General features: G+C 72.2%; 25 protein-coding genes and 3 pseudogenes (2 of these 28 cut by a window edge). 11 read left to right on the forward strand and 17 right to left on the reverse strand.

The window, feature by feature from the left end:
• The 4 genes and pseudogenes from ACIQ6R_RS27415 to ACIQ6R_RS27430 all read left to right on the forward strand — a co-directional run.
• Nucleotides 1–681: the 3' portion of an aldo/keto reductase family oxidoreductase gene (locus ACIQ6R_RS27415; RefSeq protein WP_404185068.1), read on the forward strand. Its footprint begins 252 nt before the window's first position; the window shows 681 of its 933 coding nt (coding positions 253–933); the start codon falls outside the window, past its left edge; its stop codon occupies nt 679–681.
• Nucleotides 682–1477: 796 nt separating this feature from the next.
• Nucleotides 1478–1666, forward strand: a pseudogene (locus ACIQ6R_RS27420) (ISL3 family transposase); the annotation flags it as partial.
• A 247-nt stretch (nt 1667–1913) separates the two neighbouring features.
• On the forward strand, nt 1914–2165 hold the full coding sequence (locus ACIQ6R_RS27425) for a transposase (RefSeq protein ID WP_404224349.1): 252 nt from the start codon (nt 1914–1916) through the stop codon (nt 2163–2165).
• Nucleotides 2166–2515: 350 nt separating this feature from the next.
• Nucleotides 2516–2881, forward strand: coding sequence for a hypothetical protein (locus tag ACIQ6R_RS27430; protein ID WP_404224079.1), 366 nt, complete (start codon nt 2516–2518; stop codon nt 2879–2881).
• Nucleotides 2882–2885: 4 nt separating this feature from the next.
• Here the strand turns inward: ACIQ6R_RS27430 and ACIQ6R_RS27435 are convergent.
• A pseudogene (locus tag ACIQ6R_RS27435) lies at nt 2886–3716 on the reverse strand (IS5 family transposase).
• A 15-nt stretch (nt 3717–3731) separates the two neighbouring features.
• On the opposite strand from ACIQ6R_RS27435, the pseudogene ACIQ6R_RS27440 reads away from it, so the two are divergent.
• Nucleotides 3732–3839: pseudogene (locus ACIQ6R_RS27440) on the forward strand (IS5/IS1182 family transposase); the annotation flags it as partial.
• Between the two features lie 87 nt (nt 3840–3926).
• On the opposite strand, the gene ACIQ6R_RS27445 reads toward ACIQ6R_RS27440, so the two are convergent.
• On the reverse strand, nt 3927–4670 hold the full coding sequence (locus ACIQ6R_RS27445; RefSeq protein WP_404224350.1) for an SDR family oxidoreductase: 744 nt from the start codon (nt 4668–4670) through the stop codon (nt 3927–3929).
• A 149-nt stretch (nt 4671–4819) separates the two neighbouring features.
• Here ACIQ6R_RS27445 and ACIQ6R_RS27450 point away from each other — a divergent pair, with 149 nt between their 5' ends.
• Complete coding sequence (locus ACIQ6R_RS27450; RefSeq protein WP_404224080.1) at nt 4820–5653, forward strand: helix-turn-helix transcriptional regulator; 834 nt, start codon at nt 4820–4822, stop codon at nt 5651–5653.
• A gap of 94 nt (nt 5654–5747) precedes the next feature.
• Here ACIQ6R_RS27450 and ACIQ6R_RS27455 read toward each other — a convergent pair whose 3' ends face one another.
• Nucleotides 5748–6734, reverse strand: a complete 987-nt coding sequence (locus tag ACIQ6R_RS27455) for a zinc-dependent alcohol dehydrogenase family protein (RefSeq protein ID WP_404224082.1) — start codon at nt 6732–6734, stop codon at nt 5748–5750.
• Nucleotides 6735–6856: 122 nt separating this feature from the next.
• Here ACIQ6R_RS27455 and ACIQ6R_RS27460 point away from each other — a divergent pair, with 122 nt between their 5' ends.
• The 3 genes from ACIQ6R_RS27460 to ACIQ6R_RS27470 all read left to right on the forward strand — a co-directional run bounded on the left by ACIQ6R_RS27460 (nt 6857) and on the right by ACIQ6R_RS27470 (nt 8766).
• Nucleotides 6857–7447, forward strand: coding sequence for a TetR/AcrR family transcriptional regulator (locus ACIQ6R_RS27460; RefSeq protein WP_404224083.1), 591 nt, complete (start codon nt 6857–6859; stop codon nt 7445–7447).
• A gap of 455 nt (nt 7448–7902) precedes the next feature.
• Nucleotides 7903–8445: a kinase gene (locus tag ACIQ6R_RS27465; RefSeq protein ID WP_404224085.1), complete on the forward strand. Its 543-nt coding sequence runs from the start codon at nt 7903–7905 to the stop codon at nt 8443–8445.
• A gap of 117 nt (nt 8446–8562) precedes the next feature.
• Complete coding sequence (locus ACIQ6R_RS27470; protein ID WP_404224352.1) at nt 8563–8766, forward strand: hypothetical protein; 204 nt, start codon at nt 8563–8565, stop codon at nt 8764–8766.
• 291 nt (nt 8767–9057) lie between these two features.
• On the opposite strand, the gene ACIQ6R_RS27475 is transcribed toward ACIQ6R_RS27470, so the two are convergent.
• The 8 genes from ACIQ6R_RS27475 to ACIQ6R_RS27510 all read right to left on the reverse strand — a co-directional run bounded on the left by ACIQ6R_RS27475 (nt 9058) and on the right by ACIQ6R_RS27510 (nt 17803).
• The gene (locus ACIQ6R_RS27475) at nt 9058–10137 is read right to left on the reverse strand and encodes a MerR family transcriptional regulator (RefSeq protein ID WP_404224087.1); all 1080 of its coding nucleotides are present in this window, start codon (nt 10135–10137) and stop codon (nt 9058–9060) included.
• A 345-nt stretch (nt 10138–10482) separates the two neighbouring features.
• The gene (locus ACIQ6R_RS27480) at nt 10483–11511 is read right to left on the reverse strand and encodes a ketoacyl-ACP synthase III family protein (RefSeq protein ID WP_404185057.1); all 1029 of its coding nucleotides are present in this window, start codon (nt 11509–11511) and stop codon (nt 10483–10485) included.
• A gap of 36 nt (nt 11512–11547) precedes the next feature.
• Nucleotides 11548–12735, reverse strand: a complete 1188-nt coding sequence (locus ACIQ6R_RS27485) for a cytochrome P450 (protein ID WP_404224089.1) — start codon at nt 12733–12735, stop codon at nt 11548–11550.
• Nucleotides 12736–12837: 102 nt separating this feature from the next.
• Nucleotides 12838–13596: a thioesterase II family protein gene (locus ACIQ6R_RS27490; RefSeq protein WP_404224091.1), complete on the reverse strand. Its 759-nt coding sequence runs from the start codon at nt 13594–13596 to the stop codon at nt 12838–12840.
• Complete coding sequence (locus ACIQ6R_RS27495) at nt 13593–14777, reverse strand: cytochrome P450 (protein WP_404224092.1); 1185 nt, start codon at nt 14775–14777, stop codon at nt 13593–13595. Before ACIQ6R_RS27495 ends, ACIQ6R_RS27490 begins: the two co-directional genes overlap by 4 nt.
• 192 nt (nt 14778–14969) lie before the next feature.
• Nucleotides 14970–15737 (reverse strand): SDR family NAD(P)-dependent oxidoreductase, encoded by a 768-nt coding sequence (locus ACIQ6R_RS27500; RefSeq protein WP_404224094.1) that lies wholly within the window; start codon nt 15735–15737, stop codon nt 14970–14972.
• Entirely contained in the window at nt 15737–16780 is a 1044-nt protein-coding gene (locus tag ACIQ6R_RS27505; RefSeq protein ID WP_404224096.1) for a 3-oxoacyl-ACP synthase III family protein, read from the reverse strand. The genes ACIQ6R_RS27500 and ACIQ6R_RS27505 overlap by 1 nt, the downstream gene beginning before the upstream one ends.
• A gap of 531 nt (nt 16781–17311) precedes the next feature.
• Nucleotides 17312–17803, reverse strand: a complete 492-nt coding sequence (locus tag ACIQ6R_RS27510; RefSeq protein WP_386313818.1) for a GbsR/MarR family transcriptional regulator — start codon at nt 17801–17803, stop codon at nt 17312–17314.
• Nucleotides 17804–17923: 120 nt separating this feature from the next.
• Between ACIQ6R_RS27510 and ACIQ6R_RS27515 the strand changes: the two genes are divergently transcribed.
• A complete protein-coding gene (locus ACIQ6R_RS27515; RefSeq protein WP_386313816.1) occupies nt 17924–18853 on the forward strand; it encodes an ABC transporter ATP-binding protein in 930 nt (309 codons plus the stop codon).
• Between the two features lie 60 nt (nt 18854–18913).
• Nucleotides 18914–19690: an ABC transporter permease subunit gene (locus ACIQ6R_RS27520; RefSeq protein WP_404185035.1), complete on the forward strand. Its 777-nt coding sequence runs from the start codon at nt 18914–18916 to the stop codon at nt 19688–19690.
• A gap of 74 nt (nt 19691–19764) precedes the next feature.
• Here the strand turns inward: ACIQ6R_RS27520 and ACIQ6R_RS27525 are convergent, their stop codons facing one another.
• The 6 genes from ACIQ6R_RS27525 to ACIQ6R_RS27550 all read right to left on the reverse strand — a co-directional run.
• Nucleotides 19765–20979 (reverse strand): cytochrome P450, encoded by a 1215-nt coding sequence (locus ACIQ6R_RS27525; RefSeq protein WP_404224098.1) that lies wholly within the window; start codon nt 20977–20979, stop codon nt 19765–19767.
• Nucleotides 20980–21085: 106 nt separating this feature from the next.
• Nucleotides 21086–21886 carry an SAM-dependent methyltransferase gene (locus tag ACIQ6R_RS27530; protein WP_404224100.1) on the reverse strand — a complete coding sequence of 267 codons (801 nt, stop codon included), beginning with the start codon at nt 21884–21886 and terminating at the stop codon, nt 21086–21088.
• A gap of 97 nt (nt 21887–21983) precedes the next feature.
• Nucleotides 21984–23123, reverse strand: coding sequence for a MupA/Atu3671 family FMN-dependent luciferase-like monooxygenase (locus ACIQ6R_RS27535; RefSeq protein WP_404224101.1), 1140 nt, complete (start codon nt 23121–23123; stop codon nt 21984–21986).
• Between the two features lie 17 nt (nt 23124–23140).
• Nucleotides 23141–36874 carry an SDR family NAD(P)-dependent oxidoreductase gene (locus tag ACIQ6R_RS27540; protein WP_404224103.1) on the reverse strand — a complete coding sequence of 4578 codons (13734 nt, stop codon included), beginning with the start codon at nt 36872–36874 and terminating at the stop codon, nt 23141–23143.
• Nucleotides 36871–49272: an SDR family NAD(P)-dependent oxidoreductase gene (locus ACIQ6R_RS27545; protein WP_404224105.1), complete on the reverse strand. Its 12402-nt coding sequence runs from the start codon at nt 49270–49272 to the stop codon at nt 36871–36873. The genes ACIQ6R_RS27540 and ACIQ6R_RS27545 overlap by 4 nt, the downstream gene beginning before the upstream one ends.
• A protein-coding gene (locus ACIQ6R_RS27550) for an SDR family NAD(P)-dependent oxidoreductase (RefSeq protein ID WP_404224107.1) crosses the window boundary here: on the reverse strand, nt 49269–57671 show its 3' portion. The gene runs 4380 nt beyond the window's last position; the window shows 8403 of its 12783 coding nt (coding positions 4381–12783); the start codon falls outside the window, past its right edge — the gene reads right to left on this strand; its stop codon occupies nt 49269–49271. The genes ACIQ6R_RS27545 and ACIQ6R_RS27550 overlap by 4 nt, the downstream gene beginning before the upstream one ends.

The following is a 57671-nucleotide window of genomic DNA, read 5'->3' on the forward strand; positions in this document are numbered from 1 at the left end:
ATCGTCAAGGACGGCCCGTACTTCGACTTCTCCTACGAGCACATCGTGGCGTCGGTGAACGGTTCGCTCGAGGCGCTGGACACCGACTACCTCGACATCCTGCTGCTGCACCGCCCCGACGCGCTCGTCGAACCCGAGGAAGTGGCCCGCGCCTTCGACGACCTGTCGGCCGCCGGCAAGGTGCGTGCCTTCGGCGTCTCCAACCAGACCCCACGGCAGCTCGATCTGCTGCGCAAGTACGTGACGCAACCGATCGTCGCCAACCAGCTCCAGCTCTCGATCACACACGCCCCGATGATCGCTCAGGGCGTCGCCGCCAACATGCAGGGCCTCGACCAGTCCGTCGTGCGCGACGACGGCATCGTCGACTACTGCCGCCTGCACGACATCACCGTCCAGGCGTGGTCGCCCTTCCAGGCCGGGTTCTTCGACGGCCCGTTCCTCGGCTCGCCGCGCCACCCCGAGCTGAACGCCGTGATCGACCGCCTGAGCGAGAAGTACAGCGTGCCCGCCGAGGCGATCGCGGTCGCCTGGATCACCCGCCACCCCGCGCGGATGCAGGTTGTGCTCGGCACCACCACACCGGAGCGCGTCGCCGCCGCCGCGCTCGGTTCGGACCTCCCGCTCACCCGGCCCGAGTGGTACGAACTCTTCCGCGCCGCCGGCTACACCGTGCCGTAACCGGTGGGCGACCCAGATCGCAGCGCTGCGTGGGGCCACAGCCGAGGCCGCTGCACCAGAACCCGGTCGGCTGGCGGATCTGCTCTCCGTGTGGGGAGTGGCTCGTCGTCAGTGGGGCACGCGTTTGTGGCGTAGCACCTTCTTCCACAAGTGCCGAAGCCAGCCACATCCAGAAGGCTGATGAAGATCTTGGGTTCTGGCCCCGCCGCGTCAGCAGCGGGGCCAGACTCGTGGGGTGGTTCGAGAAATGGGACGGGGTCGGTCCGGACGGGTGGGGATCCCGCCGGGAGTTGATTCCGGCAGGGGCGTCTTCGCATACATGACGGAGTATCGGGCCGTGCTGTTCCCGGCGGAGTTGTTCGCGGACACGCATCCGTCGGCGAACGAGCGGCCGAGTTTGCCACCGCAAAATATGGCCGCGGCAGTAGTTCTGCGATCCCTGCATGGCCCGTCGGGTTCGAGACCGTTCAGGGATTACGGTGTGGCCTGCAGTGGAAGCTGCATGCGGGCTGGCTCTGCGCGACATGACGGTCGATGCGTCGCAGTTGTCGACCTTCCGGCGGAGCCTGGCCCGGTCGAATCCGCCGAACTGCTGGGCAGTGGCCGCAATCACGAGTCCTGAGTTCTGACACAGATCTTGGGGAGCCGTCACGGAGCATGACATCGCTGTTCGACTGCCAGGGCCAAGCTCGTACGAGACGGCGTACGCCTTGTCGCCTGAAAGCCGGACATGACGCTCTCTCAAGTCGAATCCGTTCGCTGCTCTGGTCAGCGGTGGGCCGTGATGGTGCTGGTCATGCGGACCGACGCGCTCTTCTGGGACTTACTGGTGTTCGAGGGGATCGACGAGGTGGAAGTCGAGGCGGTTACGGCCGCGTTCGGCACGGTCGAGGTGGTGGCGAGAGGTCGCGCAGTCGCGGTGGTATGTCCGGCCTGCGGCCTCCTCCCGGATCGAATCCACGATCGTTACCAGCGCAGGCTGAAAGACCTCCCGCTCGCTGATCAGTGCTTTGTGATCCGGCTGACGGTCAGGCGTTTCATCTGCGGGTCGGCAGACTGCCCGCGCAGGACGTTCGCCGAGCCGTTCTCCCGGCTGGCCGCCCCGTACGCTCGGTGCACCACGCGGCTCAACCGTGCTCTGGTGGGGACTCGCCCTGGTGGGGCGGGCCGGAGCCCGGCTGGCGGCCCAGCTCGGCTTCGGCGTGGGGCGGATGACCTTGTCACGCAGGGTCATGGCACTGCCCGATCCGCGGTTCAGTACTCCACGGGTGCTGGGCGTGGACGACTTCGCATTTCGTCGCGGCCAGACCTACTCCACGGTCCTGACCAGGGTCGAAGACCATCGCGTGGTCGACGTGCTCCCGACCCGCGAGGGCGGACCGCTGGCCGCCTGGCTGATCCGCCACCCCGGCGTGGAGATGGCAGACGGATCTGACCGCGTTCGACCGCGGGCACCGGCGACTCTCCCCCACGCACGATCTTGACCTAATCCCGGCATCGTCACAGCCGCGGGTCCGGGATGATCTGTTAAAGACACCGGGCAGGATGCCGTCGGGTCCCATGCCCTCGTCCGGACCCGCCGCCAGAGGGTTACGCTTCAGACGACGCCGACAGTCCTCTGGTCTGCGGGCTGGTCATCGCTCGACGCCCCAGCAAGGCAGCAAGGAAGTACGTCCGGCTGGCTACCGGAGGCCGAGCATGGCGCGCCCGCCTAGGCCGTGTCTCCTTGACGAGTAGAGCAGTTGGGGCTGTCTACTGTGCGGGGCGACTTGATCGAGGCTTGATGTAGGTGGCCGGGCTGTTCTCCGCCGCGGGGCGGGGCCACAATGATCATGTGGACGGACAGGACTCGGTTCAGCGGGCGGAGCTCGACCGGATCATCGATCCGCTGAAGACGAACATGCCCCAGGCTGGGGACCTTGGCTTCGAGGCGATCCAGCAGTTGGGGAACCCGGTGCCGCTACTGGTGCAGAACGACGGCAAGGAGCATTTGCAGCTGTGGCTCGAGCCGTTCGGGCAGGACTACTGGCTGAAGCCGGGGGAGGCTGTGTACGTCACCTCGTACGGGACGTGGAATGACCACCCGTTCGAGACGATCCACGAGACCGACTGTCTCACCGTCTGGGCCACGTCCTGGTTCGCGACGGTATCTGACTGCGACGGCAATGAGTTCCCCCCGGGCCGAAGGGAGCCCGCCTGAGTCGTCAGCGTCGGGTCCAGACGAGGATCGCGCCAAGGCGGAGTGCGGCCTGGTAGGCGATAGCGAGTTTGCCAGTCCGCATGGCCAGGCCCCGCCACTGTTTGCGGCGGTTGATGCATCGTTCGACGGCGTTGCGCTCCTTGTATGTCTCAGCGTCGAAGCCGGGCGCGGGCGGCCTCCCGCGCGGCCACGACGTAGGCGGTCACCGATCTGGTCAGCAGGTTGCGGAATGACGGCCCGGATGCCACGACGGCGGAGATACCCGCGGATCGCGCGGGAAGAACAGGCGCGATCCACGAGGACACCTGAAGGCCGGGTTCTCGGCCTTCCGAGCCCGGTGCGCGGAACCCGGATTCTGGCCATCACCGCCTCGAAGGCCGGAGCATCACCGGACTGACCTGCCGTGACGTGGAGGGCCAGAGGCCGCGCCTGGCTGTCGCTCGCCAAGTGGACTTTCCTGCTCAGACCAGCACGGGAGCGTCCGAGTGCGTGATCGTCGGGTTCAGACCGGTCGGGTGCCCCCCCTTTCCGGCTCCGGCCGAATGCTGGTGAGCCCGGCAAACGGTGGAGTCCACCGACACGGTCCAGCCCACATCGTCAACAGCGTCTGCTGCGGCAAGAACGGCCACGAGGATCCGCTCCCATGCGCCGTCCACGGCCCACCTGATCAGCGTTTATGGGCGGTCTGGAAAGGACCGAGCCCGGCGGGCAGGTCCCGCCAGGGCGAACAAGTGCGGTACTTCCACTCGATCGCTTCCATCGTCCGGCGGTGGTCGGCCCACCGTCGTCCACGGACCGGCTCGGCCGGCATCAACGGCTCGATCTGGACCCACATCGCATCAGTGATCACCGCTCCGAAGCCGTGATCCACATCGCCATGACCGACCTCGTGACCCGCCGCCTTACCGGCGAGAACACCATCTCCTGGCGCGATCCGACACCACAGACCAAAGGATAGATTCCGGGATAAAATAGCGGGCGAAAGCGACCTCTCAGCCATCAGTCACGCTTGCAGGTGGCGAAGCAGGCACCGGCCGGTCGGGGGTCAGCCCTGGACGGTGGGGCGGACCACGATCTCGTTGACGTCCACGGTGGCCGGCTGATCGAGGGCGAAGCCGATCGCCTCGGCGACGGCGGACGCCGGGATGGCGAGTTGCCGTGCGGCGGCGCGCGCCGCCGCCTGTGCCTCGGCGGCGCCACCCCGGTCCAGCAGCTCACTCTCGGTGAACCCGGGACTGACGACTGTGACGCGGATCTCGCGGCTCTCCTGGCGCAGCCCTTCCGAGAGGGCCCGCACCGCGTACTTGGTGGCGCAGTACACCGCCGCGGTCGGGTCCACGCGGTGACCGGCCACCGAGGCGATGTTGACGATGTGTCCGCCACCCTGTTCACGCATCCTCGGCAGTACCGCGGCGATGCCGTAGAGCGTGCCGCGCACATTGACATCGATCATCCGGTCCCACTCGTCGACGCGGAGATCCGCCATCGGTGCCAGCGGCATCACGCCTGCGTTGTTCACCAGCACGTCGATCCGGCCGTACCGGTCGAGTGCCGCATCGACGAACGACTCGACACTGTCGCGGCGCGTTACATCGAGCGCGCAGTGGTCCAGTACACCTTTCGCCACACCCACCTCTCGGGCCAGCTCCGCCAGCCGGTCGGTACGACGTGCACCGGCCATGACCTGATGGCCCGCAGCGGCCAGATGACGGGCCGTGGCCTCGCCGATGCCGCTGCTGGCCCCGGTGATCAGGACGACCTTCTTCTCCGAGGGGGTGGACGCAAGCATGATGGTGATCTCCTTTGTATGCACAAGGTGGCCCGTGGCAACGGCCACCGGCATCAGTCCACCCGCCGAGCCCGTGCTCAGGAAGGCCGCGGCAGCCTGGGTGCGCGGCACCCAGGCTGCCGCGGCAACCGCGCAGTACTGTCGGTCTCATGCACCGTGCGTCTGCCCAGTCCCTCGGAGACTTCCTCCGCGCGAGCCGCGCCCGCCTGGAGCCGTCCGACGTCGGGCTCCCCGCCGGCAGTGGCACGCGCAGGGTCAAGGGCCTGCGCAGGGAAGAGGTCGCCGTACTGGCCGGGATGAGCGCCGACTACTACGTACGACTGGAACAGGGCCGGGAGACCAACCCCTCGCCGCAAGTCGTCGGCGCGCTGGGCAGGGCACTGCGCCTGAGCACCGACGCGCGTACCCACCTGCACCGGCTCGCAGGGCTGAGCCCCACGGCCGAGGTCGGCAGCCTGCGCGATCAGGTGCACCCCAGCCTGCTGCGCCTGCTCTGCACCTTCCCCGACGCCGCGTCCTACGTCCTGGGACCCGCGTTCGACATCCTGGCCACCAACGTGATCGCCGACGCCCTCCTCGAGCCTTTCGACGGGGAGACCAACATGCCGCGGATCCTCTTCACCCACCCGCGGGCCCGCGAGGTCTTCCCGGACCGGCGGCTGGTCACGAGCGCGACCGTGTACGCGCTCCGCCTGAACGCGGCCCGCTTCAGCGACGTCCCGGAGATCGACCAACTCGTCCAAGAACTGCTGGAGACGTCGGCGGAGTTCCGCGCCCTGTGGGAAGACCAGACGGCCGGTGGTCTCACCCGGGCGTTCAAGGTGTTCGTACATCCCGATGCCGGACGCATCGAGCTGACCTACGAGAGCTTCGACGTGCGGGCCGCGCCCGGCCAGGAACTGCTGGTGGGGTCGGCGGAAGCGGGCAGCCGCAGTGCGCAAGCCCTCACCTACCTCGCATCCATGGCCGCGCCCCGCCGCTGACACGGCCTGGACCGCTGCGTGCGGGGACCGGAGCCGCCCGCTCGCGCCGTGAAGCGAACCCGCGCAGCGGACGTGAGGGGCGATGCGGGACGAGTCACGGCTCGATGTCGACCACGACCTTTCCGTTGGCCGAGCCGTTCACCACGGACCGATGGGCGTCCGCCACGTCGGCGAGGGTGTAGCGCGTCCCGTCCAGCAGGGGACGCAGCTTGCCGTCGTCCACCAGTGCCGCGGCTTCGCGCAGTATGTCGCCGTGGTGCTCGCGGCCCTGGCCCGTCAGCATCGGCAGCAGAGTGAAGACGCCCGAGTAGGTGGCTCCTCGGAACGACAAGGGTGCCAGCGCGTGGGTGCCCCAGCCCAGCGCGCTCACGACATGGCCGGTGTAGGTGCGCACCACCTCGAAGGAGGCGTCCAGGACCGGACCGCCTACGGTGTCATAGACGATGTCGAATCCGACACCGCCGGTGTGCTCCGCGACGTACCTCTCCACGGGCACCGAGGTGTAGTCGATCGGCACCGCCCCCAGTCGGCGCACCACCGGCATCCTGGCCGCGGACACGGTCGCGAACACCTCCGCACCCTTGGCCGCCGCCACCTGGACCGCGATACTCCCCACGCCACCGGCGCCGCCGTGCACCAACACCTTGTGACCGGCCCGTACGCCGGCCCGGTCCACCAGACCTTCCCACGCCGTGATCACGGCCAGGGGCAGTGCGGCTGCCTCGCGCATGGACAGCCTGGCCGGCTTGGGGGCCAGCAGGCGGGCGTCGACCGCCGCGAACTGTGCGAGTGAACCCTGCAGGTCGCCGACGCCGCCGGTCAGACCGTACACCTCGTCCCCGGGAGCGAACCCGTTCACCCCGGCTCCCGTTTCCACCACCTGGCCGGCCAGGTCCATGCCCAGTACCACCGGTGGCTGCACGCGGGCGTGAGCCGCCCGGCCTGCACTGATCTTCGTGTCCAGCGGGTTCACCCCGCTGGCGTGGATCCGTACCAGCACCTGTCCTTCCCCGGGCGTGGGCGGGGCGATCTCCCGCAGCTCGAGCGGACCGGTGAACTCCTCCAACACAACCGCGCGCATGGCAGCACCCTTCTTATGGCTCCGATTCCGGGAGTCCCAGCTAATCGTTCAGACTAGTACGTCTTGTTAAGAGAACTGAAGAGTACCCCAGGGGCAGTCCGAAACGTACTAGTCTGTCTTGCATGGCGACGCGCGTACGTAAGACGAACACCGAGCAGAAGATCCTCGATTCGGCGGCAGGTCTCTTCCACCGTCACGGATTGAGGGGGGTGGGGGTGGATCAGGTCATCGCGGATTCCGGGGTGGCGAAGTCCACCCTGTACGCACACTTCCGCACCAAGGATGACCTCATTGCCGCCTACCTGCGGCGCACGGACGAGTCGTGGATGAGGCGGTTGCGGGAGGCTGCCGACACCGCGGGGCCCGATCCCGCTCAACAGTTGGTGAGCCTCTTCGACGCGCTGCTGGCCTCCTTCGACCGCCACGGCTTCTTCGGCTGCCCGTTCGTCAGCGCAGCCGTCGAAGCCGAGCTCGATTCCAAGGCGCACGCGGCCACCGTCGCCCACACCCGGCGCCGCCAGGAGTGGCTGACCGGCCTTGCGGGAGCCGCAGGCGCCGCCCGGCCGACCGAGCTGGCCGCACATCTCGGGCTGCTCATCGACGGAGCCCTGGCCTCCGGACGCCTGCTGCAGGACCGGGCGGTCGTCGACGCCGCGAAGGTGTCCGCCCGGGCAGCCATCCTCGCTCACACCGCCCGAACGACGAAAAGGTGAGCACGCCGGGATTTCAGTCACCGGCTGAATCTTCTACGGGCCCCGCCTTCGGCAGCAACGGCTCACCAGCGACCACAGTTGTCCGACACGACCCACGGCCGTGATTGACGGTTTCCCCTACCCAGACCTACGAGCGGAGAGGCCGACAGTCTCATGATCAGCAGCTTTTGTCAGAGCCAGTCGTCCCGGTGCGTGGTCGGGCGACGACGAGCGCCCACCAGGTCCGGACCACCCTGGGCCCTGGTCTGCCGCCACGTCCCACGCTGCTCGGGAGGACAGCGGGTGTAGGCCCCGGCCGGTGAGGGAACCCAAGCCCGTGCTCGGCGGAGTGGCCCTTGAGCAGGCCTCGCCGACAGGGGTGTCGCGGCTTCAGACCCGAGGCCGTGCACCCCGACCGCGGCCTCCAGACCTTTGTCCCGGACGGCCCGGGACTGCACCGCCGGTAGGGTGCCGCCATGGTGGGAAGCGAAGACACACGACTCGTCATCGTGCGCGGCAACAGCGCCTCCGGAAAGTCGTCCGTCGCGGTCGGCCTGCGCGAAGCGTTCGGTCGCAACCTCGCCGTTGTCGGCCAGGACAACCTCCGCCGCATCGTGCTCCGCGAACACGACCGGCCCGGCGCCGCGAATATCGGCCTGATCGACCTCACCACTCGCTACGCCCTCGACCACGGCTTCCACGTCGTCCTCGAAGGCATCCTCTACGCCGACCACTACGGTGACATGCTGCACGCCCTGATCCGTGCCCACCGCGGCGTCACCCGCTGCTACTACCTCGACGTGCCCTTCGAGACCACACTGCTCCGGCACGCGACCAAACCCGACGCCATCTACCTGGCACACGTCACCGAAACCCACCTCCACGACTGGTACCGGGACAAAGACATGCTGCCCAACGTGCCGGAGACCGTCATCGACGCAGCCAGCACCCTGGAGCAGACAGTCGGACGGATTATGCGGGAGACCGGCCTGGACCGTGCCCCCGCCGTCGACCGCTGACACCACCAGGACGTGCGTAACTCGCGCCCCTCGGCGTGGAAAGCATCCTCGGGTGACGCACAGCACTGGCGCTTCGTCCCGTTCCGGGAGGCAGTCAGGTGGACCCTGCCCGAGCCGATGCTCACCGCCCCCGTAGCCAGCCCCAACATGCCGCCCGGACACGCGGCCGAGCCGAAATGGGACGGCTACCGGGCACAGCTCGCACGCTACGCCGACGGCAGGGTCCTGCTGCGCTCCCGCGCGGGCACGGACATGACCCCCGTTCTTTCTCAACTTGTTCTGTTGCTGCACCTGTCACCCGCTGTGAAGACGTGCAGGTAACCAGGGAGGTGGGCATAGTAGAGATCGCAACAGACCAGAGAGATGACCTGCGCTGCTGAGATTGAGTGGGACAGGTGGTGGGCGGCGTCCCGCTCAACCGCAGACAGCGTGATGTTCAGCCGCGGAGCCAAGACAGCAGGCGCCGGGGGGCAGGTCGCAATGTTCTGGTTGCCCTGGTCTGGGGAGCCAGTTTGACCTTCCTGGCTTGTCGGGCGAGTCGGTACTCGTCAGCTTCGCGGATGAGTTCCTGGGAGCGGATTGGGTGCAAGTCGAAGTGCATGCCGCTCGCTCCTACTGCTGGAGCTCCATGACGTCGGCGACTACGCAGCTGACGTTGTCGGGGCCGCCGGAGGCGTTGGCGAGGGTGATGAGTTCGCGGACGGCCTGCTCGGGCTCACTGATCTCGGAGAGTACTCGGTGGATCTCTTGGGTCGGCACGACAGTCGACAGGCCGTCGGAGCACAGCAGATAGCGGTCTTCCCCCTGGGCGTCGTGGAGGCGCATGTCGGGGTTGGTGTCGGCTCCTGGGCCCAGGGCCCGCACCAAAAGCGACCGTTGGGGGTGGGAGGCGGCTTCTTCCGGGCTGAGGCGTCCTTCGTCGACCATCGACTGGACCATGGTGTGGTCGTGGGTGATCTGGAACAGCTCTCCGCCGCGCAGTAGGTAGACGCGGGAGTCGCCGATGTGGACGAGGGCCAACTGCGATCCGGTCCAGAGCATCGCGGTGAGTGTCGTGCCGGCGCCTTCGGATGCAGAGCCCGTCCCGGCGGCATCGTGCACGCCCTGCTTGGCCTGTTCGATGACGTCTTCGAGGACGTTGAGGAGGTTGCCGGCTGCGATGCTGTCGGTTTCGAGGTGCTTGAGCGCGTCGATGGCGGCTGCGCTGGCAGGGGCTCCTCGGCTTCCGAAGCCGTCGGCGACAGCGAGGAGCCGGGTTCCCGCGTACGCGGTGTCCTGGTTGCTCTCGCGGACGAGACCCTTGTCGGAAAGAGCGGCGTAACGGATTCCGAGGGACTTGGCGGTCGGAGACATGGCGGGGTCCTTCCGTGACAGGTGGTCGATGAGGAAGGTGGCCAGGTCCCGCCGTGCGGCAGTGTCGGCCTCGACCTGGGCCCAGAACTCGCGGACCTCTTGGCCCGCCGGGCCCGCATCCAGCGCGCGGACATGCTGGATGCGGGCCAGCGGCATGCCCAAGCGCCGGAGCCAGGCGATCAGGCGGGCTTGGTCCAACTGGCCCGGTGCGTAGAGGCGGTAGCCGGTCACCGGGTCGACGCGTGCAGGGGTCAGCAGGCCGAGCTCGTCGTAAAGACGCAGCGCCTTCGGCGACAGCCGGGACGCCTTCGCGAACGCCCCGATGGTCAGCAACCCCATGTTCGCTCCTCCTCATACCGAGCGCATCACCCGGCCCAACTGATGCTGTGGCCTCCCCCAAGGTGAAGGTCAACCAAGAGTCGCGCTGAGGCCCGCCCGATCGTCTCCCATGGACGTCGACAACGCGATCGGCCACGAACTGGCCCGATGGGGAGGATCGGTCCGCTCTGCCGGAGCGCCTATGGGGAAGCCTCTGGCCTGGGCAGGGGGACCACGAAGGCCCCTGTGCCGGAAGCAGCCAGGGCTGCCTGCCAGCGCGCTGCTGGCTGTACGGGAGTGGTCACCCCCTGCTCAACCGCACAAGCAACAACAGGTCACTCGTTACAGAACCACCGCGTTCCCAGGTCACACCCGCCACGGGGGTGTGTCGCGTATGCGGACGACGCCGTAGGACATGGCCATCCCGGGCCCCACCGCGAACATCATCACGTGGTCCCCGGGCTGCAGCGCTCCCTCGCTGATCAGGTGGTCGAGCCCGGCGAGCAGGTCGCTGGCGCCCATGTGGCCGTTCCAGCGGCCGAACTCCAGCATGCCGTAGGAGGGATCGAGCCCGAGGGGTTTGAGGAAGTGTTCCAGGTACTGCTCGTTGGCGGCCGAGGGGTGGAGGACCCTGGTGATGTCGCCGATCTCGACGCCCGCGTCGTCCAGCACCTGCCGGACCGCCTCGGACTCCACCTTTCCGGCGATCAGCGCCGCCTCCTGGGGGGTCACGTCACCCGGACGGGACGTCGCCTGCCGCTCCAGTGTCACCTTGCGGCCGACGGTGCAACCGGGCGGGAACAGCGGCTCGTCCCCACGGGTCATGCCCTCCAGAGCAGGTACGGAGAAGGAGTTGACGGCCAGTAGTTCGGCAAAGCCCTCACGTTTCGACAGCAGTGCCGCCGTACCGCCGTCCCCCAGGACGAGGCCGTGGTGGGAGCGGTAGCGGTCGATCAGCGGATGGCCGAAGTTGTCGGCGGTGGTGATCATGGCCGCAGTCCGGTCGGGGGAGGCCATCAGAAAGCACGCGGCCAGCTCCGCGCCGGCCAGGAACCCCTCGCACCCCTGCCGCAGTCCGATCGCCGGGATCTCCCGGTCCACCGTGTTGCGCAGAATGTAGTGCTGGGGCATCCAGGAGTCCGGGCCCTGGTGCGATGTCGAGGTGTGCAGCAGAAGGTCGACGTCGCCGGGGGCGTGTCCGGAGCGGGTCAGCACCTGTTTCCCGGCTTCGATCGCCATGTCCGGCGCCGGCGTGGTCCCCGCGACCCGTGCGGCCCGCCAGCCCGTGGTCAGCTGGGACTCGTCGCAGTCGCCCCGGGCGACGGCCTCCTCCAGAGGGACCCGTTCGGGCAGGCAGACGCCCACGCCGCTGAGGTAGATGCCGTTGAACTTCATGGATATGCGTTCCCTTTCGGTCTGGCAGGGTCCGGGTCAGCCGTGCCGCTCGACGGCTATGGTCAGTCGCCTGGGGGCGCAGATCGTGTTGTTCTCGTACCAGTCGACGCCGGTCACCTCCCATGCCGGATAGCGGTCCAGCAGCACGTCGAGTGCGACCTTCGCCTCCAGCCGGGCCAGATGGGCGCCCAGGCAGACGTGGATGCCGTGGGTGAAGGCGAGCTGGGGGTTGGGCTTGCGGTGGATGTCGAACCGGGCCGGGTCGGGGTAGGCGCGTTCGTCCCAGTTGGCCGAGGTGAGTGAGATGAGGATGAACTGGTCGGCCGGGATCGTCACCCCGCCGAGCGTCACGTCCCGGTTGGTGACGCGTCCGGCGTCCGGTACCGGAGGGAGATACCGCAGGACCTCCTCGACGGCGTTCGGGACGAGGGAGCGGTCCGCCCGGACCTGGGCCATGGCATCGGGGTGCTCGTCGAGGCACGCCACCATGCTGCCCAGCAGCCCCATCGTGGTCAGATGCCCCGCGAGCAGCAGAAGGACCGAGAAGTTGACGATCTCCGTCTCGGTGAGCCGCCGTCCGTCCATCTCCGCATGCACCAGGCGGCTGATCATGTCGTCCCGCGGCCTGGCCCGGCGCTCCCGTGCGTGCTCTCGCAGGTAGTCGAGGATCTCCCGCATCGCCTCCTCCCGGTTCTGGATGAAGGCGCCGTCCGTGGGATCGTCCGTGGAGAGGGTGAGCTGGGCGTCGGAGCAGCGCCGGAGTACCTCGCGGCCCTCCCGGTCCACCCCGAGCAGTTCGGAGATGACGTTGAGGGGCAGCTGGTAGGCGAGATCGGCGGCGAGGTCGAACTCTCCCCGGTCGTCCACCTGGTCCAGGATCTCCACTACGAGGCTCTCGATCCGGCTGCCGAACGGCCCCAGCATCCGCGGGGTGAAGCCCTGGCTGAGCAGGCCGCGCAGGTTCTTGTGCGCCGGGGGGTCCAGTGCGGACAGGTTGCCGTCGATGAACTCCTGCGCCGGCATCACACGGTGCATGTCGTTGGAGAAGGTGGACCAGTCGGAGAAGACCCGCACCGCGTCCGCGTGCCGCAGGACACGCCAGCTGTTCATCGTCGTGTCGAAATACACCGGCTCGTGGTCCCGCATGTGCCGAAGCCATGCGTGCAGCGATTCACCGCGGTCCACGTGGAACGGCCGTCGCGGGGGTGCGGTCTTGGACGTCATACGGTTGTTCCCCCTCGGTTCGGCGATCTGTGGGTGGGGTGCTGAGCAGTCGTGGGGTGTCATGGCGGTCGGCTCACCTTCGGGGGCCCGGTGCACGGCGCGTCAGGGAACCAGGCAGCGGAACAGGTCCGTCGCGAGGCCGTCCAGTAACTCCTGCCGCCGGTTGTGCAGGAAGAAGTGGCCCCCCGGCAGCATCCGCAGCCGGAAGTGCCCCGTCGTCTGCTCCCCCCAGGCCGTCAGGTCCTCCTCGCGGCAGTCGATGTCCTCCGTGCCACCGAACGCCGAGACGGGGCAGTCCAGCAACGGGCCGGGGCGGAAGCGGTAGGTTTCCAGCACCGTCGTGTCGGCCCGCAGGATCGGCAGATACACCGCTTTCATCTCGGGCGAGTCGCGGATCGCCGGAGGGATGGCCCGGAACCGACGGTCGAGGACGTCCAGGAAGACATCGTCGGGCAGGGTGTGCATGGCGGGATGATGCAGTGGCGTCGGCGGCGCCGGGCGGGCCGCCACACCGAGGTGCGCGGCCCGCAGACCGTAGCCGTCCCGCAGTTCCCGTACGAGTTCGAAGGCGATCCAGGCACCGACGCTGTAGCCGAACACCGCGAACGGCTCCGGCAGATCGTCCGCGAGGGCCGCCGCCGCCTCGCGGACGATCTCCTCGACGCTGTACAGCAGCGGCTCCTGCAACCGGGCCTCCCGGCCCGGAGGCCGCAGCAGCCAGAGCTCCGCGCCGTCCCGTAGTTCAGCGGCCCAGCTGTGGTACGCCGCGGGACCACCGCCGGCGTAGGGCACGCAGATCAGGCGCAGCGGAGCGTCCGGGGCAGGCCTCGGACGCAGGATCCACCGTTCGAAAGGTGTCACGGGCGGCGCACCTCGAAGGTGAGGCGCTTGGGGTTGCACAGAGAGTACGACTCGTACCACTGCATTCCGGTGAAGGTCAGGTCGGTGTAGCGATCCAGGACCGCATTGAGCGCGATCTTCGCCTCCAGGCGGGCCAGATGGGCGCCCAGGCAGTAGTGGATCCCGGTGGTGAAGGCGAGTTGTGGGTTGGCCGGGCGATGGATGTCGAACCGGTCCGGGTCGGGGAACTCGCGCTCGTCGCGGTTGGCGGAGATCAGCGAGACCAGCACCAGCCGGTCGGCCGGGATGGTGACACCGGCCAGCTCGACCTCCACGTTGGTCACCCGGCCGCCCTCGGGTACGGGCGGGCGGTAGCGCAAGACCTCTTCGACGGTGCCCGGCACCAGTGAGCGGTCGGCTCGGACCTCGGCCAGCTGGCCGGGGTGTTCACTGAGGGTCAGCATCATGTTGCCGAGCAGGGACATCGTGGTCAGGTGGCCCGCGAGCAGCAGCAGGACGGTGAAGTTGACGACCTCTTCGTCGTCGAGGGAGCGGTCGTCGAGGCTGGCGGTCGCCAGCTTGCTGACCAGGTCGTCCTGCGGATCCCGGCGCCGGGCCGGGACGAGTTCCTGCCCGAGATACGACTGGAGTTCGCCCATCGCCTTCTGCACTCCGACGACGAAGTCCGGGTCGGCGGGGTTCTCGCAGGTGAGGGCGAGCTGGGCGTCGGCGGTGCGGTAGAGCACTCCCCGGTCCCCGCGGGGCACGCCGATCACCTCCGCGATGACGTTCAGTGGAAGCTGGTACGACAGATCTCGGGTGATGTCGATCTCCGTGCGGTCCTCGACCGCGTCCAGCAGTTCGCCGACGATCCTCTCGATGCGCGGGGCCAGGTCGGCCAGAGCGCGGGGTGTGAATCCCTGGGCGATGACGCCGCGCAGCTGCTTGTGCTCGGGCGGGTCCATCGTGGAGAGGTTTCCCCTGGTGAAGCCGTGCTCCGGCATGATGCGACACATGTCGTTGGAGAACACCTGCCAGTCGGAGAGCACCCGGTGGGCGTCCTCGTAGCGGTAGACTTTCCAAGTCTGTGACGCCTCGTCGAACATGACCGGGGTGTTGTCCCTGGCGTTTCGCATCCACGCGTACAGCGCAGGGCCGCCGTCGGCGAAGAACGGCGGCGCGGCGTTGGGCGGGTCAACCATGTGGTCTCTCTCCTCTGTTCTGCTGCCCGGTGGGCGGGGTGAGGGTCCGTTCCGGTCGGCTTCTGCCTTCAGTCTGGGGAGCGCCGGTTCCGGGACGCCCCCGGGGAAGACCCCGGCAGCTCCCCGGTGTTGACACCGGGGAGCTCCTGACCCCCGGGCAGCGGGCAGCCGGCGTCGCCGGGGATGCGAAGGTCAGTGGCCGGTGGCCAGGCGTGCTGCTCCGTCGATCCGGATCACCTCGCCGTTGATCATGGGGTTCTCCACGATGTGCTGTACCAGGCCCGCGAACTCCTCCGGTTGTCCCAGGCGTTGCGGATGCGGGGTGGCGGCGACCAGAGCGGTGCGGGCCCGGGTGGGCAGCTCCGCAAGCATCGGGGTGTCGAACAGCCCCGGCGCCACCGTCGCCACGCGCACCCGGTGACGCGCCAGGTCACGGGCGAGCGGCAGGGTCATCCCGGCGATTCCGGCCTTGGACGCCGCGTACGCCGCCTGCCCCTGCTGTCCGTCGTAGGCCGCGATGGACGAGGTGCACACGATGACCCCCCGCTCGTCGTCCGCCGTGCCGCCGCCCCGTACCATCGCGGCCGCGGCCGAGCGCACCACGTCGAACGTACCGACCAGGTTCACCTGCACGATTCGCTGGAACTCCGCCAGCGGCAGTGGGCCCTCGCGGCCCACCACCTTCCCGGAGGCGGTGGCTCCCGCGCAGCAGACGGCGATGTGCGGGCCTCCCCTGCGCCGCGCTTCCGCCACGGCGGCGGCCACGTCCGGCGGACGCGTGATGTCCCCGGCGACGAAGGCGGCCCGGTCGCCCAGGTGCGCCAGGGCCTCGGCACCGCGTGCGGCGGATCGGCCTGTCACCACTACCTCGGCACCCGCAGCGAGCAGCCGCGCCGCCACGGCGAGGCCCAGTCCGGACGTGCCGCCCACGACGACAGCGACCTTTCCGGTGATGACCACTACTCGTCCGGTCCCAGGAAGTCGCTTTCGGCGGGCCAGTGGATGACCGTACCGCCATGACTCATCCCCGCTCCGAAGGAGGCGAGGACGACCGTGTCCCCGGCCTTGACCCGGCCCTCGTCCACGGCCTCGCGCAGGGCCAGCGGCATTCCGGCGCCGGAGCTGTTGCCCAGGCGGTGGACGTTCTCGGCCGTGCGCTCGGCGGGCAGGCCGAGTTTCTCGCGGAGTACACGGAGCAGATGGTGGTTGGCCTGGTGGAAGACGAGAAGGTCCACGTCATCGGTCGACATCCCGTGGTGTTCCAGCAGTTCCAGCACGAAGCCCGGCATGATGTCCAGCGCGAAGTCCCGCACCGAACGGCCGTGCATGTGCACGAAGTTGTCGCCGAACCCCGAGTGCTTGGGTCTGCCGTCGGTGGACCAGGTGCGCTGTTCCCTCTTGACGAAGGCGGTCTCGTACGCCCGGGGATCGCTGCGCAGCAGGGCCGGCGTCACGCCGGCCCCGATGGCGCAGGGCTCCAGCAGATAGCAGGCGGCGGCGTCACCGAAGATCACGCCGGTTGCACGGTCCTCGGGGTCCAGGGTTTTGGTCACGGTGTCCGCCAGAACCACCGCTATCCGCCGGTAGCCGCCCGACAGCAGGTACTTCGCGCCGACGTCGAGGGCGAACGTACCGCCGGGGCAGCCGCCGCTGTTGACGTCGAACCCCGGGGTGCCGGTGAGGCCCAGCTTGCGGGCTATGGCCACCGCGGCGGCGGGCAGCATGTGGTCTGGTGTGAACGTGCCGCAGATCAGCAGGTCGATGGAGTCCGGGCTGACCCCCGCGCGGGCACAGGCATCGCGCAGGGCGGCCGCGCCCAGGTCCGAGGTCTGCTCGTCGGGTGCCGACCAGCGCCGCTCCGTGATGCCGATGTGCTCGTTGATCCAGGCGTCCGTGGTGTCCAGCATCTGTTCCAGGTCCGCGTTGGTCACCACGCGCTCGGGCACGTAGCCCCCGATGGCCCGGATGCCTACCCCGTAGGGCGTACCAGCGGTGTTTGTCATGAGGCGGAGACTCCTTCTGGTCGGCCGTGCCTGCCCGCGCAGCGGGGCCGTCGGGGCGCGCCCCGCCGGGATCGCGGGGCGGGCGGGCCCGGTACGGGTGACCTCCCGCCGCCTCCTGTCCGGCCCGGTCAGCGGTGCGGGTGGGGTGGCATGGCCCGGTCGGCGGTACGGGCAGGCGTGGCGAAGGCCGGGCCGGTCGGCTCTTCACGGCCAGTCTGGGCGGTGCCGGCCCACCACACCTCCGGGGCCGACCCCAGCACTACCCCAGCGCGCCCTGCACGCGACGGGGCCGTGCCTCTCCGGTGCCGGAGGGGGTCTCGGGGACACCGCCGTACCGGGTCGGCCAAGTGCTGTGACCGGGGAGGTCCGCCGGGAGTTCGCGGCGTCCGGTGCGGTGCACCGCGAGGCGGAGCATGCCCGCGTACAGGACGGTGTTCGGGTCGGGCGACAACGCGGCGAGGTGCCGGGACGGGTGTGGCGAGCCGGTGAACCCTTCCGGTCACGGCCCTCGCGGGGTCTTCCGTCGAGGGGTCAGGACAGGCGGGCCATGCGGCTCTCCTCGTACCGCTCGCGCCATGCCTCGATCAGGGCGGTCAGTTCCCGGTGCATGAAGGAGTAGAAGTCCTGCATCTCGTCGAGGCGGTGGCCGGCGGGGCTGTTCAGCTCGGCGATCTTCAGGCCTTCGGAGGCGGCCTCCATCATGATCGTGAAGACCGCGTTCTGGTTGCCCAGCAGGGTCGCCCACGCGTTCTCCCGGAACCGGTAGTGATCACGGCGGCTGCCGGGAGCCGGGACCCGCTCGATCATGTTGGTCAGGATGAGCTGCTTGACGGCACCGGAGACGGCACCGGAGCTGATCTGGAGTTCCTCGCACAGATCGCCGGCGGTCATCGTCTTCTGCTGGGTGAACAGCAGAGCGGTCATCACCCTCGCCATGGTCTTCTGCATGCCTCCCTCGGAGAGGGCCAGAGCCAGCTTCTCCGCGATGGCACGCAGCTCCGTCTCTGTCTCGTTGTGCTCCAAAACATGCTCCTTGGTACCGGAAATCGATGGAAGAGGGGGCGTCGGCGCCTTTCAGTGTAACGACAGCTCTCAAATCTCTCTATGTTTACAAATCTCTGAACGCTTAGTACGGTCAGGACTATGACGAACGCGATCGAGCTTCGGAAGCTCACCAAGACGTACGGCACCCGTCGCGGCCTGACCGGCCTCACACTCGATGTGCGGGCGGGCGAGGTCTTCGGCTTCCTCGGGCCCAACGGCGCCGGCAAGACCACCACGATCAGGCTGCTGCTCGACCTGATCCGCCCCACGTCGGGCTCCGCCGCCGTCCTCGGTCTCGATCCACTGTCCGACGGTGTCGAACTGCGCAGCCGGATGGGATACCTGGCCGGTGATTTCGTCTGCGACGGCCGTCAGAACGTTCGTAGCTACCTGCGCTTTCTCGCCGCGCTGCGCGGCGGGGTGCCACAGGAGCGGATCGACTCCCTCGCCGAGCGGCTGGGCCTGGACCAGACCACCAGCATCAAGAAGCTGTCCAAGGGCAACCGGCAGAAGGTCGGCCTGGTCCAGGCACTGATGCACACACCCGAGGTCCTGGTCCTGGACGAGCCCACCTCCGGTCTCGACCCGCTGGCCCAGCAGGCCTTCCTCGTCCTGGTCGGCGAGGCCGCGGCGAATGGCCAGACGGTCTTCATGTCCAGTCACATCATGAGCGAGGTGGAAGCCGTCGCCGACCGGGTCGGCATCATCCGCGACGGAGCCCTCGTCGCCCTCGACACCGTCACCCATCTGCGCGCCGACGCCGTCCGTGACATCGACGTCACCTTCGCCACCCCTGTCGCGGCCGATGCCTTCGCCCGTGTGTCCGGCGCCGACCGGCTGCGCCTGGACGCCGCGGGGACCACGCTCAGCGGTCAGCTCTCCGGCAGCCCCGACAGCCTGATCAAGGCCCTCGCCGTTCATACCGTCACCAGCCTGCGGGTCACCGAACCGGCCCTCGACGACCTCTTCCACTCCTACTACGAGGGAACCGACTCCGCGCCCCGCACCGACGCGGTCCGAGCCTCCTGAACACCAAGACCCCCCGCCCCGTCGCACCCACGGCTCCCTCAGCCGGAAGGACCGCCCTCCATGCGCACCGCCACCGCCGTCTATCGCAAGTCGCTCAGTGACAGCCGCCGCAGCCTCCTCGGCTGGGTGATCGGCTCCGCCTTCATCGGCCTGGCATACGCGAGCGCGTATCCCAGCCAGAAGAACAACCTCGGCAACATCCCGGACAGCCTGCGGGACTCCATGAACGTCGACAACTCGGCTGCCGGCTATCTGAACGCCGCCGAATTCGGTCTGGTCCTCCCCCTGCTCCTGCTGATCTACGCCATCGCGGCCGGACACCGCGCCACCGCGGGCGACGAGGAGACCGGGCAGCTCGACCTGCTGCTCGCCCACCCCATCACCCGTACCAAGTTCATGCTGCAGCGCTTCGCCAATCTGGTCACCGGCGCGTTCGTCATCTCGTTCGTGGTCTGGCTGGCCCTGCTCGCCGTACGGAGCAACGCCGAACTGACCAGCATCAGCCCGGTGCAGTTCCTGGCCCAGTGCCTGGCTCTGGCCCTGCTCGCCGGCACGTTCGGCGCGCTCGCCCTGGCCCTCGGCGCGGCCTTCGGCCGCCGCAGCGTCGTCCTGGCCGGCGCCGCCGGTGTCGCCGTCGTCACCTACGCCTTCCACACCATGGCCGAACCGATCGGCGCCGAGTGGCTCGCCTACCTCTCCCCCTTCCACTACTACATCGGCGGCCAGCCCCTCCGGCACGGCTTCCAGTGGGCCGACTACGGTGTCCTCGTGCTCCTGACGGCCGTGTGCCTGGCCGTCGGACTGGCCCGGTTCGACCGGCGCGACATCAACAGCTGACCGCGTTCCGGCGCAGGGCGCACCGGCCGACCCGGTGCGCCCTGCGCCATGTCCGCGTGCCCCGCCCCTGCCGGTCAGGTCTGACGCGCCGGCCTGACCGGCAGGGCCGCCAGGGCCCGGGACGTGGCCGGTTTCCAGGTGAGTTCGGCGGGGTCCGCGGCGAGTTCGAGGTTCGGAAAGCGCGTGATCAGGCGGCTCAGCGCGATCTCGCCCTCCGCCCTGGCCAGGGCCGCGCCGATGCAGTGGTGGATGCCGTGGCCCAGTCCCAGGTGCGCCTTGTCCGCACGGGTCAGGTCGAGTTGCTCCGGGCGCTCGAAGCGCCGCGGGTCCCGGTTGCCCGTCGCGTACACGACCTGCACCCCGTCCCCCGCCGGAATGGTCACCCCGCCGATCTCCACCGGCTCCAGGGCGTACCGCAGCACGCCGATGTCCGCTGGACCGGCGAAGCGCAGCAGTTCCTCGACGGCGGCGGGCATGCCGTCGGGTTCGGCGCGCAGCCGGGCCAGTTGCCCGGGATGCGTGAGCAGCATCAGGGTGCCGTTGGCGATCAGGCTGACCGTGTTGTCGTGCCCTCCGATGAGCAGGCTGAGGGAGAGCGAGATGAGTTCCTCGGTGCTGAGCCGGTCACCGTCCTCGTGCGCCCTGCACAGGCCGGACAGCACATCCTCGCCGGGTGCCTTCCGCTTCTCTTCGAGGAGATCCCCGAGGTACGCGACCAGGTTGCGGGCACCGTCCGCGATCTGCTCGAGGTCTCCGCTCACGAGCGCCACCGACCACGCCAGCCAGCGGGAGTGGTCCCCGGCCGGAATGCCGAGCAGTTCGCAGATGACGCTGACCGGCAGCGGTTTGGCGAACCGGTCGATCAGGTCGGCCTCGGGCTCCGCGGCCAGGGAGTCGAGCAGTTCGTCGGCGATCTCCTGGATCCGCGGGCGGAGTTGCTCGATGCGCCGGGGCGTGAACTCACGGGAGAGCAGCCTGCGCAGCCGCGTGTGGTCCGGCGGGTCGTAGGTGCCGAGGGTGTGGAGGAAGTAAGGGGCCACATCTTCGGGAAGCCCGATGGACGCCGTGAGGTTCGACTTGGACTGCTTGGTGAGGTCGTTGCTGAACCGCTTGTCGCTCAGCACGCTCAGGATGTCGTGGTATCGGGTGACCAGCCATACCTGGCTGCCGTCGAAGTACGTGGCGGGCCTGATCGCCGGCCCGTCGAGCAGCCGGCCGAAGGCCGCGTCACGGTCCGGTCCGAAAAGAATCTCCACCAGGCTCAAATCCGTGGCGGTGTCTGATGACACGGTTCCTCCTGTGGTCTGTCATCGGTGCGTCGTCCGTCTGGCGTCCGTGTGCCGTCGTACGAGTCCTGTGCGGTGCCGCGCGGTCGGCCCCACGCCGCGGGGAACCTCAGGTGAGCTGTGCCGTGACGAGCACATACGTGTAGGGGGGCGTCGTGCGGTCGGCGGCGATGGCGGCGTTGAACGCCTCCTCCCCGGTGATGGGGATCATCTCCTCGCGACGGGCCAGCATGGTCTCCTTCATGGCGGCGAAGGCGGATTCCGGGATCACGGTGTGCGTGGTGATGTCGAGCGCCTCCAGCGTGCCGAACCCGGCGTCGGCAAGCAGGTTCCGGTAGTCGTCCATGCTGCCGAGGGTGGCCATGAACCCCTCGAAACCCATGCCCTCCTGCGGCCGGTGGAACATGTCCGCCAACACGAGGCGGGAACCGGGCCGCAGCACCCGGGCGAGCTCGCTCATCGCCTTGGGTTTGTCCTCCATGTGCAGCAGGGACTCGAACGCCCACGCCCCGTCGAAGGAGTTGTCGTCGAAAGGCAGCGCCATCCCGTCGCCGTGCCGGAACGTCAGACGGGCCGCGACGTCCGTGCCCCGCACACGCTCGGTGGCCCGCTGCGCCTGGTCCGGGCTGATGGTCACTCCGACGACCTGTACGGGGTGGGCGGACGCCAGCGCGACGGCCGGCTTGCCCAGCCCGCACCCGACATCGAGGATGCGCTGCCCCGGCCGCGGGGCGAGCCGGTCGACCAGTTGCCGGGTCATCCGTTCGGTCGCGACGGCGACCGAGGAGGCGTCGTCCTCGTCCGTCCAGTAGCCCATGTGCAGGTTCTCGTCCCACAGGAGGGGGAACAGGTCGACGCCCTTGTCGTAGTAATCGCCGACGCGTTCCGCTGTGGGCCCGGTGTGCGACATCTTCGTCCGTCCTTTCCGGACCGGCTCTTCCGGTCGTGGTGGTTGCCGTCTCGGCGTCCTGCGGTCTGCGGGTGGCCCCGCGTACGCCACGGTGAGGTCAGCGCTCGTAGTACCAGGCCATCGCGGAGTCGGCGGCCCCGGCGGAGGCCGCGGCTCTGGCCGCGCTGGGGACGCGGCCGGCGGGCGGTGCGGTGCGCGGGGGCCGGACGGCCGGCGCGGGGTCCGCGAACCGGGCGCGCAGGGCGTCCAGCCGGGGCAGGGCGTCGAGCACGGTGGCGAAGGGGAGGCCGAAGTCGACCATGCAGGCGATCTCGTCGACACCGGCGTGCTGCGCCCGGCGGACCACCGCCGCGCACTTCTCCTCGGTGCCGAGCAGCGAGCGGCGTTCGTAGAAGTCCTCGGCCACCACCTTGGCCAGCTCCTCCTTCTCGGCCTGGGTCATGGTGCCGGAGGCGGCGTCGTTGCTCTTCTGGGTGAGGAAGGTGTCGATGTAGCGGCGTACCGGCTCGGCCACGAGGGCGCGCACCTGCCCCTCGTCGTCACCGACATAGGTGTGCATCCCGACGGTGACCACGCCCGTCCGAGGGTCGTGGCCCGCCTCCGCTCTGGCCTTGCGGTAGGCGGCGACATTGGTTTCGAGGCGTTCCCAGCTGTCCACCAGGGCCAGGACGTTGGTGCCCAGCTCACCCGCCGTGACCCAGGTCCGCGGGTTGGAGGAGTGCACGATCCACAGGGGCAGTTCGGCGCGGCACGGGCGCGGATAGGTGCGCACCGGGAGCATCCGGCCGCCGGGGCCGGGGAACTCGACCGTCTCGCCCGCCCACAGCCTGCGCAGCACCGGGATGGTGCCGAAGGCCACCTCGCGGCGCCGTTCGAAGTTGTCGGGATAGAAGACGAAGTCACCGCTGTGCCAGCCGGTGGCCACGCACAGCGCGGCCCGCCCGCCGGAGAGCTGGTCGACCAGGGCCCACTCCTCGGCGACCCGCACCGGGTGGTGGTGCGGCAGGACGATGCTGCCCGCGCGCAGCTCGAGCCGTTCGGTGGCGACGGCGAGGGCGGCGCTGAGGACGGAAGGGTTGGGGAAGCTGCCGCCGAACTCCTGGAAGTGCCGTTCCGGGGTCCAGATGGCCCTGAAGCCGAGCGGGTCGATGGCCCGGGCCACGTCGAGGATGAAGCGATAGCGCTCGTGGAAGGACCTGTCGTCGTTGGCCGCGAAGAAGTACACGCTGAATTCCATGGTGCCCTCCCGGTTCGTCACTGGATCAGGTCACCGGCCTCGGGGGCGGGGGGGCCGCCCAGCGCCGGGGTCATGAGCCGGGCCATGGTCCGCAGCCCCGCGTCGTGGACGATGGTGAAGTGGTCGGCGTCCACGTCGTGCACGCGCAGCGGCTTGCCGACGAACCGCCCGAAGCCGTTGGTCCGGTCGCCGTCCAGACGCCGCATCGCCGGCAGCCCGGCCGGATTCCGTGCGCCGACGAAACCCTGGGTGGCGTGGAAGAAGGTGACGTCGACCGGTTCCGGCAGCGGCTGCGGCACGTACTCGGTGAGCAGCCTGACATTCTGGTTGAACGCGTCGTTGGTGCGGCGCAGGAGCGTCAGGACGTTGTCGTGGGCGAGTTTCGCCGCCGCCTTGTCGACGACGTGCCGAGCGATCAGCCGCAACTGCTCGTCGGTCTCCTTGCCGAGCAGCGATTCCAGGCTGACCAGTTCGGTGATGTTCCACCGGTGGCAGTAGGCGTTGCCGAGCATCATCAGCGGCAGGCTCTCCGACTCGTCGTCGGTGAGCGAGGACCAGTCGACACCGGCCCAGGCGGGCGTCGTCGGCATGATGCCGTCGGCGATGACGAGAGAGTGGACGCGCTCTCCGTGGTGCATCAGCCGGCGGGCGACCTCGAAGGCGACGACTCCGCCGAAGGACGAACCGGCCAGCGTGAAGGGGCCGCCGGGATGGTCGGCGCGGATCGCAGCCGTGTACGCGTCGCACATCTCCTGGAAGGTGTCGAAGCGGTGCAGACGGGCGTCGAGGTCGATCTGTTCGACACCGAGCAGCGGGTACTCGGCGCCGAGGTAGCGCGACAGGTACAGGCCATAGCTCACGTCGCCGTACATGTGGTGCATCCAGTACGAGCGCTGCCGGTTCCCGGCCCGGTTGATGCTGGTGATGAACTTCCGCTCCTGCCGTCCGTCCTGGGACTCCGGCCGCCGCAGCCGACGCAGGTCGACGGCGGCCCCCTCGGAAACGAGGTGGTCGGGGCGGCTGGGCACGTCGACGGTGCGCGGGGGCTCGGACAGCCAGCGTGACCAGTCGCCGGTGGAGGGCCGCCCGTTCATCAGGGACCGTACGACGGTGACGCGGGCCGGGCCGGGCAGGGGCCGGGGGGTGTACGACGCGAGGGCCGTGACCAGTGCGGTGCGGTGGGCGTGGGCCTCGCGCAGCCAGTCGGCCAGCGCCTCCTCGCCCATCGGCGGCTTGGCGTCGGTGGTGAGCGCCCTGGCCGCCCGAGCGAAGTCATCGTCGGCGGCATCGCCCGGGACATCGGCGCCGAGCCACCGGCAGGCACCCCAGACCGTGCCGAACGCGCCGGTCAGCACGCCGAGCCCGGACGCGACCGGCTCGCCGGGCTCCGGGGCGCCGACCAGGAGGAGTTCGTCGACCTGGTGCCCCTCGTCGATGAGCCTGCGAGCCGTCTCGAAGGCGAGCGCCGCGCCGCACCCCTGCCCCGCGATGCGGTACGGGCCCTGGGGCCGGTCGGCGAGGACCGCGGCCGCGCAGGCGTCCACCAGGTCGGTGACCGAGGCCGACGGGGTCCGGCCGGTGCGAAAGCCTGGCGGCTCGATGCCCAGGACCGGGCCGTCGTCGGCGAGGGCGGCCTGCACATGGGTCAGCCAGCTGAGTTCGCCGGTGTCGCCGGGCAGGCAGTGGACGGGGACGCCCACCGTGTCCGTGACGAAGGGGACGGCGCGGGCTGTGAGGAGCTGCGAGGTGGTGGAGGGGGTCGGGGTGGACGCGGGGGCAGATGCCGACCGAGAGGCAGTGGCGGACGCGGGGACAGTGGCTGACGTGTGCTGGGGGGCCAGGGTGGCGATGTGGGTCACCAGGCGCTCCAGCGTGGACTGCTCGAAGATCGCCGCCATCGGGATCTCCTCACCGAACCGCGCCTGGACCCGCTGCATGATGCGCAGCGCGACGATGGAGTCGATCCCGTACGCCGCGAAGTCCTTCGCGGGGTCGATCTCCTCGGGGGCCAGCCCCACCCCTTGCGCCACCAGCTCCCTGACGTGCCGGGCCAGCTCGGACGTGTCCTCGGCCGGCGCCGTGGCGGCCGGTGCGGGCTGCTCCGCCTCCCGGGGCTCCGGCGCCCTCGCGGTGTCCTGCCGTCGCGGGGCGGGATCGGGCAGCCAGTACCTGTCCTCGGCGAACGGGTACGTCGGCAACGGCACCCGCCGTCCCGCCGGGCCCTCCAGCCGGGACCAGTCCGTCTCCTTGTGACGCACCCACCGGATGGCCAGCTCCCGCAGCGGGCCGATGCCCTCCGGCTCGCGCGGGCCGGAGCCGGCCGCCCAGGCACGCAGCCGTGCCACCAGCTCGGGGAGCGTGTCCGCGATCACGGCCAGCCGCTCGGTGAGGGCCGGCCGCCCGACGCGCAGGGTGTGGGCCACGTCGGCGGGACGGTACGCGCTGTGCTCAAGGTTGTCGGCCAGGATGCCCGCATACCTCCGCAGCCGCTCCTCGGTGCGGGCGCTCAGGACGAACAGCTGGGGCCCCGCGGGTGCACCGGAGGTCTCGTCGGACCGGCCGGACTCGAACTCCTCCACGACGACATGGGCGTTGACGCCGCCGAAACCGAAGGAACTCACTCCGGCACGGCGCGGCACCTCACCGCCATCGCGATCGGCCGACCGGGGCCACGGCCGTGCCTCGTCGATGAGGCGGAACGGGGTGTCGGTGAGGTCGATGAGCGGGTTGACGCGTTCCAGGTGCAGGGAAGGCGGCAGTTGCCGGTGCTGAAGCGCCTTGATCACCTTGATCAGGCCCGCGATGCCGGCCGCGGTCTCCAGGTGCCCGACGTTGGTCTTGACGCTGCCGAGGGCGCAGTAGCCCGCGCGGTCCGCGCCGCCCAGCTCGCGGAAGGCGTCGATGAGGCCGTTCACCTCGATCGGGTCGCCCAGAGCGGTGCCGGTGCCGTGGGCCTCGATGCAGGTGATGGTGTCGGCGGTACCCCCGGCGGCGCGGTGTGCGCGGACGATGACGTCGGTCTGCGCCTGCGGGTTGGGCGCGGTCAGGGAGTTGGCTCGGCCACCGTGGTTGACGGCGGTGCCTCGGATGAGGGCGTGGACGTGGTCGCCGTCGGCCAGTGCCCGCCCGAGCGGCTTGAGGAGCAGGGCGGCCACGCCCTCGCCCCGTACGTAGCCGTCGGCCCGGTGGTCGAAGGTCTTGCAGCGGCCGTCGGGTGAGAGCATGCCCGATTTACCGAAGGCCAGGTAGCCGGTCGGGGACAGGATCACGTTGACCCCGCCGGCCACGGCTGTCTCGCACTCCCCCGCGCGGAGCGCCTGCACGGCGCGGTGCACCGCGGTCAGCGAGCTGGAGCACGCGGTGTCGACCGGCTCGCTCGGGCCGTGCAGCCCCAGCAGGAAGGAGACCCGGTTGGCCAGGACGCTGTGCGCGTTGCCGGTGGCGGCCTGGCCGTCGACCTCGACACCGCGGCCGATCAGCAGCTGCGCGTATTCCGAGGAACCGACCCCGACGAACACACCGGTGCGGGTGCCCTCCAGTGCGGCCGGATCGTGGCCCGCGTCCTCGATGGCGTGCCAGACCGTCTGAAGGAACAACCGGTGCTGTGGGTCCATCGTGCGTGCCTCGCGCGGGGAGATCCGGAAGAACTCCGCGTCGAAGCGGTCGACGCCGTCCAGGAAGCCGCCCCAGCGGGACGGCACCCGGTGAGGGTCCCGGCCCGGGTCGCCGTGGATGTCCCGCCAGTCGAAGCGGTCCGCCGGCACGTCGCCGATCAGGTCCTTGCCCGCGACCAGGTTCTCCCAGTACGCGTCGAGGTCCGGGGAGCCCGGGAAGCGGCCCGCCATGCCGACCACGGCGATGGGCTCGTCCGCCGGTGCCCGGGCGGGCGGCACCGGTCCGGCGTCGGCGGCGGCCGGTTCCGGCGCCGGCACATGCGTGGTCAGGGCCGCCACGAGCGAGGCGACGTCGGCGTGCGCGTACAGCTCAGGGGCCATTACGCTGATGCCCAGCCGATCGCCGAGCACCGCCGCGAGTTCGGTCAGGGTGACGGAGTCGAAGCCGAAGTCGCTCAGGTGCTCCTCGGGGCCGACCTCCTCGGTGGGCAGGCCGAGAACGCTGCTGATGGCGGCGGCGACGACGTCGTACACGTCCCCCCTGTCCGGGCCACCGGCCCCGCTCGGCGGGCCGGACACGGGGACGGTGGCCGGCTCGGCGACCGGGAGGGTGTCGGCGACCGGCTCGGCGACCGGGAGGGTGCCGGCGACCGGGAGGGTGCCGGCGACCGGCTCGGCGACCGGGAGGGTGCCGGCGACCGGCTCGGCGACCCGGAGGGTTTCCGCGGCCGTCGGCGTGGGCCCGGAGTGTGGAAGCCAGTGCCTGTCCCGGGCGAACGGGTAGCCCGGCAGGGAGATGACCCGACCCGTTCCGCCGAGCCCCGGCCAGTCGACGTCCTCGCCGTCCGCCCAGCGCGCGGCGGCGTCCGCCCACCGCGGCGGCAGCAGCCCGAGGTCGGGAGCGGGCGGCGGGGTGCCGTCCGCCAAGGAGTCCAGGCCGTGGATCAGTTCGGCCGCGTCACGCGCGACCAGCACCGCGCGCGCCCGCAGCGGCTCGCGCCCCACCCGCAGGGTGTGTGCGACATCGGCGAGGATCTCGTCGGCGCCCGGCCCCCGTAGGAAGTCCCGCAACCGGGAGGCCAGGCGGCCCAATTCCCCGGGCCTGCGGGCGCTGAGGGGGACGAGTTGCGGTTCCTCGGCCGCCGCGTCGCGCTCGGCGGGCCGGGGCGGATCCGCCACGATCAGCTGGGCGTTGGCGCCGCCCACACCGAAGGAGCCGACCGCCGCGTACCGCACCGGGACGCCCTCCCCGCCGGGCCAGGCCTGCCTCCGGCGCACCAGCTCGAGCGGGGAGCCGTCCGCCGAGAAGACGGGCAGCGGTGTGGTGACGTCGATGGTCGGGGCGATCTGCCCGGCCCGGAGCTGGAGCAGGACCTTGGCGAGCTGTGCCATGCCCGAAGCGGCCTCCAGATGACCGACGGCGGGCTTGAGGGAACCGACGCGGACGGGGCCGCGCCCGGCGTCCCGGGGGGCGAAGACCTCGCGCAGGGCCTCGGCCTCGATGGCGTCGCCCACGGCGGATCCGGTCGCGGCGGCCTCGACGTACTGGATGTCGTCGGGGCCGAGGCGAGCCGGGCGCAGGGCCCGGCGGAGCAGCTCGGCCTGGGCACCCGCGTCCGGTGTGGTGTACGCGTCGTCCCCCGCGTTGTGGTTCACGGCCGAGCCCACGATCAGGGCGTGCACTCGGTCACCCGCGCGCAGCGCCTCGGGCAGCGGTTTGAGGACGACGACCCCTACGCCCTCGCCCGTCACCATGCCGTCGCCGTCCCGGTCGAAGGCGCGGGCCCGGCCGTCGCCGGAGAGCATCCGGGCCCGGGACAGCTCCTCGTGGTGGGCCGGGTGCAGGATCAGGTTGACACCGCCCACCACGGCGGCACCGCACTCGCCCCTGCGCAGGGCCGCGCAGGCCAGGTGTACGGCGGTGAGCGAGGACGAGCAGGCGGTGTCCACGGCGAGGCTCGGGCCGGAGAAGCCGAAGCAGTGCGAGAGCCGGTTGGCGAGCGACCAGTGCGCGGAGCGGGCGTCCGGCCGTTCGCCGCGGGCGCGGCGCTCGGCCGCCAGCGACTGGTAGGGGGTGTGCATGGCGCCGGTGAAGACGCCGACCCCGGTCCCGGCCGCGCGCAGTGCCTCCGCTTCCAGGCGGGCCCTGGTCACCCCCGCGTCCTCCAGCGCGGTCCAGGCCGTCTGGAGCAGCTGCCGCTCCTGGGGGTCCATGGCCGCGGCCTCGCGGGGCGAGATCCGGAACAGCAGCGGGTCGAAGCGGTCGACGTCGTCGAGGAAGCCGCCCCAGCGGTGGCCCGGCTCCCCGCCCTCTCCCGGTACGGCGTGCTGCTCGGCGGCGTTCCAGCGGTCGGCCGGGATGTCGCCGATCGAGCGCCGCCCGTCGCGCAGGTTGTCCCAGAAGGCCCACAGGTCGTCGGCGCCCGGGTAGCGCCCGGCGACGCCGACGATCGCGATGGGGACCTCGTCGGGTGGGCCGGAGGCACCGGGCGCCGCGCCGTCCGCGGGCCGCTGTGCGGTGTCGGGCTCGGACTCGTGAGGGGTCGGCCGAACCTCCGTGCGGACCGCCGGCACGGCCGACGCGGGCAGCGAGATGCCCATCGCCAGCACCCGGTCCGCCACTTCGGTGAGCGTCAGGCCGTTGCAGGGCTCGTCGAACACGAGGCGCTGTCCGAGGTCCCGGGACAGGGCCTCGGTGACCTCCATGACCACCAGCGAGTCGACGCCGTACGCCAACAGTGGTGTCAGCGCGTCCATTTCGGACACGTCGAGCTTCAGGCTCGCGGCGAAGCGCTCGCGCAGGCGGTCGACGAGCCAGGGGCGGCCGTGGTTCTCCTGGTCGACCGGCATGGTCGGGACCTCCGTTGCGACGGTGGCGGGCGCGGACCCGGGCTGTGGTGCCGCGGTGGCACCGGCCGGGGTGGCGCTCTGATGGCGGATGGCGCCGCGTTCGGCGAGCACGAGGCTCTGGTCGGCGTGTGCGTCGTCGTGCTCGGTGGCGGCAAGGGCCCGTACGTCCCGCAGCCCGGCCTCGGCGAGGAGCGCGCCCCAGTCCTCGGCCGCGAGGAGCGGTGAGTGCGGCAGCCGGAGATGGCCGTCGCCGTACAGCCACCAGCCGTCCGTCAGGCCGAAGACGAGCGTGACGGCGTCCAGTACGGCGGTCGACTCGGTGACGGCGAGCAGGGCGCCGGGCCGCATCAGGGACGCGACGTGGTGGAGGGTGGCGCGGATGTCGCCGGTGGCGTGCAGCACGTTGGCGGCGACCACGATGTCGTACCGCTCCCCCGCGAAGCCCTGGGCGGCGGGGTCCGCGGCGATGTCGAGGGGGCGGAAGGCCGCCTCGGCGTGGCTCGGCCCCAGGCGTTCGGCGGTCTGGCGTACGAGCGCGGGTGAGATGTCGGTGCAGACGTAGGCCGGTGCCGCCCCCGCGCACGTCCGGAGCGCGGAGAGGAGCGGGCGGGTGGTGCCGCCGGTGCCGGCTCCGATCTCCAGGACACGTACCGGCCGCCCGGGTTCGCGCCTGCGCAGCTCCCTCACCCTGCGGACGACCGCGGCCGTGCACATCGCGTTGAAGTGCCGCGAGCGCGGGTCGTCGTGGTAGAGGGCGGCGAGCCGGTCCTGGGAGCCGCCGGGGAAGAGAACCTCGAGTCCTCTGCGGCGGCCGGTGAGGACGTCGGGCAGCGCCGCCGCGCAGTCGGCGAGCAGTTCCACGGCCGGCGCGCAGTGCGGGTGGTCGGCGGTGAGCTGCTCGCTCAGCCGGGTCCGGTCGGTGCCGTCCTCGTCCTCTGTCGGATACGGGTCGGCGGGGAAACTGAGCAATCCGTCGTCCTCCCGCAGGAGGCCCGGATCCCGCAGCATGTCGAGCAGGGCGTCGAAGAGCCGCCGCTGTGCGGTGACCACGCCCAGGTCCACGGCGAGGTCGGCGGGGCTGCGCGCGGCTCCGGCCGTGCGCGGGGCGCCCATCCGGTGGAGGGCGGCGAGGACTTCGCGGCGGGCGAAGTCGTCCAGGCGGGCCAGGTAGCCGGGGGGTACCGAGGAGGCGCGCCGGGCCTCGGCGGCCCCGGCCACGGCCGTGCGCACCGCCTGTCCGTCACCGGGCACGTCCAGGGCGTCGGCGGGCGCGTCCGTGACGCCTTCGAGTTCCTGGTCTCCGGTGGCCTTCAGGACGGTCGCCTGGGTGAGCGGGGAGCCCAGGACGCGGCGGAGGGCGGCGACGCCCTCCTCGTCGGTGAGGCCGGCCACGCCGAGGCGGGCGACCCGGCGCCGGTAGTCCTCGGTGGCGACGGAGCCGCTGTGCCCCCACAGGCCCCAGTTGAGGAGTTTGACGGGCAGGCGGGTGCGGGTGGCCAGGTAGTGCGCGTAGGCGTCCTGGAAGGTGGAGGCCGCGCTGTAGTTGCCCTGCCCGGCGTTGGCCCGGTGCGAGACGGCGGACGAGAACAGGGCGAGGAAGTCCAGCGGTTCGCCCGCCAGGGCCTCCGCGAGGACGACGGTGCCGTGGGTCTTGGCGTGCAGGGCGGAGCGGAACGTCAGCTCGTCCATGCGGTGCAGCAGCCCGTCGGCCAGGGTGAAGGCGGCGTGGATCGCACCGTGGACGGCGCCGAAGCGCTCGCGCACCCGGGTGAGCAGAGCGCCGACGGCGTCGCGGTCGGTGATGTCGGCCTGCTCGTAGACGGCTTCGCCGCCGGCGGCGTGCAGCTCGGACAGCAGGGTGTCCGGCAGTTCGCCCAGAGGGCGGCGGCCGACGAGAACGAGGCGGGCGGCGTACTCGCGGGCCAGGTACCGGGCGACCGCGCGTCCCAGGCCGCCCGCGCCGCCGATCAGCAGGAAGGTGCCGCCGTGCCGGAACGGCGGCTCGGTGCCGGGGACTTCGGGCAGGGTGACCGCACGCAGGGTCTTGCCGAGGCGGAGGTGGCCACGCAGAGCGACCTCCTGCACGGGGAGAGCCGCGGGCTCGGCCTCCACGGCGGCCGCGAGCCGGGGCAGTTCGGCCCCGCCCCGGGCCAGTGCACGGCGGTCCAGATCGAGACAGCCGACGGAGGCGAAGGGCAGCTCGCGGGCCATCGACTTGGCGAGGCCGACGAGCGCGGCGGCGTACGGGTTGCGGGCCGGGACACCCTCGTCGACCTGCTGGCTGTCGCTGGTGACGACGGACAGGCGCAGCCTCTCCGGACGCCGGGCGGCCAGCCGTTGCGCGAGCCGGAACAGGGCCAGGCAGCCCTGGTCGAGGGCCGTGTCGAGGTGGGCGAGATCGTGGGCGCTGTAGTGGCGGTCGTCGACACCGCCGAGGAAGTGGATCGCGCTGTCGGGGTCCAGTTCCTCGACGGCGGCACCAAGGTGCCGTCCCACGTCCGGGGTGTCGAGGCGCAGCACGCGGGCCCGGGGCGAACGCGCCGCCAGGGCCTGGCCGAGGCCGAAGTCGCGGGCCGTGGTGAGGACCAGGGTCTGTCCGGTGTGCCGCGCCGGTGCGGAAGCGGGGGCGTCGAGGACCTGCCACGCGGTGCGCAGCCGGCGCACGGCGGGGCTGCTGCCGTGCGTGGGGCGGGTGGTCGCGGGACGGGCCACGCGCAGGTCCCGGAAGACCGCCACGGGTACGGCGTCCGCGTCCGCCAGCGTCACGTCGGCACGGGCCGTGCCGCGCTCGGGGTCGTGCTCCCGCAGCCGTACGTGCACGTGGCGGGCGGCGCCGACGCGCCCGGTCAGCTCCACGCGGGCCACGGACGCCGGGAGGAACGGCGCGGTGCCCTCGGGGGGTTGGGGAAGCACGCCGTGCAGGGCGTGCAAGGCGCCGTCGAGGGTGCCGGCGTCCACCGCCCAGGCGGGTGCGGACGTGCCGGGCGGCGGTGTCAGCTCCCCGAGGGCCTCGCCTTCGGAGTCCGCGTGTACGGCGGCGAGCCGTCGGAAGAGGGGACCGTAGGCGAGGCCGTCGCGTTGGGCGCGGTCCTTGTAGAAGGCGCGCCCGTCACGGCGGGTGGTGCACCGGGCGCGGATCTCGTCGAGGTCGAGGGCGGCGGGCGGGGCGGCGGGGGCGGTGCCGGTGCGGACGGTGCCGGTGGAGCAGGGCCGTCCGTCGCCGTGCGCCGTGCCGATCCGGTAGTCGAGCCCGTCGTTCCCGGACTCGGTGAGGCGGACGCGGACCGTGGCGCCGCCGTCGGGGATCTCCACGGGGGACCGCCACCGTACGTCGGTGATCTCCCGCACCTGGCCGCGGTCGAGTTCCTCGGCGGCGGCAGCGGCCATCTGGAGTTGGACCACTCCGGCGAGCAGGGCACGGCCCTGGACGACGTGGTCGGCGACGACCTGGTCCTCGCGGTCGAAGACGGTCTCGTGGACCAGGCCGTCGAGGGTCGGGACGACGCGGTCGAGCGGTCCGGGCGCGGCGCGGCGCCCCTTGCCGTCGGGGCCGAGGGGCGGTGTGGTGGTGACCCAGTGGCGGTCGCCCGCGAACGGGTAGGCGGGCAGCGGGACGCGCCGGGCGCCGTCGAAGGCCCCGGACCAGTCGACGACGCCGCCCCGTGTCCACAGCCGGGCGAGTGTGCCGAGGTCGCGGGCGGCGAGCAGCTCCCCGGCCCGGTCCGCGTCCGCGGGAGGTTCGGCGGCGGGATCGACGCGCCCGGTGACCAGGCCGGGGGCGGCGCCCGAGACGAGGAACTCCTGCAGTCGGCCGCGGAGTTCGGCAGGGGTGCGGGCGGTGACGGCGAGCCTGCTCTCGAGTTCGTCGCGGCCGGTGGCCAGGGTGTGGGCCACGTCGCGCAGGGCGGGGGCGGCGCCGAGGCTCCGGTGCAGCCGTCGTGCGACCTCGCGCAGCCGCTCGTCCGTCTTGGCGGACAGGACGATCAGCTGCTCGGTGCCCTCCTCGCCCGGCGGGTCGTGGCGCCGAGTGGACGGCGGCTCCTGGAGGATCACGTGGCCGTTGGCGCCGCCCGCCCCGAAGGAGCTGACGGCGGCACGGCGCGGGAGGTCCGGGCGCAGGCGCTCCCAGGGGGCGAGGCTGCGTTGCAGCACGAACGGCGTCGACGCGAAGTCGATCTTCGGGTTGGCCTCGTCGGCGTGGAGGGTGGGGGCCAGCCGGCGGTGCGCGAACTGCAACAGGACCTTCGTGATGCCCGCGACGCCCGCCGCCGACTCGGCGTGTCCGATGTTCGACTTGGCGGAGCCGATGGCGCAGTACCCGACGTGATCGGTGTCCTCGGCGAAGGCCCGCCGCAGTCCCTCGATCTCGATGGGGTCGCCGAGCGCGGTACCGGTGCCGTGCGCCTCGACATAGCCGATGGTGTCGGCGGCGATCCCGGCGCCGTGCAGGGCGGCCGAGATGACCCGCGCGTGGGATCGCGGCGAGGGCACGGTGTAACCGTTGGTGCGGCCGCCGTGATTGACACTGGTGGCGAGGATGACGCCGTGGATGTGGTCGCCGTCGGCGAGGGCCGCGGACAGCGGCTTGAGGACCAGGGCGCCCGCGCCCTCGCTCGGCACGAAGCCGTCGCCGCCCGCGCCGAACGCGCGGCAGCGGCCGTCCGTGGACAGCAGCCGCATGTCCGCGAGCACGCCGTACTTGATGGGATGCGTCTGGATGTGCGCGCCCCCGGCGATCGCCATCGCGCACTCGCCGCGCCGCAGCGATTCGACCGCCAGGTGGAGAGCGGTCAGCGAGGACGAGCAGGCCGTGTCGACGACGAGGCTGGGGCCGTGGGCATCGAGAAGGTAGGAGAGCCGGTTGGCGATGGAGAAGTCCATCGACAGGGCTATGACGGGGTTGCCGCGGCCCCACTCCTCGGCGCCGATGAGCTTGTACGAGGTGGCGGTGGCTCCGACGAACACCCCTACCGCGTGCTGGTCGCCGCGCAGGGTGCGCTCGTGCAGCAGTCGCCGTGAGTAGCCCGCGTCCTCCAGGGCCGACCAGGCCACTTCGAGGAATACCCGCTCGGTGGGGTCGGCCCGCTCGGCGTCGCGGGGCGAGATGTTGAAGTACCGCGCGTCGAACCGGTCGGCGTCCTCGATGAAGCCGCCCCACTTCGCGTACACCGTGCCCGGGCCGCGCTCACCGGGCGCGTAGTGGCGGGAGTGGTCCCAGCGATCGGCCGGGATCTCGGTGATGGCGTCCTCGCCGTCGCGCAGGGTGCGCCAGTACGCGTCGAGGTCACGGCCCCCGGGGTAGCGTCCGGCGACGCCGATGACGGCGATGGGTTCCTCGGCGCGAGTGCCCTCGGTGGTGGCCGAGGGCGCCACGGCCGTTCGGGGGCGGCCTGGCTCCCGCTTCTTCGGAGCCGGTGCGGCCGGGGTCTGCCGGGCGAGCAGGGCGCGCAGCGCCGCGGTGTGCTCCGCCGCGAGGTGGCGGCCGAGTTCGCCGACCGTGCGGTACTCGAACAGAAGGGTGGCGGGCAGCGGCCCGAGCCGGTCCTCGAGGACGGTGTGGATCTTCTTGATGAGGACGGAGTCCACGCCGACCGTGGACAGTTCCTGGTCGGCACGCAGTCTTCCCGCGGGGAGTCGGAGGATGTCGCCCACCAGTGTGAGCAGGTAGCTCTCGGCCGCCGGTTCGAGGTCACCGCCGTTGCCGGGGCCGCCGCCGGGGGCGGGCGTCTCGGCGGGGTCGGTCGCGGACCGCTGCGCTGGTGTCTCCCGCCCGGCCAGGTGCCGTGCCACGTAGGCGTGGACGCGGCTCGCGTCGCCGTGCACCGCGTACACCTCGGGCCGCCGCGCCGCGAGTGCGGTGCCGACGGTGTCGAGGAGGGCCTCGGCGGGCAGCGTCCCCATCCCCTGGAGGTCCCGGACGGCCCGCTTGTCCCGCTCGCTCAGGTCCATACCCCCTCCCTCGGTCAGGGGGAGCGCGAGCGCCACGGTGGTGCCGCGTCGCCCGTGGCCCCGGGTGACGGCCTCGGCTCGGATGGCGGCGAGGGCGCCGAGGGCACGGTTGGCGGCGGCGTAGTCGCTCTGCCCCGGGCCGCCCGTATAGGCGGCGACGGAGGACAGCAGCACGAACGACTCCAGGGGTTCGGCCGCGGTGACCTCGTCGAGGACGGCGGCTCCCGTCAGCTTCGGGGCGAGAACGCGCCGTGCCGTCTCCGGCTCCTTGTTCACCAGGTACGCGTCCTCGTTGACTCCCGCCGCGTGCAGTACGCCGGCCAGCGGCCCGAACTCCTCGTGGGCCCGCGCCACGGCCCGCTCGACGTCGGAGCGCCGGGTGACGTCGCCCCGCACGTACACGGCCTCTCCGCCCGCCTCCCGCAGCCGGTCGAGGAGCCGGTCGATGCGTGCGGCCGGTGCCGAGCGGCCGAGCAGCACCAGGCGCGCCGCGTGCCGGCGGGCGAGGAGCAGGGCGAGGTGCCCGCCGATGCCGCCCGTGCCGCCGGTGACGAGGTGGACGCCGCGTTCCCGCCAGAGGGGGCGGGCGGCGTCCCGGTCGGGCCGGATCGGGACGAGGGTCCTGATGGCGCGCCCGCCGGGGCCGTGGCGGACCTGGTGGGAACCCGGCGTGGGCAGGGCGAGTTCGGTGACAACGAGTTCGAGAGAGGTGCGGCCGATGCCGTCCCCGGAGGGTTCGGTGCTGTGTACGGCGACGGCGTCGACGCGGCGGTCCTCCTGGGCGGCGATCTGGCACAGCCCGCCCAGGGCGTCGGCCGCCACCCGCTGACCGGGCCCGGCCGTGAGCACGGCGAGGGAGACCGGCTCCCGGGAGACGTCCTCGACGACCGTCTTCAGCAGTGCGAACGCCGCGTCGACGGCGGCGGCGCCGGACACCTCCCGGGCGTCGAGCACGACCCGTGCCGCGGTGCGCCCGGGGCCGCTCACGGCGCGCCAGGCGCTGCGCCAGTCCGCAGGGGCCTCCGCGGGGACGACGAACTGCCCTGCGGGGTCCCGGCCTTGGGTGGCGGATCCGGGGCGCAGGACGAGGACGCGGGCGTCGGCGGTCCCGGTCTGCGGGACCGGCGCGGCGGGCGTCCACGTGGACCCGTACCAGACAGTGGTGTCCTTAGCGGCTGCCCGTGTCGCCGCCTCGTCGCCCGCGCCGTCGCCGACCACGTCGTCCACCCTTGCTGCGGCGAGACGGCGGAGCAGGGCCGCGGCCTGCCGGGCGTCCAGTTCTCCCCGGCTGACCCGGGCCAGGATTTCTCGTTTGGCTTCGTGCGGACCGGTCCTCATCGATTTCCCCCGTCCCCGAGAACGAGCATGTCGTCCACCTCTTCGACCGACCTGGCGCCCTCGCGCAGGTCGTTGAGCAGTTGGAGCCATTCCTCGCCGGCGTCCGGAGGATCGCCGGACACGGCGGCTGACGTAGGCCGCGACGGCTCGTCGGCCCAGTGGCGGATGGACTCGAACGGATAGCCCGGCAGGGAGGTGCGGCGGTGTGCGGGCTCCGCTCCGGCCGGGTGCCGGTCGGGCAGCTCACCACCCGCCACCCAGTGCCGGGCCAGTGCCTCGGCACCCGCCGAGTGCGGCGGGCTCGACGCAGGGTGCCCGGCGGGCTCGCCGAGGAAGACACCCGGACGGTCGAAGGTGCCGTCCGCGCACGAACGCAACCGGTCCAGCAGTTCGCCGGTGTCCGCGACGAGCAGGGCGAGCCGCCACCGCATCGGATCCCTCCCCGCCCGAAGGGTGAACTCGATGTCGCCGAGGGGCAGATCCGGCTCGCCGGCGGCGCGCCGTGCCGTCAGCCGGGCGGCGAGGCGGGCCGCCGCGGCGCGCAGGGCACGCTCGGTGCGGGCGGACAGGACGATCAGCCGGGGTTCACCGGTGTCCGGCAGCGGAGCGCGTGGTGGCGGGATGAACTCCTCCAGCACGACGTGCGCGTTGGTGCCGCCGAAGCCGAGCGAGGTCACCCCCGCGCGGCGCGGGAGCTCTGTGCCACCGGCATCGGTGAGACGCGGCCACGGCCGGCGTTCGGCGACCACCTCGAACGGGCTGCCTTCCAGCTCCAGCAGCGGGTTGGCCGAACCGAAGTTGATGCTCGCGGGCAGCTCGCCGTGGCGCATGGCCAGCAGCGTCTTGACCGTGCCGATGAGTCCGGCCGCGGCTTCCAGGTGCCCGACGTTGGACTTCACGCTGCCCAGACCGCACCACGGCGTCACCGGTTCGTTCTCCGGACGTTCCAGGAGGTGGGCGAAGGCCTTGCGCAGCGCGCGGACCTCGATCGGGTCACCGACATGGGTGGCGGTGCCGTGGGCCTCGATGTAAGTGACGGTGCGCGGGTCGACACCCGCCCGCCGATGCACCGACGCGATCAGCTCGGCCTGGGCGGCCGGGTTGGGCACGGTCATCGACGTCACCCGGCCGCCGTGGCCCACTCCGCTGCCGCGGATCAGGCCGTGCACGGTGTCGCCGTCCGCCAGCGCCCGCGACAGCGGCTTGAGGTACAGTGCGCCCACCCCTTCGCCCCGCACCATTCCGTTCGCCTCGCTGTCGAACGGGCGGCACACGCCGTCGGGCGACATGACGCCGAGCTGGCCGAGCGCCACGAACAGCCTCGCTCCCAGATTGAGATGGACACCGCCCACGATCGCGGCGGCGCACTCCCCGCCCTGGATGGCCCCGACGGCCCGGTGCAGTGCGCTGAGCGAGCTGGAGCAGGCGGTGTCCACCGTCTCGCTCGGCCCGTGCAGACCCAGCTGGTACGAGATCCGGTTGGACAGGATGCAGTGACCGACGCCCAGGCTGGAGTGGGCCTCGCGGTCCCGGCCGATGCGGATGAGGAACTCGTCGTAGTCGTGTGAGGTGGCACCGACGAAGACACCCGTGTCGGTGCCACCGAGGCTGCTCGGACGGTGTCCCGCGTCCTCGACGGCCCACCAGGCACAGTGCAGCAGAAGCCGCTGCTGGGGGTCCATGAGTCCGGCTTCCAGCGGCGAGATGCCGAAGAACTCCGCGTCGAACTCGTCGACGCCGTCGATGAAGGCGCCCCAGCGCGTGTCGGTCGTGCCGGGCTCGCGCTGCGGATCGCCGTACACGGACCGCCAGTCGAAGCGTTCCCGTGGGATCTCCGTGACGAGGTCGGCGCCCTCGCGCAGCCGTCGCCACAGCGTGTCGCAGTCGGGTGCGCCCGGGAAGATCCCTGCCATGCCGACGACGGCGACCGGGTCGTCGGGGACGGTACGGGCGGTGGGCCCGAGAGACGCGGGGGACGGTGGTTCGGGCTGATGCCGATCCGGCGCCGGGGTGGTGGGCGGCCGGGCGTCGGACATGGACGCGGCCACCGCATCGCAGGCCCCGGGCGCGTTCTCCAGAAGGTACGCGGCCAGTTCCGCCACCGTCCTGCACTCATACAGCAGCACCTTCGGCAGGGGCCCGAACGTGCCCTCCATCGTCCGGACCATCTGAATGGCTCCGAGGGAGTCCAGGCCGTAGGCCGCGAACGCGGTCGTGTCGTCGACGGTGTCGGCCGGAACGGACAGGAACTCCGCGAACCCCTGGCGCAGATGGCGTGCGAGGCGGGCGGGTGTGTCGTCTTCGGCGGGCGGGGCCGCGGCGGGGACGGAGGTTCGGGGGGCGGCGGCCGTGGCGGCCTCCTCGGCGGCGGGCGTGGCGTACGGCCGGGCGGCCGCCCGGCCCAGCAGTACGCACTGGTCGGCCTCGGCCTCGTCGACGTCGGCGGCCCCGAACACCCACACCGGATCGAATCCCGCCGTGGCCAGCACGCGGCGCCAGCCCGTGGCGTCCAGGAGCGGGGAGCCGGGCAGCCGTCCGTCCTGGGGCGGCTGCCAGCCGGGCACCATGCCGAACATCAGGGTCAGATAGTCCAGGGCCAGGGTCAGTTCGTTGAGCGCGAACACGCCCCCCTCGGTCAGCAGCTGGCGGACCCGGGTGACCGAGTCCGCGACCGCCCGGGTGACGTGGACGACGTTGGTGGCGACCACCACGTCGAAGAAGCCGGGCTCGAAGCCCTGCCCGGCCAGGTCCCCCTCCAGGTCGAACGCCGCGTAGCGCACCGCCGTACGGGCTCCGGCGAGACGCTGGCGCGCGGTGCGGAAGAAGGCGGGGGACACGTCGGTGAAGTAGTACGCGACGGTGTCCTCGGGCAGGCCGAGCGCGTCGACGAGACGCAGGACGCGCTCGGTCGTGGCACCGGAGCCGGCGCCGATTTCCAGGACGCGCAGCGGTTCGCCGGGGCGGCGGGCGTGCTGCTCGCGCAGATGGCCCGCCACGGCGTGGGCGATCAGGTCGTTGAAGTGGTCGGCGATGCCGGTGTTGCCGTAGACACGGGCGATGCCCTCGTCGTCGCCGGGGAAGTACAGCTCGAGCGGGTTCACCCGGTCGGCGAGCACGTCGGGCAGCTGTCGTGACCAGGAGACGACCAGGTCGATGTGGGGTTCGATCTCCGGGTTGGCCCGGGCGAGTTCGCGCAGCCTCGCGGTCAGGCGGGCCTGTTCGGCCTCCTCCCCGTCGGCGGGCGGCTCGCAGGTGCGCAGTGCGCGCTCCAGGAACTCGGTGAAGTGCTCGTGTCCGGGCGCGATCTCCATCCGGTCGACGAGGTGGTCGTCGGCGCCGTATCTGCCCCGGCCGGTGTGCCGGCGCAGGACCGAGGCGGCGAGGGCGCGCCCCAGAGCGCTGAACTCGACCAGGGCACCGAGGATGCGCGCGCCCGAGTAGCCGCTCTCCTCGACGCGGGCGGCCAGTTCGGCGGCGAGCGCCGCGGTGGCGTCGGCCGTGTCGTGCTCGACTGGTGCGGGCGGCGGCTGGGCGGGTGCGGGCACGGGCGCCGCAGGCTCCCGCAGCCAGAAGCGCCGGGGTTCGAACGGATAGGTGGGCAGCGGGACACGAGGCTCCGGGCGGCCGTCCGGGCCGGTCGGCCAGTCGACCGTCTCACCGTCCGCCCAGGACCGGGCGAGCCGGCCCGTGTCGTCGGCGCGCCGGGCGTCGCGGGCGGCGGTGCCCGTCATGTCGTACACCGTGCCCGTAGAGTCCGCCTCTTCCGTCGCGAGGAGCGCCTCCAGGCCCCGGACCAGCGCGCTGCGGCTGTCGGCGATCACCGCGCAACGCGCTGCGGCCGCCTCACGGCCGTGCTGCAGAGTGGCCGCGATCCCGGACGTGGGCAGGCCGCAACCCGGACCGAGGAAGTCCAGATAACGCCGTGCCAGGGCCCGCAGCCGTTCCGGTGTCCGTGCGGAGAAGGGGAAGATCAGGGGGCCTTCCGACGGACGCGCCGCCTGCCGCACCGGCGGCTCTTCGATGACCACATGGGCATAGGAACCGCCGAAGCCGAAGGAGCTGACACCCGCCCGGCGCGGCACCCCGGGCGGCGGGTCCCAGGGCACGGGTTCCCGGTTGACGTGGAGCGGACCCTCGTCGAGACGGCAGTAGGGGTTGGCCTCCTGGAACGACGGCATCGCCGGGATGAGCCCGTGCCGCATGGACAGGACGGTCTTGACGACACCCACCAGCCCCGCGGCGCCCTCGGTGTGCCCGAGGTGCGACTTGGCGCTGCCGAGCACGATGTGCGGCTCACCGCCGTGGGCGCGCAGGGCGCCCTTGACGGCCTCGACCTCGATGGGGTCGCCGAGTCTGGTGCCCGTGCCGTGCGCCTCCAGGTAGGTGAGGGTCGCCGGGTCGATGCCCGCCTCGCTCCAGGCCCGGCGCAGCAGGGCCTCCTGGCGGGCCTGGTTGGGTGCGGTGGCCGAGCTGGCGTGACCGCCGTGGTTGACGGCGACGGATCTGATGACGGCGTGCACCGGGTCGCCGTCGGCGAGGGCCTGGCGGAGCGGCTTGAGCAGCACGGCGGCGACGGCCTCGCCGGGCACGTAGCCGTCGGCGCGGGCATCGAAGCTGTAGCAGCGTCCGCCGGGCGACAGCGCGCCGATGGCGGAGAGCTTGAGGTAGTGGCGGGGGCTGGCGATGAGATTCGTCCCGGCCGCGAAGGCCATCGAGCACTCGCCGCGGCGCAGTGACGCGACGGCCAGCTGGAGCGCCGTCAGCGAGGACGAGCAGGCGGTGTCCACGGTCAGGCTCGGACCGCTGAGGTCGAAGAAGAACGACGGGCGGTTGGCCGTCATCGACATGGCGGCGCCGATGGGGTCGTGCACGCCGACCGTGCGGCCCCGCGCGATCATCTCGTTGTCGTAGTCCTGGAAGCACTGGCCGACGAAGACCCCGGTGTCGGAGCCGCGCAGCGCGGGCGCCGCGCCTGCGTCCTCGGCCGTGGCGTGGAGAACCTCGAGCAGCAGCCTGAGCTGCGGGTCCATGCTCTCCGCCTCGCTGGGCAGGACGCGGAAGAAGGCCGCGTCGAAGGTGTCGATCGCGTCGAGGAAGGCGCCGTGGCGGCAGTCGGTCGTGCCGGGTGCGGCGGTGGGGTCGTAGTACCGGCTGTGGTCCCAGCGGTCGGCGGGCACCGGAGTGACCAGGTCGTCCCCCGCCGCCAGCCTGGCCCAGAGCGCTTCGGGTCCGTCCGCGCCGGGGAAGCGACCGCCGATGCCGATGATCGCGATGTCCTCGCGGGTGTCTGTGGTGCCGCCGGTGTTTGTGCTGCCGCGGGTGGCTGTGTCGCCGCCCGTGACGGTGTGGCCGCGGCCGGCCGCGCTGTCCCGGGCGGCCATGTCATCCGGGGTGGCTGCGTCGTCCTCCTCGGAGCCGCCGTCGGACCGTCGGGCCGCTGCCTGTCGCGCGGCGGCGGGCTCCCTGCCGCGCTCAGGACCACCGTTCCCGGTGGCGGAGCCGGGCGCGTGGCCCCTCCCGTTGTGCGCGGCCCGCCAGCGGGTCAGCTCCGCCTCGTACTCGCGGACCAGGTAGCCGGACAGGTCCGGCACATTGGGATGGCGGAACAACGCGGTGGGCGGTACGGCGACGGAGAACTCCTTGTCCAGCGCGGCGTTCAGCTCGATGAGTGCGGCCGAACCGAGCCCGAGTTCCATGAAGTTGTGGCCGCTGAGCTCACTCGGGTCAGCGGCCGCCGGGCCGGGCAGCAGCGCGGCGACGGCGGTTGCGACGCGCCGGGTCACCGCGGGCAGCAGTGCCTCGCCGTCGGGAGCCGGCACCGCGGGCGTCAGTCGTCCGGGCCGCGCCTCCGGCTCCAGCCAGAGGCGTCGCCGCTCGAATGCCGTGACCGGCAGCGGTGTCCGGAGCGGTCGGTGGCCGGCCGGGGCCTCCTCCACGACGACGTGGCAGTTGGTGCCACCGAAGCCGAAGGAGGAGACACCGGCTCGGCGTGGACCGGAGCCCTCGCGCGGCCAGTCGCCGCCGGTCAGCACGGGCCGGAACGGCGTCCTCTCGAACTGGATGCGCGGGTGTGGCTCGGTGCAGTGCAGGGTGGGCACCAGCCGGCCGTGGTGCAGCCCGAGCACGACCTTGATCAGGGAGGCGACGCCACCGGCGTGCAGCAGAGCGCCGATGTTGGTCTTCACCGATCCGACCCCGGCCGGCCGGAGCCGGCCCGCCCCCTGGTACGCCTCGGCCGCGGCGGCGATCTCGATCGGGTCGCCGAACCCGCTCGCCGAGCCGTGCGTCTCGAGGTATCCCACGCTCGCCGGATCGATGTCGCCCGAGCGCAGCGCGGCTCGGATGACCTCGGTCTGGGCCTCGTGGCTTGGCGTGGTCGGGCCGACGGTGCGGCCGTCGTTGTTGACCGCGGAGCCCGTGATGGTGGCGAGGACGATGTCGCCGTCGCGCAGCGCCCTGCCCTCTTCCTTGAGCAGGACCAGGCCCGCCCCCTCGCCCGGCACGAATCCGGCAGCTTCGCGGTCGAAGACCCGGGACCTGCCGTCCTTGGAGAGCGCGCCGGCGCGGTCCAGACCCACGTACACGAACGGGTCGAGCAGCAGCTCGACGCCTCCGGCGACCGCCGCCTCGCACTCCCCCGCCAGCAGGCTCTGCACGGCCCGGTGCAGGGCGACCAGCGAGGACGAGCACGCGGTGTCCACGGTCAGGCTCGCACCGCGCAGGTCGAAGACGTGCGAGAGGGTCGCGCCCGCCATGTTCGGCAGCGAGTCGGCCAGCAGCCGGGGCGGCGTCGGCAGTCCGGCGAGGAAGCCGCGCCGGGTGTAGTCGTTCGGGCCCACTCCCAGGAAGACGCCGGTCGCGCTGCCCGCCACGTCCTCCCGCCGGTAACCGGCGCGGTCGAGGAGTTCCTGGGTGACTTCCAGGCAGATCCGCTGTTGCGGGTCCATCCAGCGTGCCTCTTCCTCGTCGATGCGGAAGCAGGCGGCGTCGAACCGGTCGATGCCGTCGATGAATCCGCCCCACCGCGCGGCGGCCATGACGTCGGCACCCGCGTGCCGCAGCCACTCCTCCGGCCACCGGCCGTCCGGTGCCGGGCGCACGCAGTCGCGGCCGTGCACGAGGTTGTCCCAGAACGCCTCGAGGCTGGGCGAGCCGGGGAAGCGGCACGCCGCGGCGACGACGGCGATCCGGCCCCCAGCGGACGGCGCCGCGGCGGGAACGGCGGCACGGGCGGGCGCCGGAACGCGGGCGGGCGCCGGAGCGGGGGCGGCCTGCCCGGCACGGGGCGGCGTGCCCGCACCGGGCACCGGCGCGGCCGGCAGCACCTCGGTCACGAGATGCTGGGCGAGGGCCTGGATCGACCGGTGGCGCAGGAGCAACGACGGCGGGACCGGCACGCCGTACTTCTCCTCCATACCGCTGAGGGCGCGCATCGCGGCGACGGAGTCCAGGCCGTAGTCGGACAACTCGTCCTCCACGTCCAGCTCCGACTGCGGGAGCTTGAGGACGTCCGCGACGACCTCTCGCAGTTCCCGTACGACGGTGCCGAGGTCCGGCCCGCCGCCGGGCGGGACGGCTTCGGCCACCGCCCCCCGGGGTTCGACGGGCGCGGAGGCGGCCGGTGCGGGTTCCTCGCCCACGTTCTCGACCACCGACCTCATTCGTGCCTCCAGTCGCGCCGGATCGCCCTTGAGCACCACCAGTTGCGGCCCGTCAAGGGCCAGCGCCGCATCAAGGGCGGCGAGCCCCTCCGCGGTGTCCATCGGCTCCAGCCCGGCCCGCACGAGTACGTCCTGCTCGACGTCCGGGTGGATGCGCATGCCGCCGTCGCGCCACATCGGCCAGTTGACGGACAGGGTGCGCCCACGGACCTCACCACGGGCCCGCAGCGCCTCGCGCCATTCCGCGTACGCGTCCAGGAAGCGGTTGCCGGCGGTGTAGTCGGCGGCCCCCACACTGCCGAGCACGGCCGAGGCGGACGAGAAGAGCACGAAGTAGTCCAGTTCCTCGCCGCTTGTCGCCAGATCGAGCGCGCGGGTGCCCGCGAGCTTCGGGGTGAGCACCCGGCGCACCGAGTCCAGTGGCTTGGTGATGAGCAGCCCGTCCTCGGTGACGCCCGCGGAGTGGATCACCCCGGTCAGCGGTCCGAAACGGGACCGTGCCTCGGCCACGACTCGCGCCATGTCGGCCCGGCTCGCCGTGTCGGCCCGGAGGTATACGGCCTCACTGCCCGCGCGCCGGATCCCGTCGACCGCGGCCTCCTGCTCCGCGCCCGGCGCGGAGCGCCCGAACAGGACGAGCGAGACCTTCGCCCGCGCGGCCATGTGCCGTGCCACGTGCAGACCGAGGCCACCGGCGCCGCCGCTGATCAGGTAGACGCCGCCCGTGCGGGCGAGCGGGGTACGTACGGCCGCCGGGGGCCGGCAGCGCGTGAAGGACAGGACGGCGCGCGTGCCGCCGGTGTGGCGTACTTCGACGTCGTCGAGGTTCGCGGTCTCGGCGAGCAGCAGGCCGGCGAGTTCCGCGGCGGTGCGGCGGTCTCGGACGTCGACGGTCTTGACGGCCAGTTTGGGCTGTTCGAGGCGCACGCTGCGGGCGAACCCGCCGACCGCGGCGCCCGCGGGCAGGTCGCGCTCGCCGTCGAAGGCGTGGACGAGGGGCAGCGTACGGTCCAGACCGACCAGCCACGCCTGGCAGAACAGGAAAAGCGGCACCAACGCGACGTCGAGGCCGTCGAGCGGCCCGTCGGCCGGGGGCGCGCCGTCCAACTGCCACAGGTGGAGCACGGCCGACGGGGTGACCCGGTCCGCGCGCAGCGCCGACAGGAGCGCGCGGTGGTCCTCGGCGCTGTCCGGGGCGATGTCGTAGTCGTCCGGGGAGAGCCGGGTGTACTCCTTTCCAGGGCGTACCCACACCACGCGCCCGTGGCGCGAGCGCAGTTCGGCGACGCGCTCGGCGGAGGTGTCGAAGACGAGGACGGTACCGGTGACGGGCTGGCCCTCGCCGGGGCGCGGCGTCCACACGGGGCGGTAGAGCAGGGTGCGCTCGTCGAGGAGAGTCGGCGGGGCGGGCACGTTCTCCGCCGTGGCGGGCGCTGGAGCCGGTTCCGGCACCGGCGGCGCCACGGGGTCCGAACGGACCACCTCTTCCAGGGGTCCGGCGGGTTCCGGAGCCATGACGCTCTCCGGCGCGCGCACCGCGCCCGGCGGTACCGCCCTGGCCGCCGCGCCGCCGATGCCGGGCACCCAGCAGCGCTGCCGTGCGAAGGCGTAGGTGGGCAGCGAGATCCGGCGTCCTCCGGACGGCACGGTGTCCTGCCACGGAATGTCATGACCGCGGACCCAGCGCTCGGCCACCGACTCGGTGGTCAGCGGCGCGGTCGTCTCCTCCGTGGCCGGCGCGTGCTTGACCCGTCCGGACCAGCGGCGTTCCGTGCCCTCCCGCCCGGCGACGAAGTCGGCCAGGGAGCGGGTGAGTTCACCGGTGTCGCGCGCCGCGAGGGCGAGTCGTGACTCCATGGCGCGGCGACCCGCGCCCAGGGTGAGGACGATGTCCTCAATGCGGAGGTGCGGGTGGACGCGCAGATGGTCCAGGAGGCGCCGGGCCTGTTCCCGCAACCTGCCGTCGTCGCGTCCGGAGAGCGGCACGACGTACCGGTCGACGGTGCGCGGTCCGCTCCGCGCCGTGCCGGACGCGGACACGGCCGCCGGCTCCGGCAGGTACTCCTCCACCAGCACATGGGCGTTGGCGCCGCCGAAGCCGAAGCTGCTCAGCGCGGCCCGGCGCGGCGCGAGAGCACCGGTGTGCGGGTCGGTCACCCGCTCCCACGACTCGGTCCGCCGGGCGACGTAGAACGGCGTGCTGGAGAAGGGGATCTCCGGGTTCAGTTCGTCGGTGTGCAGGGAGGGCACGATGAGTCCGTGGCGCAGGGACAGCAGCACCTTCGTCAGCGAGGCGATACCCGCGGCGCCCTCCAGGTGGCCGACGTTGGACTTCAGCGAACCGATGGCGCAGAAGCCCTGCTCCCGGGTGTATCGGCGGAACGCCTTGGCGAGGGCGGCGATCTCGATCTGGTCGCCGAGGGTGGTGGCGCCGCCGTGCGCCTCGATGTACGTGATCGTCTCGGGCGGCACCTGGGACTTCTCCAGCACTTCCGTGACGACGCGGGCCTGCGCATCGGGGCTCGGCACCGCGAAACCGCTGGTGCGTCCGCCGTGCTGGGCCGCGGACCCTCGGATGACGCCGTAGATCTGGTCGCCCGCGGCGATGGCGTCGGCCAGGGGGCGTACGAGGACGGCGCCGACCCCTTCACCGGGCACGTAGCCGTCGGCGCCCCGCCCGAAGACCCGGCACCGGCCGTCGGTGGAGAGCAGGTTGCTGTCGGCCAGGCGCAGGTACTTGTACGGGTGCAGGGACAGGTTCACACCACCCGCGACGGCGGCCCGGCACTCGCCCCTGCGGATCGACTCGCAGGCCATGTGCAGGGTGAACAGGGAGGAGGAGCAGGCGGTGTCCATCGCGACGCTCGGACCCTGGAAGTCGAAGGTGTAGGCGACCCGGTTGGCGATCAGTGAGGAGGTGGAGGCGACGACCTGCGGGGTGCCGTGCTGCACCGACTCCAGGCCGTACAGCTGGTAGTCGTTCCACATCACGCCCACGAACACGCCGACCTTGGCCGCGGTGGCGGCACCGAGCGTCTCCGGGGTGTGGCCGGCGTCCTCGATGGTCGCCCAGGCGGTCTCCAGGAAGAGCCGTTCGTGCGGGTCCATCAGTTCGGCCTGGCGCGGGGAGATGTTGAAGAACAGCGGGTCGAAGTGGTCGACGCCGTCGAGGAAGGCACCCCACTTGCTGTACGAGCGTCCCGTGGTGCCCCGGCGCGGCTCGAAGTAGTCGCGGTGGTCCCAGCGTTCGTGGGGTATCTCGGTGACGCAGTCCTGGCCGTCGCGCAGCACCTCCCAGAACCGGTCCACGTCGGCGGCCCGGGGATAGCGGCCCGCGAGGCCCACGATGGCGATGTCGCCGCCAGAGGTGTCCGGGCCGCTGACGAACGCCGCGGGGGCCGGTGCGGGTGCTGGTACGGCGGGCGCGGCGGCTTCGGGCGCCGGCGCGGCTCCGACTCCGGCCGCGGTCCCGGCCGCGGTGGGTGGGGCCGCTTCGGCGGGGCTCGGTTCCATGCCCTCCTCGCGCAGGTAGGCCGCCAGCTTCCGCACCGTCGGGTACTCGAACAGCAGCGTGGGATACAGCTCCTGCCCGAGTCGTTTCTCCAGCCTGCCCGCGATGGCGAGCAGGTTGACCGAGGTCAGGCCGAGGTCGTAGAAGCCGCGGTCCTGCTCGACGCCGTCGTCGTCGCCCAGGATCTCCGTCACCAGTTCCGTGATCACCTGGTCGAGGGACGCGGCGGTGCCCGCGGGCGCGGGCGTCTCGGCCCCGTCGTCGGCGGGCTCGGGATCGGGCGCGAACGGGGAGACGGCACGCGCCGGTACCGCTCCGGCGAACTTGGTGATGTGCTCGGCCGACCGGACCCGTTTGCAGGTGAAGCCGGTCATCGAAGCGATGACGCGGCCGTCCGCGCCGCAAATGGTGATGTCGCCGGTCACCGTGTCGCCGTCGGCCATGCGCTGCGAGAGGGCCGGGACGTACACCCTGCTGTCCCGGGCCGACGACCCGGCGGCCCGGAAGGACCGGATGAAGATGGGGATGAACGGCCGGGTCAGCGCGGCCCGCTGGTCGCGCCCGAAGTGCAGGAACGGCACGAGGGTGGAGAAGTCGAGCACCACCGGGTGGATGTGGAAGTGGTCGAGGTAGGCCGCCGCGGCATCGCCGAGGGAGATCTCGGCGAGCGCGTCCCGCGGCCGGGCCCGAAGGCGCCCGCTGACCTTCATGAAGTCCCGGTGGTGGATAGAGAGCTGTCGAGCGAAGGCGTACAGTTCCTCCGCGTCGCCCTCCTCGGTGGCACCGGCTCCGGTCAGGCCCGCCAGGTCGAGGGCGGGGCTCTCGACCGGCAGGCCGAGCCGGATCTCGGCCTGGAAGTTGCGCTCCCAGGTGTCGTCGACCGGGCTGCCGTCGATGAGGGGGCGGCTTTCCACGTGCACCGGCACCGTGTCCGGCCCGGAACGCTCCCCCACAACGATCCGCAGTTCCCTGTCCATCTCCGCGGTGGCGACGACGGGTGCGATGAACAGGCAGCGGCGCAGCTCCGCGGTGGCCGGGTCGATGCCCGCGTGTCCCAGCAGCCGCAGCGTCAGGTCGAGGTGGAAGACGCCCGGCAGCACGGGCACGTCGTGGACGAGGTGGCCGCGTACGATCTCGTCCCCCGCCGTCACGACCGAGCGGAGCCGACGGCCCTCGACGGCGGCGAGGTCGCCCTCGACGGTCGAGGGACGGTGGGGTGCGGTCATGAGAGCTCCTCCAGCGGCAGGTAAGGCCGATGTGCGGGGATGCGGTGGCTTGCGGTGAGGGTGGGCTCGTCCTCGGCCAGCTCCAGATAGCGGCGGCCCCGGGGCGGCGCATCGGCGTTGGCGGCCGCCTGCGCGGCGGGATCCGCGTCAGCGGCGGGAGCCGCCGCGAGAACGGAAGTCGTCCCGGTGGCGGGCTCCACGTCGATCCAGTGCCGCACCCGATGGAACTCGGCGGGCGGCAGCGGCGCACGGACCGCCGCGCCGCGCTCGTCGGCGTACGGTTCGCGCAGGATCGCGTGGCAGTTGGTGCCGCCGAACCCGAAGGAACTGAGGCCGGCGCGGCGCAGGCCGCTCCGTGGGGTCCAGTCGCGCAGTTCGACGTTCGGGTAGAAGGGCGAGGTGTCGAAGGCGAAACGGGGGTTGGGTTCACGGCAGTGCAGGGTGGGCGGCAGCTGCCGGTGACGCAGGGCGAGGACGACCTTGTGCAGTCCCGCCATGCCGGAGGCCATGAGCAGATGGCCGATGTTGGACTTCACACTGCCGATCGCGCAGAACCCGGACGCGTCGGTGTCGCTTCTGAAGGCCCGGGTCAAAGCCCGCAGCTCCATCGGATCGCCGATCATGGTGCCGGTGCCGTGCGCCTCGACGTACGACACCGAGTCGGGGACCGCGCCCGCCATGCGCAGCGCGTCGCGGACGACGCGCTCCTGAGCGGCCGGGTTGGGTGTGGTCAGGCCCATGGTGCGGCCGTCGTTGTTCATGGCCACGCTTTCGAGGACGGCGTGGATGCGGTCGCCGTCGGCGAGGGCGGCGGCGAGCGGTTTGAGCAGTACCGCCCCGGCGCCCTCACCGGGCACGAACCCGTCGGCGTCCTTGTCGAACACCCGGCAGCGTCCGGTGGGCGAGAGAGCCTCGGCGGCGCTGAGCTTGAGGTAGGGCACATGGTCGAGCAGCAGGTCCGCCCCGGCCACCAGGGCCACTTCGCACTCGCCGAGCAGCAGCGCCTGCCGGGCCAGCCAGAGGGCGGTCAGGGACGACGAGCAGGCGGTGTCCACCACCATGTTGGGTCCGCCGAAGTCGTGGACGTGCGCGATGCGGGCGCCGATGAAGTTGGGGTTGAGGCCGGTGACGGTGGCGCGGCCGGGCTCGGGGATCCGCAGGCCGTAGTTGGTGGTGCCCGCGCCCGCGAAGACTCCGACGCGGCGTCCGGACAGCTCGTGGCGCTCGTATCCGGCGTCCCTGATGGTCTGCTCCGCGCACTCCAGGACCAGCCTGATCACCGGGTCGACATGCGCGGCGTCCGCGTCCGGGATACCGAAATACGCCGGGTCATACGCCTCTATGTCGTCGATGAAGCCGCCCCATTTGCTGCTCGAGCGGCCGGGAGTGATCGTGGGCGTGTACAGCCGCGAGCCGGACCAGCGGGTCGCCGGGACCTCCCGCACCGCGTCGTGACCGGTGCGCAGCAGTTCCCAGAAGGCCTCGGTGGTGGGGGCGCCGGGAAAGCGGCTCGCCATGCCGATGATCGCGAGGGGCGCGGACACCGGGCCCGGGGCCTGTCGTTCGTGGGCGTCCTGGTGCGCGGTCGGTACGGGGGCGCGGCGGTGGACGGCCGTCGTGGCCACCCCTCCTCGCCGCTCGGCCGCCTCGGGTTCGCTCCGGTTCTCCCTCGCCGCCTCGGGCTCGCCCCGGTTCTCCTCGGCCGACTGTGGCGCGTCGTTCGGTTCCGCCGGCAGCAGACCGTCCGCTGCACATGCCGCCAGGCCCTGCGGGTACTGCTGGAGCAGATGGGCGCCGAGCCCGGCGGCGGTCGGGTACTCCAGGACGGTGGACGGGGCCACGGGTTCGCCGGTCAGTGCCTCGAGTCTCGTGACGATACCGGCCAGCAGGATGGAGTCGACGCCGAGGTCACTGAAGTGGACGTCGGGCGCCACACGCGCACGGGGCAGGAGCACCTCCTGCGCGATCAGGTCGCGCACGGCGCCGACGACCAGGGGCAGCAGTCCGCCGGACGGCTCCTGGATGTCACGCCCCGGTCCCGGCGGGGCCCCGGACGGTACGAACCGGACGGCGGGTGCGGCGTCGGTGTTCCGGTCGCGTGCCAGAGCGATGACGTTCGGCCCGGGGGCACGGCGCAGCGCCTGCTCCAGGAGACCGATGCCCTCGTCATGGGTGAGCGAGGCGAAACCCTGCTCGGTGTAGCGGGGGCTGCGGACCTCGCCCATGCCGGCGCCGGACCAGCCGCCCCAGGCGATGGACAGATAGCGGGTGCGCGAGCCGCGGCGCGCTGCGCGGGCGGCGAAGGCGTCGAGGTAGGCGTTGGCGCTGCCGTAGTCGGCCAGCCCCGTGGAGAGGAACGGCAGGGCGGCGGAGAGCGAGGAGTACAGGACCACGAAGTCGGGTTCGTCGGCGGCGAGAAGGCCGTCGAGCACGACGACCCCCTCCCCCTTGGGTTCCCAGGTCCGGGCGACATCCGCCCATGTCTTGCGCAGGAAGACGGGCTGGTGCTGGTCGACGGAGCCCGCGCAGTGCACGACCGCGGCGATCGGGCCGAGGCCGGCGCGCACGCCGTCGAGGAAGTCCTCCACGGCCGCCCGGTCCGTGAGCGCTCCGCCGTACGCCGCGAATCGCGCGCCCCGGTCCCGCAGCTCGACCAGGTCCGCAATGCCGTTGGGCAGTCCGTGGGCGGCGCCGTCCGCCGTCCACTCCTCGACCGGCGGCAGGAGGCGGCGGCCGGTTACCGCGAACCGGCGGGCGCCACGTGCGAACAGCTCCCGGGCGAGGGCCGCGCCGAGTCCTCCGGTGCCGCCCGTGATGAGGTAGACGCGGTCCGGGTCCACCGCGAAGCCGCCGAACATGCCCGGCCCCGGCTCGTGTGCCGGCTCCGGGGGCAGGTCGACGAGCCGGGGCGCGTGGCGCACGTTGCCGCGCAGGCACACCTCGGGCTCCTCGCCCGCCGTTTCGATCTCCCGCACCGCCAGGGGCAGCGCGTCCACCGGTCCGGTGTCCCCTTCCAGGTCGAGTGTGGTGGCGCGGACCGCCGAGTACTCGCTGCCGACGGCGCGGACGAGTGCCGCCATCCGGGCCCCCCTGGTCCCGGGCCGGGGGTTGCGGTGGGCGGCCAGGCCGCGGGTGACGTGCACGATGTTCAGGTCCGAGCCGGTGCTGTGCGGGGCGCCGGGGGCGGCGCCGACGGCCTGCCGGACCAGGGCCTGGAGCAGGGCGACCCGGCCCGCCTCGTGGCCGAGCCCGGAGTCCTCGCCCATGGCACCGGGGTCCGGCGGCCCGGCGAGGTCCACGAGGTCGAGTACGGCGTCCACCCGGGTGTGCCGGGCCAGCAGTGCGGCGGCGACCGCCGCACCGTCGGCGTGGTCGTCGTAGTCGAGTTCGTACTCGTGCTCCGGGGGCAGCAGCCGGGGCAGGCCGGAGCGCTCCCGCAGCATGATCCAGTCGATGCTCTCCTCCAGGCTGCCGATCACGCCGAGGCTCTCGGGTCCGCGCAGCACGAGCAGGCAGGTGAGCCGCCGGCGCGGGGGCTGCCGCGAGGTGTGCAGGGGTGTCCAGCGGCGCTCGACGAGTACGGGATGGCGGCCACCGTCGACTCCGGTCCGGGGTGACGTGCGCGGCGTGGTGCGGGGCGCGACGGTCGGCGCGTCGCGGCGGGGACCGGGCCGCGCGTCCCCGCAGTGGCTCCGGGGCTCCCTGCTGGGCCCGTGCCGCCGGGTGTGGTCGAAGGGGTACGTGGGCAGCGGCACCCGGCGCCGGGGACGGCCCGCGTGAGCCGCGCTCCAGTCGACGCTCTCCCCCGCGGCCCAGGCGGCCGCCAGGGCGTGCGGGTCAGCGGTCTCCGCGCCGGGCACGGCCCCCGGCCCGGCCGCGCCGGTGCCCGGGTACACGCCCGGGCCGTCACCCGTGGTCAGGAACCGGTCCAGGCGGTCGCGGAGTTGCTCCACCGACTCGGCGACCAGGGCCACCCGGCTCTCCAGGTGCGGACGGCCCGTCTGGGTCGTGTACGCCAGATCGGCCAGGGCGGGCAGATCGGCCTCGTCGGGGGCGGCGAGGGTGTCCCGCAGCCGCTGTGCGTAGGCGCGCAGGCGCCCGGAGTCACGGGCGGAGAGGATGACGGTCTGCCCGGCAGGCTTCTCGATGACGGGGACGGGCGTCAACGGCGGTTCCTCCAGGACCACATGGGCGTTGGAGCCGCCGAATCCGAAGGAGCTGACGCCCGCGCGCAGCGGTGGCGCTGCAGTGTCCGCACCGGCCGGGGGTTTCCAGGGCTCGGCCGTGTCGAGCAGCCGGAACGGGCTGTCGGTGAGGTCCAGGTGACGGTTGGGGGGATCCGCGTACAGGTTGGGCGGCAGGGTGCGGTAACGCATGGCGAGCAGTACCTTCAGCAGGGACGCGATGCCTGCGGCCGACTCCAGGTGGCCGATGTTGGCCTTGACCGCGCCGAGGGCGCAGCCGCCCGGGAACCCTTCGGCGGCGCCGAGCCGGGTGAAGGCCTCCTTGAGACCACTCACCTCGACGGGGTCGCCGAGTTCGGTGCCGGTCCCGTGGGTCTCGACGTAGGTGATGCCGGCAGCCGGGACGCCGGCCGCCCCGACCGCCTCGACCACCACGTCGGCCTGGGCCGAGGGCTGTGGCGCGGTCAAGGAGTGGCCCCGGCCGCCGTGGTTGACGGCGGTGCCCAGGACGACCCCGTGCACGGTGTCGCCGTCGGCGAGCGCGGCGGACAGCCGCTTGAGGACCACGGCGCCGACGCCCTCGCCGCGCACGTACCCGTCGGCGGCGTCGCCGAAGGCGTGGCAGTGCCCGGTCGGCGAGAGCATTCCGGCCTTGGCGAGGGACTCGTACACCTCTACGGAGAGCAGTGCGTTGACGCCACCGGCGAGGGCGAGGTCGCACTCTCCGGAGCGCAGCGCGATCACCGCCCGGTGCACGGCGGCCAGCGAGCTGGAGCAGGCGGTGTCGATCGCCTCGCTGGGACCGCGCAGGTCGAGGAGGTGGGAGACCCGGTTGGGCACGATGCTGTGTACATTGCCGGTGACGGTGTGGGCGGCGGGCGGCTCGTCGTTGCCCCGCAGTACGTCGAGCCAGTCGTGCAGGGTCACTCCCACGAAGACACCGGTACGGCTGCCCGACAGGGAGCGCGGATCGTATCCGGCGTGCTCCAGGGCGGACCAGCCGGTCTCCAGGAAGAGCCGCTGCTGCGGGTCCATGGTGCGTGCCTCGCGCTGGGAGATCCCGAAGAAGTCGGCGTCGAAGGCGTCGACGTCGTCGAGGAATCCGCCGTACCGGCAGTGTTCTCGTGCGGCCGTCGCCCGCCAGTCCCAGCGTTCGGGATCCACTTCGCGTACCGCGTCATGGCCTGCCATCAGCTGTTCGAAGTACGTCTCCAGGTCGGGGGCGCCGGGGAACCGGCCGGCCATGCCCACCACCGCGATCGGCTCGCGTTCACCGGGCGCGGGTACAGGGTGCGGGGCGGGTCCCGGCAGGGCCGGGGCCGGTGCGGCTGGACGTGTGTCGGTCCCAGCGGCCTGAGCCGGGTGTGCCTCGGCCGTGGGCTGGTCCGTCAGCGCCCTGCGGACCGTTTCGTGCGCCGAGAGCGCCGCCGTCAGCTGGACCAGGGTGGGATGTTCGTAGAAGACCACGGGGGTGAGCGCGGTGCCGAAGGCGGTGTTGATCCGCTGGCAGAACTGGGTGAACAACACGGAGTTGAAGCCGAATGCCCCCCACTCGGTGTCGGCGTCGATCTCCTCGCGCGGCGCCTTCAGGAGCGTGGCGGCGATGTCGAGGAGGCTGTCGCGCAGACGCGGTGCCGCCCGGTCGTCCTGCGGGGCCACCGGCGCCGGGCCCGGCGCGTTCGGCGGCGTACCGGCGAAGGCGGCGGTGAAACGCTCCCGGTCGCCGACCCCGACGACGGTGCACCCCGGACCGCTCGCGAGCACCGCGTCCAAGGCGCGCAGCCCGGTTTCGCCGTCCATGGTCCGCAAGCCGGTGGTGGTCTCGGCGAGCGCGAGGGCCGCCGCAGGTGCGGACATGCCACCGTCGCGCCAGTGCGGCCAGGCCACCGACATGCTCACGCCGTGGCGCTCCCCCGCGGTGACCCGGGCGTCGCGCCACGACGCGAAGGCGTCGAGGTGGCGGTTGGCGGCCGCGTAGTCGCTCTGCCCCGCGTTGCCGAGAGTGCCGCTGACGGACGACATCAGGCAGAAGAAGTCCAGCTCCCGGTCGGCGGTCACCTCGTCGAGCAGCCGGGTTCCGATCGTCTTGGGGGCGAGGACCCGGGCGCTGGAGGCGTCGGACTTGTCGCGCAGGGCGGCGTCCTCGACGACACCCGCGGCGTGCAGGACGCCGTTGAGCGGGCCGAACCGCTCCTCTCCCGCGGCGACGGCCGCGGCGAGGGCGGCGCGGTCGCAGACGTCGGCGCTCACGTACAACGCCCGGCCGCCCAGCTCCTCGATACGGCTGACGAGTCGCCCGGTTCCGGCACGGGCCGGGCCGCGCCCGAGGAGGATCAAGGAGGCGTGATGGGTGCGGGCGAGCCGCTCCGCCAGGATCCGTCCGATGCCCCCGGCCCCGCCGGTGACGAGGTAGACGCCGCGCTCCCGCCAGGGTGCGGCGGGCGCGTCCGGCCCGTGCTCCAGGGGCTCCAGTACGCGCGTCCAGTGGCGCCCGTCGGCGAAGCGCACCTCCGTGCCGGGGCCCCCGGCCGCGGCCAGCAGGTCAGCCGCTGCGGGGACGTCCGCCGCGCCGCCCGCCACCTCGATGTGGACGCCCCGGAAGCCGGGGATCTCCTGCTCGGCGGAGCGGGTCAGGCCCGGCAGGGCCGCGCCCATGGGGTCCGCGGCAGCCGGGAGGCACAGCCCCGCGTAGGTGACCGGGACGCCGCTCGCGGCGCAGGCCCTGGCCAGAGCCGTGGGCAGCCGCAGTGGGTCGTCACTGAGCGCGCCCGCCCCGAGGCGGCGGCCGTCCAGTACGGTGACCCGCCTGCCGGGGACGGCCTCGCCGACGGCCCGCACAACGTCGTCCTCGCTTCGGACGACCGTGACGGCCGGGTCCTCGGGCCGCCAGCCGCCGCCGGCCAGCGCCACCACCGACGTCCGTTCCGTGGTGGTCGGGGCCGGTGCGGGCATCGGGATCGCCCGCCAGGCGGCACGCAGGTACCACACGGACGCGTCCCGGCCCTCCCGTGCCGCGGCGGGCATCGGGGCCGCGATGCCCAGGTGCGTGCCCTCCAGCCAGTACCGCGTGGGCCGGAACGGCCGCGTGGGCAGCGACACGCGTCGCCCGCCGGTGTGCCCGAACAGGGTCTCCCAGTCGGCGACAGCGCCACGCGTCCACAGCCGCCCGACCCTGCCCGGCTCGCCGCCCGCGACCAGCCGGGCCAGGAAGTCCGTCGTCTCCTCGCCGTCGGTGAAGACGTCGGCGAGGGAGGCCTCACCGTCGGCACGGCCGTAGGCGATCGCGGACGCCTCGTCCGGACCGGCGAGGGCCGCCAGGCGGTCGGCCAGCTCGGCGTGGTCCGCCACCACGAACGCGGCCCGCTGCGCGAGGGGTTCCCGGCCGACGCGCAGGGTGTGGGCGATGTCCACGAGCCGGGCGGCGCGGCCGGGCCCGGCCGTCACATGGGTGTGCAGTCTGCGGGCGTAGGCGCGCAGCCGTGCTGAGTCGGCGGCGCTCACCACGATCAGCTCGGGGCCGGTGCCGGCGGGCTCCGGGACGGCCGTCGCGGGGGCCTCCTCGACGACGAGGTGGGCGTTGACGCCACCCGCGCCGAAGGAGCTGACACCGGCGCGCAGCGGCAGCGGCCCGTGAGGTCCCTCCGGCCGCCGCCAGTCGCCCAGTTCGCGCTGCACCCGGAACGGAGTGCGGTCGAAGTCGATGTGCGGGTTGAGGGTGTCGGCGTGCAGGGTGGGCGCCAGGGTGCGGTGGCGCAGCTGGAGGAGCACCTTGGTCAGGCCCGCGATCCCGGCCGCCGGTTCCAGATGGCCGATGGCCGACTTGACGCTGCCGACGGCACACCAGCCCACCTGGTCCGGCTCGTTCGCCGCCGGATCACCGAACGCGGTCGTCAGGCCGCGTATCTCGATGGGATCGCCGAGTGCGGTGCCGCTGCCGTGCGCCTCGACGTAACTGACGGTGCGCGGTGGCACGCCGGCGGCGGTCAGGGCTCGGGAGACGAGTTCGGCCTGCGCCCGGGGGTTGGGCACGGTGAAACCGCTGGTGCGGCCGCCGGAGTTGGTCCAGCTGCCCTTGATGACGCCGTGCACGTGATCACCGTCGGCCAGCGCCCGCGACAGCGGTTTGAGCAGGACGGCGCCGACACCCTCACCCATGACGAACCCGTCCGCGTCCGCGCCGAAGGGGCGGCACCGGCCGTCGCGGGACAGCATGCC

The organism is Streptomyces sp. NPDC096048, assembly GCF_044763415.1.
Taxonomy (GTDB): Bacteria; Actinomycetota; Actinomycetes; order Streptomycetales; family Streptomycetaceae; genus Streptomyces.

Bases quoted from the DNA above. Each gene is read 5' to 3' on its own strand.
- ACIQ6R_RS27460 (WP_404224083.1), top strand. From the start codon at position 6,857: ATGGCGACGCGCGTACGTAAGACGAACACCGAGCAGAAGATCCTCGAT.
- ACIQ6R_RS27530 (WP_404224100.1), bottom strand. From the start codon at position 21,886: ATGTCGCACACCGGGCCCACAGCGGAACGCGTCGGCGATTACTACGAC.
- ACIQ6R_RS27470 (WP_404224352.1), top strand. From the start codon at position 8,563: ATGCTCACCGCCCCCGTAGCCAGCCCCAACATGCCGCCCGGACACGCG.
- ACIQ6R_RS27535 (WP_404224101.1), bottom strand. From the start codon at position 23,123: ATGGAATTCAGCGTGTACTTCTTCGCGGCCAACGACGACAGGTCCTTC.
- ACIQ6R_RS27480 (WP_404185057.1), bottom strand. From the start codon at position 11,511: ATGAAGTTCAACGGCATCTACCTCAGCGGCGTGGGCGTCTGCCTGCCC.
- ACIQ6R_RS27520 (WP_404185035.1), top strand. From the start codon at position 18,914: ATGCGCACCGCCACCGCCGTCTATCGCAAGTCGCTCAGTGACAGCCGC.
- ACIQ6R_RS27505 (WP_404224096.1), bottom strand. From the start codon at position 16,780: ATGACAAACACCGCTGGTACGCCCTACGGGGTAGGCATCCGGGCCATC.
- ACIQ6R_RS27540 (WP_404224103.1), bottom strand. From the start codon at position 36,874: ATGAGGACCGGTCCGCACGAAGCCAAACGAGAAATCCTGGCCCGGGTC.
- ACIQ6R_RS27465 (WP_404224085.1), top strand. From the start codon at position 7,903: ATGGTGGGAAGCGAAGACACACGACTCGTCATCGTGCGCGGCAACAGC.
- ACIQ6R_RS27495 (WP_404224092.1), bottom strand. From the start codon at position 14,777: ATGGTTGACCCGCCCAACGCCGCGCCGCCGTTCTTCGCCGACGGCGGC.
- ACIQ6R_RS27425 (WP_404224349.1), top strand. From the start codon at position 1,914: ATGGCACTGCCCGATCCGCGGTTCAGTACTCCACGGGTGCTGGGCGTG.
- ACIQ6R_RS27455 (WP_404224082.1), bottom strand. From the start codon at position 6,734: ATGCGCGCGGTTGTGTTGGAGGAGTTCACCGGTCCGCTCGAGCTGCGG.
- ACIQ6R_RS27485 (WP_404224089.1), bottom strand. From the start codon at position 12,735: ATGACGTCCAAGACCGCACCCCCGCGACGGCCGTTCCACGTGGACCGC.
- ACIQ6R_RS27545 (WP_404224105.1), bottom strand. From the start codon at position 49,272: ATGACCGCACCCCACCGTCCCTCGACCGTCGAGGGCGACCTCGCCGCC.
- ACIQ6R_RS27475 (WP_404224087.1), bottom strand. From the start codon at position 10,137: ATGGGGTTGCTGACCATCGGGGCGTTCGCGAAGGCGTCCCGGCTGTCG.
- ACIQ6R_RS27445 (WP_404224350.1), bottom strand. From the start codon at position 4,670: ATGCTTGCGTCCACCCCCTCGGAGAAGAAGGTCGTCCTGATCACCGGG.
- ACIQ6R_RS27515 (WP_386313816.1), top strand. From the start codon at position 17,924: ATGACGAACGCGATCGAGCTTCGGAAGCTCACCAAGACGTACGGCACC.
- ACIQ6R_RS27450 (WP_404224080.1), top strand. From the start codon at position 4,820: ATGCACCGTGCGTCTGCCCAGTCCCTCGGAGACTTCCTCCGCGCGAGC.